The 57,671-nt window shown below is 39.7% G+C and carries 60 protein-coding genes (2 of these 60 running past the window's edge); 51 read left to right on the forward strand and 9 right to left on the reverse strand.

What is annotated here, in order from left to right:
* The 42 genes from smc to lysA all read left to right on the forward strand — a co-directional run.
* Window positions 1-1,359, forward strand: partial view of a chromosome segregation protein SMC gene (gene smc, locus DXC23_RS02025; protein WP_117704537.1) — the 3' portion only. 2,217 nt of this gene lie to the left of the window's left edge; the window shows 1,359 of its 3,576 coding nt (coding positions 2,218-3,576); its start codon lies beyond the left edge, outside the window; its stop codon occupies window positions 1,357-1,359.
* 15 nt (window positions 1,360-1,374) lie between these two features.
* Window positions 1,375-2,286, forward strand: a complete 912-nt coding sequence (gene ftsY, locus DXC23_RS02030; protein ID WP_117704538.1) for a signal recognition particle-docking protein FtsY — start codon at window positions 1,375-1,377, stop codon at window positions 2,284-2,286.
* 10 nt (window positions 2,287-2,296) lie between these two features.
* On the forward strand, window positions 2,297-2,893 hold the full coding sequence (gene rdgB / locus DXC23_RS02035) for an RdgB/HAM1 family non-canonical purine NTP pyrophosphatase (protein ID WP_117704539.1): 597 nt from the start codon (window positions 2,297-2,299) through the stop codon (window positions 2,891-2,893).
* A 25-nt stretch (window positions 2,894-2,918) separates the two neighbouring features.
* Window positions 2,919-3,224 (forward strand): ribosome assembly RNA-binding protein YhbY, encoded by a 306-nt coding sequence (yhbY, locus tag DXC23_RS02040; RefSeq protein WP_117704540.1) that lies wholly within the window; start codon window positions 2,919-2,921, stop codon window positions 3,222-3,224.
* Window positions 3,221-3,826: a nicotinate (nicotinamide) nucleotide adenylyltransferase gene (nadD, locus tag DXC23_RS02045; protein ID WP_117704541.1), complete on the forward strand. Its 606-nt coding sequence runs from the start codon at window positions 3,221-3,223 to the stop codon at window positions 3,824-3,826. Before yhbY ends, nadD begins: the two co-directional genes overlap by 4 nt.
* Before the next feature lie 4 nt (window positions 3,827-3,830).
* Window positions 3,831-4,415 carry a bis(5'-nucleosyl)-tetraphosphatase (symmetrical) YqeK gene (gene yqeK, locus DXC23_RS02050; RefSeq protein WP_117704542.1) on the forward strand — a complete coding sequence of 195 codons (585 nt, stop codon included), beginning with the start codon at window positions 3,831-3,833 and terminating at the stop codon, window positions 4,413-4,415.
* Window positions 4,412-4,765 carry a ribosome silencing factor gene (rsfS, locus tag DXC23_RS02055; RefSeq protein WP_117704543.1) on the forward strand — a complete coding sequence of 118 codons (354 nt, stop codon included), beginning with the start codon at window positions 4,412-4,414 and terminating at the stop codon, window positions 4,763-4,765. The genes yqeK and rsfS overlap by 4 nt, the downstream gene beginning before the upstream one ends.
* 23 nt (window positions 4,766-4,788) lie before the next feature.
* Entirely contained in the window at window positions 4,789-7,200 is a 2,412-nt protein-coding gene (gene leuS / locus DXC23_RS02060; protein WP_117704544.1) for a leucine--tRNA ligase, read from the forward strand.
* A 139-nt stretch (window positions 7,201-7,339) separates the two neighbouring features.
* Window positions 7,340-7,516: a 30S ribosomal protein S21 gene (gene rpsU, locus DXC23_RS02065; RefSeq protein ID WP_022234907.1), complete on the forward strand. Its 177-nt coding sequence runs from the start codon at window positions 7,340-7,342 to the stop codon at window positions 7,514-7,516.
* 67 nt (window positions 7,517-7,583) lie between these two features.
* Window positions 7,584-8,018, forward strand: coding sequence for a type II 3-dehydroquinate dehydratase (gene aroQ, locus DXC23_RS02070; RefSeq protein WP_199523036.1), 435 nt, complete (start codon window positions 7,584-7,586; stop codon window positions 8,016-8,018).
* Window positions 8,018-9,097, forward strand: coding sequence for an aminopeptidase P family protein (locus DXC23_RS02075; RefSeq protein ID WP_117704546.1), 1,080 nt, complete (start codon window positions 8,018-8,020; stop codon window positions 9,095-9,097). The genes aroQ and DXC23_RS02075 overlap by 1 nt, the downstream gene beginning before the upstream one ends.
* Before the next feature lie 100 nt (window positions 9,098-9,197).
* Window positions 9,198-9,755, forward strand: a complete 558-nt coding sequence (gene efp, locus DXC23_RS02080; protein WP_117704547.1) for an elongation factor P — start codon at window positions 9,198-9,200, stop codon at window positions 9,753-9,755.
* Between the two features lie 21 nt (window positions 9,756-9,776).
* Window positions 9,777-10,250, forward strand: a complete 474-nt coding sequence (locus DXC23_RS02085) for a CD1247 N-terminal domain-containing protein (RefSeq protein ID WP_117704548.1) — start codon at window positions 9,777-9,779, stop codon at window positions 10,248-10,250.
* Between the two features lie 48 nt (window positions 10,251-10,298).
* Window positions 10,299-10,946, forward strand: coding sequence for a sporulation protein YunB (yunB, locus tag DXC23_RS02090; RefSeq protein ID WP_117704549.1), 648 nt, complete (start codon window positions 10,299-10,301; stop codon window positions 10,944-10,946).
* Window positions 10,947-11,045: 99 nt separating this feature from the next.
* On the forward strand, window positions 11,046-12,470 hold the full coding sequence (gene miaB / locus DXC23_RS02095; protein ID WP_242997382.1) for a tRNA (N6-isopentenyl adenosine(37)-C2)-methylthiotransferase MiaB: 1,425 nt from the start codon (window positions 11,046-11,048) through the stop codon (window positions 12,468-12,470).
* 15 nt (window positions 12,471-12,485) lie between these two features.
* Complete coding sequence (locus tag DXC23_RS02100; RefSeq protein WP_022234914.1) at window positions 12,486-12,893, forward strand: YlbF family regulator; 408 nt, start codon at window positions 12,486-12,488, stop codon at window positions 12,891-12,893.
* 29 nt (window positions 12,894-12,922) lie between these two features.
* Window positions 12,923-15,505: a DNA mismatch repair protein MutS gene (gene mutS, locus DXC23_RS02105; protein ID WP_117704550.1), complete on the forward strand. Its 2,583-nt coding sequence runs from the start codon at window positions 12,923-12,925 to the stop codon at window positions 15,503-15,505.
* A 29-nt stretch (window positions 15,506-15,534) separates the two neighbouring features.
* Window positions 15,535-17,643: a DNA mismatch repair endonuclease MutL gene (gene mutL / locus DXC23_RS02110; RefSeq protein ID WP_117704551.1), complete on the forward strand. Its 2,109-nt coding sequence runs from the start codon at window positions 15,535-15,537 to the stop codon at window positions 17,641-17,643.
* A 4-nt stretch (window positions 17,644-17,647) separates the two neighbouring features.
* Complete coding sequence (gene miaA / locus DXC23_RS02115) at window positions 17,648-18,589, forward strand: tRNA (adenosine(37)-N6)-dimethylallyltransferase MiaA (protein ID WP_117704552.1); 942 nt, start codon at window positions 17,648-17,650, stop codon at window positions 18,587-18,589.
* A 3-nt stretch (window positions 18,590-18,592) separates the two neighbouring features.
* On the forward strand, window positions 18,593-19,873 hold the full coding sequence (locus tag DXC23_RS02120) for an HlyD family efflux transporter periplasmic adaptor subunit (protein ID WP_117704553.1): 1,281 nt from the start codon (window positions 18,593-18,595) through the stop codon (window positions 19,871-19,873).
* Window positions 19,851-20,567: a YggS family pyridoxal phosphate-dependent enzyme gene (locus DXC23_RS02125; RefSeq protein ID WP_117704554.1), complete on the forward strand. Its 717-nt coding sequence runs from the start codon at window positions 19,851-19,853 to the stop codon at window positions 20,565-20,567. The genes DXC23_RS02120 and DXC23_RS02125 overlap by 23 nt, the downstream gene beginning before the upstream one ends.
* 20 nt (window positions 20,568-20,587) lie before the next feature.
* Window positions 20,588-21,052 carry a cell division protein SepF gene (gene sepF, locus DXC23_RS02130; protein ID WP_117704555.1) on the forward strand — a complete coding sequence of 155 codons (465 nt, stop codon included), beginning with the start codon at window positions 20,588-20,590 and terminating at the stop codon, window positions 21,050-21,052.
* Window positions 21,039-21,788 carry a YlmH/Sll1252 family protein gene (locus tag DXC23_RS02135; protein WP_117704556.1) on the forward strand — a complete coding sequence of 250 codons (750 nt, stop codon included), beginning with the start codon at window positions 21,039-21,041 and terminating at the stop codon, window positions 21,786-21,788. Before sepF ends, DXC23_RS02135 begins: the two co-directional genes overlap by 14 nt.
* Before the next feature lie 11 nt (window positions 21,789-21,799).
* Window positions 21,800-22,489, forward strand: coding sequence for a DivIVA domain-containing protein (locus DXC23_RS02140; protein ID WP_117704557.1), 690 nt, complete (start codon window positions 21,800-21,802; stop codon window positions 22,487-22,489).
* A 50-nt stretch (window positions 22,490-22,539) separates the two neighbouring features.
* Window positions 22,540-25,305: an isoleucine--tRNA ligase gene (gene ileS / locus DXC23_RS02145; protein ID WP_117704558.1), complete on the forward strand. Its 2,766-nt coding sequence runs from the start codon at window positions 22,540-22,542 to the stop codon at window positions 25,303-25,305.
* A 67-nt stretch (window positions 25,306-25,372) separates the two neighbouring features.
* On the forward strand, window positions 25,373-25,849 hold the full coding sequence (lspA, locus tag DXC23_RS02150) for a signal peptidase II (protein ID WP_117704559.1): 477 nt from the start codon (window positions 25,373-25,375) through the stop codon (window positions 25,847-25,849).
* Window positions 25,836-26,753 carry an RluA family pseudouridine synthase gene (locus tag DXC23_RS02155; RefSeq protein WP_117704560.1) on the forward strand — a complete coding sequence of 306 codons (918 nt, stop codon included), beginning with the start codon at window positions 25,836-25,838 and terminating at the stop codon, window positions 26,751-26,753. Before lspA ends, DXC23_RS02155 begins: the two co-directional genes overlap by 14 nt.
* Before the next feature lie 176 nt (window positions 26,754-26,929).
* Window positions 26,930-27,277 (forward strand): 50S ribosomal protein L19, encoded by a 348-nt coding sequence (rplS, locus tag DXC23_RS02160; protein WP_022234926.1) that lies wholly within the window; start codon window positions 26,930-26,932, stop codon window positions 27,275-27,277.
* Window positions 27,278-27,347: 70 nt separating this feature from the next.
* Complete coding sequence (gene lepB / locus DXC23_RS02165; RefSeq protein WP_117704561.1) at window positions 27,348-28,055, forward strand: signal peptidase I; 708 nt, start codon at window positions 27,348-27,350, stop codon at window positions 28,053-28,055.
* 77 nt (window positions 28,056-28,132) lie between these two features.
* A complete protein-coding gene (gene lepB / locus DXC23_RS02170; protein WP_117704562.1) occupies window positions 28,133-28,708 on the forward strand; it encodes a signal peptidase I in 576 nt (191 codons plus the stop codon).
* Window positions 28,709-28,725: 17 nt separating this feature from the next.
* Entirely contained in the window at window positions 28,726-29,595 is an 870-nt protein-coding gene (gene ylqF / locus DXC23_RS02175) for a ribosome biogenesis GTPase YlqF (RefSeq protein WP_117704563.1), read from the forward strand.
* A gap of 12 nt (window positions 29,596-29,607) precedes the next feature.
* Window positions 29,608-30,207 carry a ribonuclease HII gene (locus tag DXC23_RS02180; RefSeq protein ID WP_117704564.1) on the forward strand — a complete coding sequence of 200 codons (600 nt, stop codon included), beginning with the start codon at window positions 29,608-29,610 and terminating at the stop codon, window positions 30,205-30,207.
* 2 nt (window positions 30,208-30,209) lie between these two features.
* On the forward strand, window positions 30,210-30,599 hold the full coding sequence (locus tag DXC23_RS02185) for a YraN family protein (protein ID WP_117704565.1): 390 nt from the start codon (window positions 30,210-30,212) through the stop codon (window positions 30,597-30,599).
* Entirely contained in the window at window positions 30,586-31,506 is a 921-nt protein-coding gene (locus DXC23_RS02190; RefSeq protein WP_158552402.1) for a membrane dipeptidase, read from the forward strand. The genes DXC23_RS02185 and DXC23_RS02190 overlap by 14 nt, the downstream gene beginning before the upstream one ends.
* 52 nt (window positions 31,507-31,558) lie before the next feature.
* The gene (thrC, locus tag DXC23_RS02195) at window positions 31,559-33,070 is read left to right on the forward strand and encodes a threonine synthase (RefSeq protein ID WP_117704567.1); all 1,512 of its coding nucleotides are present in this window, start codon (window positions 31,559-31,561) and stop codon (window positions 33,068-33,070) included.
* Window positions 33,067-33,756, forward strand: coding sequence for a metallophosphoesterase (locus DXC23_RS02200; protein ID WP_117704568.1), 690 nt, complete (start codon window positions 33,067-33,069; stop codon window positions 33,754-33,756). The genes thrC and DXC23_RS02200 overlap by 4 nt, the downstream gene beginning before the upstream one ends.
* A 108-nt stretch (window positions 33,757-33,864) precedes the next feature.
* Window positions 33,865-35,142, forward strand: a complete 1,278-nt coding sequence (gene tig / locus DXC23_RS02205) for a trigger factor (protein ID WP_117704569.1) — start codon at window positions 33,865-33,867, stop codon at window positions 35,140-35,142.
* Window positions 35,143-35,201: 59 nt separating this feature from the next.
* Window positions 35,202-35,783 carry an ATP-dependent Clp endopeptidase proteolytic subunit ClpP gene (clpP, locus tag DXC23_RS02210; protein WP_022234936.1) on the forward strand — a complete coding sequence of 194 codons (582 nt, stop codon included), beginning with the start codon at window positions 35,202-35,204 and terminating at the stop codon, window positions 35,781-35,783.
* A 15-nt stretch (window positions 35,784-35,798) separates the two neighbouring features.
* Window positions 35,799-37,127, forward strand: coding sequence for an ATP-dependent Clp protease ATP-binding subunit ClpX (gene clpX, locus DXC23_RS02215; protein ID WP_117704570.1), 1,329 nt, complete (start codon window positions 35,799-35,801; stop codon window positions 37,125-37,127).
* A gap of 97 nt (window positions 37,128-37,224) precedes the next feature.
* Window positions 37,225-39,627 carry an endopeptidase La gene (gene lon / locus DXC23_RS02220; protein ID WP_117704571.1) on the forward strand — a complete coding sequence of 801 codons (2,403 nt, stop codon included), beginning with the start codon at window positions 37,225-37,227 and terminating at the stop codon, window positions 39,625-39,627.
* Between the two features lie 11 nt (window positions 39,628-39,638).
* Window positions 39,639-40,229: a ribosome biogenesis GTP-binding protein YihA/YsxC gene (gene yihA, locus DXC23_RS02225; protein ID WP_117704572.1), complete on the forward strand. Its 591-nt coding sequence runs from the start codon at window positions 39,639-39,641 to the stop codon at window positions 40,227-40,229.
* Between the two features lie 36 nt (window positions 40,230-40,265).
* Window positions 40,266-41,564: a diaminopimelate decarboxylase gene (lysA, locus tag DXC23_RS02230; RefSeq protein WP_117704573.1), complete on the forward strand. Its 1,299-nt coding sequence runs from the start codon at window positions 40,266-40,268 to the stop codon at window positions 41,562-41,564.
* A gap of 178 nt (window positions 41,565-41,742) precedes the next feature.
* On the opposite strand, the gene DXC23_RS02235 is transcribed toward lysA, so the two are convergent.
* The gene (locus tag DXC23_RS02235; protein WP_117704574.1) at window positions 41,743-41,955 is read right to left on the reverse strand and encodes a helix-turn-helix transcriptional regulator; all 213 of its coding nucleotides are present in this window, start codon (window positions 41,953-41,955) and stop codon (window positions 41,743-41,745) included.
* Window positions 41,956-42,299: 344 nt separating this feature from the next.
* On the opposite strand from DXC23_RS02235, the gene gdhA reads away from it, so the two are divergent.
* Window positions 42,300-43,631 (forward strand): NADP-specific glutamate dehydrogenase, encoded by a 1,332-nt coding sequence (gdhA, locus tag DXC23_RS02240; RefSeq protein ID WP_117704575.1) that lies wholly within the window; start codon window positions 42,300-42,302, stop codon window positions 43,629-43,631.
* Between the two features lie 144 nt (window positions 43,632-43,775).
* Entirely contained in the window at window positions 43,776-44,048 is a 273-nt protein-coding gene (locus DXC23_RS02245) for a hypothetical protein (protein ID WP_117704576.1), read from the forward strand.
* 52 nt (window positions 44,049-44,100) lie between these two features.
* Here the strand turns inward: DXC23_RS02245 and recQ are convergent, their stop codons facing one another.
* Window positions 44,101-45,912: a DNA helicase RecQ gene (recQ, locus tag DXC23_RS02250; RefSeq protein ID WP_117705051.1), complete on the reverse strand. Its 1,812-nt coding sequence runs from the start codon at window positions 45,910-45,912 to the stop codon at window positions 44,101-44,103.
* A 112-nt stretch (window positions 45,913-46,024) separates the two neighbouring features.
* Here recQ and DXC23_RS02255 point away from each other — a divergent pair, with 112 nt between their 5' ends.
* From DXC23_RS02255 to DXC23_RS02265, 3 genes are read left to right on the forward strand one after another with little or no spacing between them, the layout of a single operon-like run.
* Complete coding sequence (locus tag DXC23_RS02255; protein ID WP_117704577.1) at window positions 46,025-46,384, forward strand: arsenate reductase family protein; 360 nt, start codon at window positions 46,025-46,027, stop codon at window positions 46,382-46,384.
* A gap of 1 nt (window position 46,385) precedes the next feature.
* The gene (locus DXC23_RS02260) at window positions 46,386-47,141 is read left to right on the forward strand and encodes an exodeoxyribonuclease III (protein WP_117704578.1); all 756 of its coding nucleotides are present in this window, start codon (window positions 46,386-46,388) and stop codon (window positions 47,139-47,141) included.
* A 12-nt stretch (window positions 47,142-47,153) separates the two neighbouring features.
* Entirely contained in the window at window positions 47,154-47,318 is a 165-nt protein-coding gene (locus tag DXC23_RS02265; protein WP_117704579.1) for an NUDIX domain-containing protein, read from the forward strand.
* A 301-nt stretch (window positions 47,319-47,619) separates the two neighbouring features.
* On the opposite strand, the gene DXC23_RS02270 is transcribed toward DXC23_RS02265, so the two are convergent.
* The 4 genes from DXC23_RS02270 to DXC23_RS02285 all read right to left on the reverse strand — a co-directional run bounded on the left by DXC23_RS02270 (window position 47,620) and on the right by DXC23_RS02285 (window position 51,057).
* Window positions 47,620-47,850 carry a response regulator gene (locus tag DXC23_RS02270; RefSeq protein WP_117704580.1) on the reverse strand — a complete coding sequence of 77 codons (231 nt, stop codon included), beginning with the start codon at window positions 47,848-47,850 and terminating at the stop codon, window positions 47,620-47,622.
* Window positions 47,851-48,135: 285 nt separating this feature from the next.
* On the reverse strand, window positions 48,136-48,507 hold the full coding sequence (locus tag DXC23_RS02275) for a RidA family protein (RefSeq protein WP_278286533.1): 372 nt from the start codon (window positions 48,505-48,507) through the stop codon (window positions 48,136-48,138).
* 18 nt (window positions 48,508-48,525) lie between these two features.
* On the reverse strand, window positions 48,526-49,719 hold the full coding sequence (gene ilvA / locus DXC23_RS02280) for a threonine ammonia-lyase (protein WP_117705052.1): 1,194 nt from the start codon (window positions 49,717-49,719) through the stop codon (window positions 48,526-48,528).
* A gap of 183 nt (window positions 49,720-49,902) precedes the next feature.
* Entirely contained in the window at window positions 49,903-51,057 is a 1,155-nt protein-coding gene (locus DXC23_RS02285; RefSeq protein ID WP_158552403.1) for a lysylphosphatidylglycerol synthase transmembrane domain-containing protein, read from the reverse strand.
* 211 nt (window positions 51,058-51,268) lie between these two features.
* On the opposite strand from DXC23_RS02285, the gene DXC23_RS02290 reads away from it, so the two are divergent.
* On the forward strand, window positions 51,269-51,706 hold the full coding sequence (locus DXC23_RS02290; RefSeq protein ID WP_117704583.1) for a hypothetical protein: 438 nt from the start codon (window positions 51,269-51,271) through the stop codon (window positions 51,704-51,706).
* A 14-nt stretch (window positions 51,707-51,720) separates the two neighbouring features.
* Window positions 51,721-52,125, forward strand: a complete 405-nt coding sequence (locus DXC23_RS02295) for a CBS domain-containing protein (RefSeq protein ID WP_117704584.1) — start codon at window positions 51,721-51,723, stop codon at window positions 52,123-52,125.
* A 71-nt stretch (window positions 52,126-52,196) separates the two neighbouring features.
* Here the strand turns inward: DXC23_RS02295 and DXC23_RS02300 are convergent, their stop codons facing one another.
* Genes DXC23_RS02300 through fabF form a run of 3 tightly spaced genes read right to left on the reverse strand, consistent with a single transcriptional unit; the run spans window position 52,197 to window position 55,542 of the window.
* Window positions 52,197-52,616: a thioesterase family protein gene (locus DXC23_RS02300; RefSeq protein ID WP_117704585.1), complete on the reverse strand. Its 420-nt coding sequence runs from the start codon at window positions 52,614-52,616 to the stop codon at window positions 52,197-52,199.
* A gap of 11 nt (window positions 52,617-52,627) precedes the next feature.
* Complete coding sequence (locus DXC23_RS02305) at window positions 52,628-54,289, reverse strand: AMP-binding protein (protein ID WP_117704586.1); 1,662 nt, start codon at window positions 54,287-54,289, stop codon at window positions 52,628-52,630.
* Between the two features lie 26 nt (window positions 54,290-54,315).
* Window positions 54,316-55,542 carry a beta-ketoacyl-ACP synthase II gene (fabF, locus tag DXC23_RS02310; RefSeq protein WP_117704587.1) on the reverse strand — a complete coding sequence of 409 codons (1,227 nt, stop codon included), beginning with the start codon at window positions 55,540-55,542 and terminating at the stop codon, window positions 54,316-54,318.
* 229 nt (window positions 55,543-55,771) lie between these two features.
* On the opposite strand from fabF, the gene DXC23_RS02315 reads away from it, so the two are divergent.
* Both DXC23_RS02315 and DXC23_RS02320 read left to right on the forward strand, forming a co-directional pair.
* On the forward strand, window positions 55,772-56,680 hold the full coding sequence (locus tag DXC23_RS02315) for a LysR family transcriptional regulator (RefSeq protein ID WP_117704588.1): 909 nt from the start codon (window positions 55,772-55,774) through the stop codon (window positions 56,678-56,680).
* Between the two features lie 168 nt (window positions 56,681-56,848).
* A protein-coding gene (locus DXC23_RS02320; protein WP_117704589.1) for an iron-containing alcohol dehydrogenase crosses the window boundary here: on the forward strand, window positions 56,849-57,671 show its 5' portion. The gene runs 389 nt beyond the window's last position; the window shows 823 of its 1,212 coding nt (coding positions 1-823); the start codon lies at window positions 56,849-56,851; its stop codon lies off the right edge, out of view.

The raw sequence follows: 57,671 nt of genomic DNA on the forward strand, positions 1-57,671 counted from the left end.
GAAAACGAGCTTTCAAACTCAAAACTTGCTTTGCAAAATTTTGATAAACAGATTGAAGAATATACAAATAAAGTAAATATCCTATCAGAGGACAGAAAAAATGCAGGCGAACAGCTGGCACAGCTTAACCGCAGAATTTCTGAGGCAGAAGAAAAGGTAAACAGCATTACGGGCAGTCGTGCCAAAATGATTGAGGAGCGAGAAGAAATTGCATCTCAATTACAGAATGTGCGACTTGAAATTGTAACAGCGCAAAAGGATATTGACGCACTCAATTCAGAGATTACCTTTGCCGAAAATTCATCAAATAATTTTGATGAAAGAAAAAAGGAGCTTAATGCACAGATTGAGGACTACAAAAATAAAAATGCCGTTATCCAAACCAATATAGATGAGCTTGAGGCTCAGATTAAAGAAAAATCTGCGAGGATTGCAGAATACAACGAAAAAATTGCAGGCATTAATTCTGAAAAAGATTCTTACGAAAAGAGAAGTGTTGAATTAAGAGCGCTTGAGCGTGACAAAACCTCTGAAAGAGAAGTGTCGGGCAGAGAGCTTTCAAGACTTGAGGAAAGAAAAATCAACTTGCAAAATCAGTACGATAATATTATTTCCAAACTTTGGGAAGAATATGAGCTTACAAAGCGAGAGGCAGAGGAACAGGCTATTGAAATTCCCGACTCCAATGCAGCTCAGAAAAGGCTTAACGAATTAAAGCAGAAAATTAAAAATCTCGGAAATGTAAATGTATCTGCTATTGAGGAATATAAGGAAGTATCCGAACGGTACGAATTTATGAGCACTCAGGTGAATGATGTTGAGAAGTCAAAGCGTGAGATTGAGCGACTTATCACAGACCTTACCAAGCAGATGAAAGAGGTTTTTGTAGAGAGCTTTGAAGAAATCAACAAGAACTTTACATTTACTTTTAAAGAATTGTTCGGCGGCGGTACGGCTTCACTTTCATTGTCTGAACCGGAGGATATTTTAAACAGTGGTATCGACATTGTGGTGCACCCACCGGGAAAAATCGTTGTTCATCTTGACGCTTTGTCGGGCGGTGAAAAGGCACTTGTTGCTATTGCACTTTACTTTGCAATTATGAAAGTAAGACCTGCGCCGTTCTGCGTAATGGACGAGATTGAGGCAGCACTTGATGATGTAAATGTTGACCGCTTTGCAAACTATATGAGAAACTTAACCCACACTACACAGTTTATTTGTATCACTCACAGACGAGGCACAATGGAAGAGGCAGATGTACTGTACGGTGTAACAATGCAGGACGAGGGTGTATCTAAACTTCTTGAACTGCGCTCAACAGAGATTGCCGAAAAACTGGGTATCAAGGCTAACTAATGAAGGGATGATTTTATGGGCTTTTTTAATAAAATTAAAGAAGGTTTAAAAAAGACAAGAGATGCGGTTGTCGGACAGATTGACTCAATGCTCAAATCTTTTACCAAGATTGACGATGAGCTTTTTGAAGAGCTTGAAGAATTGCTCGTAATGGGTGATGTTGGTGTACCAACTGCTGAAAAAATTTGCGAGGAGCTTAAAAAGAAAGTAAAAAAAGAGGGTATTAAAAACCCTAATGAAATCCACAGACTTCTTGAAGAAACAGTTGCCGATATGCTCAGAGGCGGCGAAGAACTTGATATTTCAACCACACCGTCAATTATCCTTGTTATTGGTGTAAACGGTGTCGGCAAAACCACAACAATAGGCAAGCTTGCAAATAACCTCACAAAGCAGGGCAAAAAGGTTATACTTGCGGCAGGTGATACTTTCAGAGCCGCCGCTATTGAACAGCTTGAAATTTGGGCTGACAGAAGTCATTGTGAAATTATAAAGCAGAACGAGGGCAGCGATCCTGCCGCCGTAATTTTTGACGCTATTTCTGCGGCAAAGGCAAGACACGCAGATGTTATTATTTGCGACACTGCCGGCAGACTTCATAACAAAAAGCATCTTATGGATGAGCTTGCCAAAATTAACAGAATTATTGACAGAGAATTGCCTGATGCCGCAAAGGAAAAATTACTTGTTCTTGATGCAACCACAGGGCAAAATGCCGTTAATCAGGCTGAGCAGTTCAGCCTTGCAACAGGCATTACAGGTATTGTTCTTACAAAACTTGACGGTACAGCCAAGGGCGGTGTTGTCCTTGCAATCAAAGAGGGACTCGGTATTCCTGTTAAATACATTGGCGTGGGTGAGCAGATAGACGATTTACAGCCTTTTGATGCAGAAGATTTTGCAAAGGCACTTTTTGCACAGAACTAAGAGGTGCGGTATGAAGTTTATTATTGCAACCAACAACGCAAAAAAGTTGAAAGAGCTTGAAAGGATTTTAAAACCGCTCGGTATAGATGCGGTTTCCGCAAAAGAGGCAGGTGTAAACCTCGGCGAAGTTGAGGAAACAGGCACAACCTTTGCCGAAAATGCTTTTATCAAGGCAAATGCCGCATTTAAAGCAACAGGTATGCCTGCCATTGCAGATGATTCGGGTTTATCTGTTGATGCGCTTGACGGCAGACCGGGGGTGTATTCTGCGAGATATTGCGGAGAAAACGCTACCGATGAGGAAAAATACTTAAAATTGCTTGAAGAAATGCAGAATGTTCCCGATGAAAAAAGAACAGCGCATTTTACCTCGGCAATCTGCTGTATTTTATCTGATGATGAGAAAATAGAGGTTGACGGTGTGTGCAACGGTACAATTTCTCATAAACCTAACGGTAACGGCGGTTTCGGCTATGATCCGATTTTTGACTGCGACGGAAAAAGTTTTGCCGAACTTACAGCCGAAGAAAAAGACAAAATCAGCCACAGAGGAATTGCTTTACGCAAGTTACAGGCTGAACTGAAAAAGAAATTTGAAAATAAATAATTATATATTGGAAAGGAGCAGCTAAATGCTCACAAGTAAACAGCGTGCATACCTTCGTGGTCTTGCAAATCCTATTGAAACTATCCTTATGATTGGTAAGGGTGAAATTACAGACAACATTGTTAAACAGGCTGACGATGCGCTCAAGGCAAGAGAGCTTATAAAAGGCAAGGTGCTTGAGAACAGCGGCTATTCCTCAAGGGAGGCTGCCGAGCTTATTGCAGAAAAATGCTGTGCGGAAGTTGTGCAGGTTATCGGTTCAAAGTTTGTTCTTTATAAGGAAAATGAAGACGAGCCTAAAATTGTACTTCCTAAAAACAGAAGAAAATGAGCAGAATAGGAATACTTGGCGGAACATTTAACCCGATTCACAACGGACATATTCAAATGGCAGAATACAGCCATAAGGGGGCTGAACTTGACAAGGTGATTTTAATGCCTACTTTTGTGCCGCCGCATAAAGAAAGCACAAACCTTGTTTCCTGCGAGCATAGGCTCAATATGTGCAGGCTTGCGTGTTTAAATCTTCCGTATGCAGAGGTATCTGATTTTGAAATAAAATTAGAGGGTAAAAGCTACACCTACCGTACCCTTGAGCTGTTAAAATCGCAAAATAAAAATGATGAGTTCTTTTTTATTGTGGGGGCGGATATGTTTTTATCAATGCAAAATTGGAAAAATCCCGAAATTATATTTGAGCTTGCGACTGTAATTGCTATTCCGAGAGATAAGGACAGCGTATCTCAGCTTTCAAATCATTACGAGAATGTTCTGAAAAAAATGGGTGCAAAGGCTATCGTGCTTAAAGATTCGGTTTTAACGGTTTCGTCAACTTATATTCGTGATAATATAGATAATCAATCGGCTTTGCAAAGCTTGATTGACAGCAGGGTTTACAATTATATTAAGGAAAATAATTTATACAGGGTGTGATTTTATGAATTTGGACGATTACAAGAAAATTATAAAATCAAGAATGAGCGATTACCGCTATACTCATAGCGTAAATGTGTCTAAAGAGGCGGTAAGACTTGCAAAAAAATACGGTGTGGATACCGAAAAAGCAGCCGTTGCAGGCATACTGCATGACATTACCAAAGAAACACCTAAAGAAGAACAGTTGCAAATTATGACAGATGGTGGTATAATTTTAGATAATGTGCAGAAAAATTCTTCAAAGCTATGGCATGGCATAAGCGGCAGTGTGTATATAAGAGATGTACTTAATATTACAGACGAAGATATTTTAAATGCCGTAAGATACCATACCACAGGCAGGGCAGGTATGTCTTTGCTTGAGAAAATTATTTTTATTGCAGATTTTACTTCTGCCGAAAGAGATTATAACGGCGTAAAAACAATGCGCAAAAAGGCAGACAAAGCTCTTGAAAACGCTATGCTTTACGGTTTGCAGTTTACTTTAAAAGACTTGTCTAAGAGGGCAATGATAATTCACCCTGACGCCCTTGCCTGTTACAACGAAATTGTAATAAATTATTCTACGAAAGGAACAGCCAAATGAATTCTTACGAACAATCAATTCTGACAGCTAAGGCTATAAGCAGTAAAAAAGGTCTTAACATTAAGTTAATCGAAATTGGCGATATTTCTTCGCTTGCAGATTATATGGTAATTGCAACAGGTACAAGCTCAACTCATGTAAAAGCTATTGCAGACGAGGTTGAGTATCAGCTTGACGAGGCAGGCATTTCTGTAAGCCACATTGAGGGTTACCGTTCAAATTCATGGATTTTGCTTGACTATGTCGATGTTATCGTTCACATATTCTCAGATGAGGCAAGGGAGTTTTATGACCTTGAAAGACTCTGGCAGGACGGCAAGGAAATTGACATTTCAAACATTGTTGACTAATAAATCTTGAGGAGGACTCAATTTTGAAATATAATCATAAGCCTGTTGAAGGCAAATGGCAAAAAATTTGGGAAGAAAAGGGCGTTTTCCACGCAGAGGACAACTCTGATAAAGAAAAATTCTATGCTCTTATCGAGTTCCCTTATCCATCGGGACAGGGACTTCATGTAGGTCATCCAAGACCGTATACAGCGCTTGACACAGTAGCAAGAAAGCGCAGACTTCAGGGCTACAATGTGCTTTATCCAATCGGCTGGGACGCATTTGGTTTACCGACAGAAAACTATGCTATCAAAAACCATATTCACCCTGAAATCGTAACAAAGCAGAACATTGCTCGCTTTAAAAAGCAGATTCAGTCACTTGGTATTTCTTTTGACTGGAGCAGAGAAATTAATACTACCGACCCCGACTACTACAAGTGGACACAGTGGATTTTTATTCAGCTTTTCAAGCATGGTCTTGCATACAAAAAAGAGATGAATGTAAACTGGTGTACTTCATGTAAGTGCGTCCTTGCAAACGAAGAAGTTGTAAACGGCGTTTGCGAGCGCTGCGGCAGTGAGGTAATTCATAAGGTTAAGTCACAGTGGATGCTTAAGATTACAGCTTACGCAGACAGACTTATCAACGACCTTGACCTTGTAGATTATCCTGAAAGAGTAAAGGCACAGCAGAAGAACTGGATCGGCAGAAGTACAGGTGCAGAGGTTGATTTTAAGACAACCACAGGCGATACACTCACAATTTACACCACAAGAGCAGATACTCTTTACGGTGCAACATATATGGTAATTTCTCCGGAACACCCTCTCATTGAAAAGTGGGCAGACAAGCTCTCTAATATTGACGCTATCCGTGAATATCAGGCTGCGGCTGCAAGAAAGTCTGACTTTGAAAGAACAGAGGTTGCCAAGGACAAAACAGGTGTTCTTGTTGAGGGCGTTAAGGCTATTAACCCTGTTAATAACAAAGAAATTCCTATCTTTATTTCGGACTATGTACTTGTATCATACGGTACAGGCGCTATTATGGCTGTTCCTGCTCACGATACTCGTGACTGGGAATTTGCAAAGAAGTTTGACCTCCCTATAATTGAGGTAGTAAAGGGCGGCAATGTGCAGGAGGAGGCTTATACCGACTGCGCAACAGGCATTATGGTTAATTCGGGTATACTTGACGGTCTTACTGTTGACGAGGCCAAAAAGAAGATTATTTCTTGGCTTGAGTCGGAGGGCAAAGGTCACTCAAAGGTAAACTACAAACTTCGTGACTGGGTATTCTCTCGTCAGCGTTATTGGGGCGAGCCAATCCCGATTGTTCACTGCGACAAGTGCGGTTATGTTCCGATTGACGAAAGTGAACTCCCACTCAGACTTCCTATGGTAGAATCATATGAGCCGACAGATAACGGCGAATCACCGCTTGCTAAAATGACAGACTGGCTTGAAACAACTTGCCCATGCTGCGGCGGCAAGGCAATGCGTGAAACCGATACAATGCCACAGTGGGCAGGTTCATCATGGTATTTCTTAAGATATATGGATCCGCACAACGACAAGGCGCTTGCATCAAAAGAGGCTATCAAGTATTGGTCACCTGTTGATTGGTACAACGGCGGTATGGAGCACACAACACTCCACTTGCTTTACAGCCGTTTCTGGCATAAGTTCCTCTATGACATCGGCGTTGTAAATACTCCTGAGCCATACGCTAAGAGAACATCACACGGTATGATTCTCGGCGAAAACGGCGAGAAGATGAGTAAGTCAAGAGGCAATGTAGTTAATCCTGACGAAATTGTTGACGAGTACGGCGCAGACACACTTCGTCTTTATGAAATGTTCATCGGTGACTTTGAAAAGGCCGCTCCATGGAGTCAGTCAAGCATCAGAGGCTGCCGCAGATTTATTGAGCGTTATTATAATCTTCAGACTATTCTTAATGATACAGACGGTATTCGTCCTGAGCTTGAGTCAGCTTTCCATAAGGCAATCAAAAAAGTTGGCGATGACATTGAGAACATCAAGTTCAATACTGCAATCGCAACACTTATGGCTCTTATCAATGACATTACAGCAACAGGCGCAATCACTAAGGAAGAACTTAAAATCTTTACAATCCTTTTGAATCCGTTTGCTCCGCACATTACAGAAGAAGTGTTTGAAATGTGCAAGCTCGGCGAAGGTATTGTTGCTGAACAGAAATGGCCGGAGTATGACGAGGCTAAGTGCAAAGACGAAACAATAGAAATTGTTGTTCAGGTAAACGGTAAAATTAAAACAAAGCTTAACATTCCTGTTGAGTCAGAAAAGAACGCTGTTCTTGAAATGGCTAAGGCAGACGCTAATGTGGCTAAAGCAATAGAGAATATGAATATCATCAAAGAAATTTATGTTCCCAATAAGCTTGTAAACCTTGTAGTTAAGCCATAATTTTTACTTTATTTATAAATTTACATAATTTTCCCTAAATTTCTACATTTCTATTGACAATATGAATCGTTTATTGTATAATATCAAATGCAACATATGCAAATTACCCATGCCAAATGGCAGATGGGAGGGAAGATAGATGGCAGAAATCAGACTTAAGGATAACGAATCTCTTGAGAGTGCTTTAAGAAGATTCAAAAAGCAGTGTGCAAGAGCTGGCGTTATTGCTGAGGTGCGCAAGAGAGAGGCTTATGAAAAGCCTTCTGTAAAGCGTAAAAAGAAGTCCGAAGCAGCTCGTAAGCGCAAATTCAGGTAATCAAAATAAGCGGACAGTTTTTACTGTCCGCTTTTTGTCATTTTATCAGGAAATTTGGTGAATAAAAATGAAAAAAATTCTTGTTATGTTAGGCCCCAACCTTAATATGGTGGGCGTGAGAGAAAAAGGTATTTACGGCGAAGAAACCGCTCAGAGTATTTCAGAGCAGATTAAGTCTTTTGCAGATGAGCAGGGCTTTTCTGTTGAGATTTATCAGTCAAACCATGAGGGTGACTTGATTGACAAAATTCACGCAGCAAGAGGTAATTTTGACGGCGTTGTTATAAATGCGGGCGCTCTTACACATTATAGCTATGCATTAAGAGATGCTATTGCTTGTGTAAAGATTCCGTTTGTCGAGGTGCATATGTCAAATATCCACGCAAGGGAAGAATTCAGACACACATCTGTAATTGCACCTGTATGCGCAGGACAGATTGCAGGCTTTGGCAAAAGCAGCTACTTCCTTGCAATTACAGCTTTAAAGGACTTGATGAAGTAATGAACAGCTTGAGAACAGAAAAGTTAAGAGCTTTTATAAAATCACCCGACACCGCAGTTTTAATAAAAAATGAAATCAATGTCGGATATTTCAGCGGCTTTCATCACAGCGAGGGTGTATTTTTACTGACAAGTGACAAAGCATATTTGCTTGTGGATTTCAGATACTTTGAGGCGGCACAGAAATTCGCAGTCGGCTGTGAAGTAATTTGCTTTAAAAAGCTGATTGCGGATATAAGCGAAATTCTTAAAAAAGAATGTGTCACAAAAATTGTTGCAGAGGCAGATACATTTACCGTTGCGGAAAATGATTTGTACAAAGAGCATTTTGCCGAAAAGGGAATTGAATTTTACTGTGACAGTGCGCTTGATAAGGCTGTTTCAAACATCAGAATTATTAAAGATAAATCTGAGTTTGACAAAATTTTAAAGGCTCAACAGATTGCCGAAAAGGCATATAATGAAGTTTTAAATTACATTAAGCCGGGTGTAAGCGAAAGAAAGATTGCTGTTGAATTTGAATATCTGATGAAGCAGTACGGTGCGGAAAGAGTTTCTTTTGATTTAATAACAATCACAGGCAGTAAAACTTCGTTGCCACACGGCGTACCGAGTGATGATATAATCAAATCAGGTGATTTTTTCACTATGGATTTTGGTGCGGTTTATGACGGCTATCACTCCGACACGACAAGAACCGTTGCGGTTAATTTTGCAACAGATGAGCAAAGAGAAATTTACAACATTGTTTTGCAGGCACAGCTTGCAGTGCTTAAAGAAGTTAAGGCAGGAAAAACCTGCTCTGAAATTGATAAAATTGCAAGAGATATTATAACAGAGGCAGGCTACGGAGAGTGTTTCGGTCATTCAACGGGTCACGGCGTAGGACTTGAAATTCACGAGCTGCCAAATGTTTCTCCGAGGGGAGAAATAATCCTTGAAGAGGGTATGGTAATTACCGACGAACCCGGAATTTACCTGCCAAAGAAGTTCGGTGTAAGAATTGAAGATATGCTTTATGTCACCGAAAAAGGATATAATAACTTTGTATCTTTGCCAAAAGAACTAATAATTCTTTAAAATGCTTGCAATTTGTTTATTTTTTATGTATAATAGCATATGACACATAATGGCAAGGATTATTTTGCTGTAATTATGTATATTTTAGGAGGTATTACTTATGATATCAGCAGGTGATTTCAGAAACGGCGTTACATTTGAAATGGATGGTCAGGTTGTATCAATCATCGAATTCCAGCATGTAAAGCCAGGTAAGGGTGCCGCTTTCGTAAGAACAAAGATCAGAAATGTTATTACAGGTGCGGTTGTTGAAAAGACTTTTAACCCTAACGATAAATATCCTACTGCATTTATTGACAGAAAGGATATGGAGTACAGCTATTCAGACGGTGATCTTTATTACTTTATGGATACAGAAACATGGGAGCAGATCCCGATTAACAAGAGCGTTCTCGGCGACAACTTTAAGTTCGTTAAAGAGAATATGGTTTGTAAGGTTCTTTCTTACAAGGGCAGCGTATTCGGTGTAGAGCCGCCTAACTTTGTAGAGCTTAAGGTTACAAAGACCGATCCCGGCTTTAAGGGTGATACAGCTACAAATGCTACAAAGCCTGCTACTCTTGAAACAGGTGCTGAGATTAAGGTTCCTCTCTTTATTGACGAGGGCGAAACAATCCAGATCGACACAAGAACCGGTGAGTATATGGGCAGAGCTTAATCGCTTTGCGGAGGAATTATTATGAATTTAACAGAAAAAATTGCTTATATTCGCGGACTTTGCGAGGGTTTGAATCTTGACGAGTCAAAGCCTGAAATCAAGGTTATGAATGCAATTATCGATCTTCTTGACGATATGTCATATTCTGTAACAGATATGGAAGACCTCTATGACGAGCTTTCGGCTCAGGTTGATGAGATTGACCAGGATCTTGCAGAGGCTGAAACAGAGCTTTACGGCGAAGATGATGACTTTGATTATGATGACGATGAAGATGACGAAGAAAACGAAGATGATGTTTTTTATGAAGTGACTTGCGATTCATGCGGTCAAAAGCTTAATGTATCCGAGGATGTTCTCCTTGAGGGCGAAATTGAGTGCCCTAACTGCGGTGAACTTCTTGAGTTTGACTTCTCTGACATCTTTGACGGCGAAGAGTGTGACCCGGCTGACTGCGAGGGTTGCAGCAGCAATTGTAATTCTTCGGAAGAATAATATTAACAAAATTTACACCTCTCGTATAGAATATCGAGGGGTGTTTTTTTGCTTTTTTACAAAAGAAAGAAGATAAAATTTAAAAAGCTTAAATGTGTTCTTTTGTCGATAGTTTTAGTGCTCGTTTTAATTATAGTTTTCTGTGAACAACAGCTTGCGGAATTTAAATGCGAATACATCAGAATACAGGCGGAAATTATCTCCGTAAACTCTGTTTGCGAGGCTGTAAACAGCAGTATAAGAAGTTTTAATTATAACTATGACGATTTAGCAAAAATACAATATTCCAAAGACGGCAAAGTACAGGCAATAACAACCGATTCGTTTAAAATCAATGAGCTTAAGGCGGATATAATGCTAAGCGTACAGCAGGAAATTGCAAAAATATACGATGTGGAAATCGACATACCGCTCGGTTCTTTCACTGATATTACCGTGCTTTCAAACTACGGGCCGATGGTAAATGTATCGTTTAACCTTACGGGGAGTTTTTCCTCTGAAATCGTAAGCACCTTTGAATCGGCGGGAATTAATCAGACAATTCACCATATCCGTCTCATTCTTACATCAAAAATTATGACAACATCTCTTGACTACTCGGGAAATATGACATTTTCCACCGATTTTGAAATAGCACAAAACATAATTGTCGGCACCACTCCCGAATACAACGGCAATTGGTACAAATCTGTATAATACTTGTATAAATATTAAAAACTTAAGAAAAATATTGAAAATTGCCGTAATTTGTGATACAATATTTTAGTTAATAAAATGGATTAGGAGTGCATTGTTTTGCCTGAAAACACAATACTTGGTAATGTTACCTCTGATGTTATTTCAGACCAACAGTTTGAATATATGAGATTGATTTCTCAGATTATGCAGGATAGAAAGCGTGGCGATAAGCCTGTGGCTTATATACGCACCTACGGCTGTCAGCAGAATGTTGCTGACAGTGAGAGAATTAAAGGTATGCTTGAAATAGCGGGCTTTGAATTTTCCGAAACCGTGGACGACGCCGATTTTATTCTTTTTAATACCTGCGCAATCAGAGAACACGCCGAGGACAGAGTTTTTGGAAATGTCGGTGCGTTAAAGTCTTTAAAGAGAAAACATCCGCAGATTGTCATTGCTTTGTGCGGCTGTATGATGGAGCAGGAGCATATCGCAAACAAGATGTATAAGAGCTTTCCGTTTGTAAGCCTTGTTTTCGGTACTCATTCTTTGCATCGTTTCCCACAGCTTTTGTATCATACACTTGCTGACGGCAAGCGTGTGTATGAGCGTGACAACGATGATAAAAAGGTTTACGAGGGTATTCCTGTAAAGCGTGACGGTACTTTTAAGGGCTGGCTTTCAATTATGTATGGCTGCAACAATTTCTGCACATACTGCATTGTGCCTTATGTAAGAGGCAGAGAACGCAGTCGTGAAAAGTCGCTTATCCTTGATGAAGCAAGGCAGATGATTTCAGCAGGCTACAAAGATATTACTTTGCTTGGTCAGAATGTAAACTCATACGGCAAAACTCTTGCCGATAAGCCTACTTTCGCTCAGCTTTTGCACGAAATTGATTCTATTGACGGCGACTATTGGCTTAGATTTATGACATCGCATCCAAAGGATTGTTCAAAAGAGCTTATTGATACCATTGCCAACGGTACACATATCAGCAAGCATCTTCATTTGCCATTCCAGAGCGGTTCTGACAGAATTTTAAAAGCTATGAACAGGCATTATGACAGAAAGAAATATCTTGATATTGTAAATTATGCCAAAGAAAAAATTGACGGGGTATCGCTTACAAGTGATATTATTGTAGGTTTTCCGGGTGAAACCTATGAGGACTTTAAAGAAACACTTTCGCTTATTCGTGAGGTTGAGTTTACATCTTTGTTTACTTTCATTTATTCACCGAGAGTAGGCACACCTGCCGCTAAGATGGATGACCCGATTTCAGCAGAGGAAAAATCAAAATGGTTCAGAGAACTGCTTGATGTTCAGGAAGAAATTGCGGCTAAAAGATGTGCGTCTATGGTTAATAACACCGAAAAGGTACTTGTTGAATCGGAAACAGGCAAAAACGGTGAATTAAGCGGCAGAACAAGTGGCAATATAATAGTGGAGCTTAAAGGCGATAAGGGCCTTATAGGCACATTTCAGAATGTTAAGATTACACAGGCGAGAAATTGGATACTCAAGGGCGAGCTTGTGTAAGGAAAGGATAAAATTATGGATATTATTGAAAAGGCAAGAGAGCTTGGTAAGCTCATTCAGCAGGAGGAGTCGTATATCGCTCTCCAAAAAGCACAGGCAGACGCTGACGCAGATATGGATCTTCAGAACCTTATCGGCGATTTTAATATGAAGAGAATGTCTATCAACAACGAGGCTTCTAAAAAAGATAAGGACAGCGATAAGCTCGCACTTCTCAACAGTCAGATGAGAGAGGACTATTCAAAGATTATGTCAAATAAGAATATGATTGCTTACAACGAGGCAAAAGATGCTTTTGATATGGTTGCAAACAGAGTTCTTGCCATTGTTCAGCAGTCGGCAGAGGGCGCAGACCCTGAAACAGCCGATTACTCAACATCTTCTTGTTCGGGCAGCTGCAGCACTTGCGGCGGTTGCGGCTGATAGATTTTCCTTGAAAGGGTGTGAAAACATTGGCAGAGTTATCTCCCATGATGAAACAATATTTTGCAATTAAAGAACAGAACAAAGACAGTATTCTTTTCTTCCGCTTGGGAGATTTCTACGAAATGTTTTACGATGATGCAAAAATAGCATCAAAGGAGCTTGAGCTTACACTCACAGGCAGAGATTGCGGTCAGGCGGAAAGAGCACCGATGTGCGGAGTGCCTTTCCACAGCTGCGAGGGCTATATTGCAAGGCTTGTTGCTAAGGGCTATAAGGTTGCAATTTGCGAACAGACCGAAGACCCTGCCACTGCAAAGGGACTTGTTAAGCGTGATATTATAAGAGTAATTACTCCGGGTACGGTAATGGAGTCGAGTATGCTCGATGAGGGCAGAAACAACTACATTTGCTGTATGTTTTCCGAAAATAAAAAAATCGGACTTTGCTTTTGCGATATTTCAACAGGCGAGCTTTATGCTACCGAAATATCAGGAAGTGACTCGGTAAATTCCCTTACAAGTCAGCTTGCAAGCTACAATCCGAGAGAAATATTACTTGGCGGAGATATTGTAAAAATTAAATCTCTGCCGTCATTTATAAAATCAAAGCTGTCTGCCGGAGTTGAAATGCTCAGGGACGAGAGCTTTGATAACAAGGTTTGCGCTGAAATTGTAAAAGCACAATTTGGTGAAGAAATGCAGTGCATTTCAGATTCTCAGGTGCTTATAAGTGCGATTGGTGCGCTGATAAATTACCTTAAAGAAACACAGAAAAACGGACTTGAGCGTATAAACAAAATTGAGCTTTACAGCGACAAGCAGTTTATGAATCTTGATTACAACACACAGCGTAATCTTGAGCTTACAGCAACAATGCTCAACAAAGAAAAGCGAGGTTCGCTTTTGTGGGTACTTGACAAAACTAAAACCGCAATGGGTAAGCGACTTATCCGTTCGTGGCTTGAACACCCGTTGCTTAATGTGTCGGCAATCAACAACCGTCAGTCTGCGGTTGAGGAACTTGTAAACAATAATATTCTTAGACTTGATATTGTGGACGCTTTAAGCGGTATTTTTGATATTGAGAGACTTATGACAAGAATTGTTTACGGTTCGGCAAACGGCAGAGAGCTCCGTTCACTTGCGGCGGCTCTGCAAAAACTGCCGCAGCTTTCAAATTTAATTGCCGACTGCAATGCAAAATATCTTAAAAAAGTTTATAAGGAAATAGACCTGCTTGAAGATATTTTCAATTTGATTGATTCCGCCATTGTAGAAGAACCGCCGTTCTCTGTGCGTGAGGGCGGAATGATAAAAAAAGGCTACAATAGTGAACTTGACCTTTTGCTTACAGATATGAACGATTCAAAGGGCATACTTGCAAGAATTGAAGCTGAGCAGAGGGAAAAAACAGGTATTCCAAAACTGCGTGTAGGTTACAACAAGGTGTTTGGTTATTACATAGAGGTAACAAATTCGTACAAAGACCTTGTACCGGAAACCTACATAAGAAAGCAGACGCTTACAAATTGTGAGCGCTATATTACTCAGGACTTAAAAGACATAGAGGGCAGAATTTTAGGTGCAAAAGACCGTTCTGTTGCTATGGAATATACCTTGTTTGACGAAGTAAGAAAAACGGTTGCAAATAACCTTGAGAGAATACAGAGAACGGCTAAGGCTATTGCAGTGCTTGATGTGCTTGTTTCTCTCGCAAATGTTGCGGCAGACAATAGGTATGTGCGACCTGATGTGAACCTTTCAACCGTTATCAGATTAAAAGACAGCCGACATCCTGTTGTAGAGGCTCTGCTTACAGATACTCCGTTTGTTCCTAATGATGTTTATCTTGACAGTGCAGGCGAAAGAGTGGCAATAATTACCGGCCCTAATATGGCAGGTAAATCTACATATATGCGACAGGTTGCCCTCATTGTGCTTATGGCGCAAATGGGAAGTTTTGTTCCTGCCTCAAGTGCGACCGTCGGTGTGGTAGACAGCATTTTTACAAGAGTGGGCGCATCAGATGACCTTGCCTCGGGACAGTCAACCTTTATGGTAGAGATGAGCGAGGTAGCCAATATAGTTAAATCTGCCACATCAAAAAGTCTTTTGATACTTGATGAAATCGGCAGAGGCACTTCTACCTTTGACGGTATGAGCATTGCAAGGGCAGTGCTTGAATATTGTGCCGATCATAAAAAGCTCGGTGCAAAAACATTGTTTGCTACTCACTACCACGAACTTACCGTTATGCAGGATTTGCTTGACGGAGTAAAAAATTACAGCATTGCCGTAAAAAAGCGTGGAGATGATATTACATTTTTACGCCGAATTATTCCGGGCGGCGCAGATGACAGCTATGGAATTGAGGTAGCTAAACTTGCAGGACTTCCTAACTCTATAATTAGCAGAGCAAAGGAAATCTTAAAAGAACTTGAGTCTGGTTCTAATGCACCGACTGTTATAAAAGAAAAGAACGATGATATGCAGATGTCGCTTATATCAAATGACAATGCCGTTGTTGAGCGACTTTCTGAAGTTGATTTAAACACCTTAACTCCGATAGAAGCTATTAATCTGCTTTATGAGCTTAAAGGTATGATATAAAAGTATGAGCGAAAAAGGCAGGTGAAATTATGGGTGTAATTAATGTACTTGACAAACACATTGCAGAGCTTATTGCGGCAGGCGAGGTAGTAGAAAGACCGTCCTCTGTTATAAAAGAACTTGTAGAAAATTCTATTGATGCAGGTGCAAAAAATGTTACTGTTGAGATAAAAAACGGCGGCACAACATTTATGCGTGTTGCCGATGACGGCTGCGGAATTTACAGAGATGACATAAAAAAAGCCTTTCTGCGCCATGCGACAAGCAAGGTTAAAACAGCAAATGACCTTGATTCCATTGCAACTCTCGGCTTTAGAGGAGAGGCGCTTGCATCTATAAGTGCGGTTTCAAGATTACAGGTTATTACTAAAAACGAGAATGAGGATATCGGTAGCTGCTATGAAATTGAGGGCGGAGAAGAAATCTCGCTTGAGGACGCAGGCTGCCCGAGAGGCACAACATTTGTTATCAGAGATTTGTTTTACAATATTCCCGCTCGTTCTAAATTTCTTAAAAAAGATGTAGCCGAGGGAAATGCTGTCTCTGCCCTTATGGATAAAATTGTGCTTTCTCATCCGGAAGTTGCTTTTACATTTATAAGAGATGGCAAGCAGGTTTTGCGCACTTTTGGTGACGGAAAGCTGTTGTCTGCCATTTATTCCGTATTTGGAAAGGATTTTGCCAAAGGACTTATACCTGTTGATTATACCCTTGATTCCGTTTCTGTTAAGGGATATATTTCAAAGCCGATAAACGCAAGACCAAACCGCAATATGCAAAATTTCTTTATAAACGGCAGATTTGTAAAAACAAGAACAGGTATGGCGGCGCTTGAAGAGGCATACAAGGGCTCGATAATGGTTGGCAAATTTCCGTCAGCTGTTTTACAGCTTACCGTTCCTTATGAAATTATAGATGTAAATGTTCACCCTGCCAAAATAGAGGTACGCTTTATTAACGAAAGACCTGTTTTTGATGCAATTTATCATGCGGTAAAATCTGCTTTGCAGCAAGGCGATGAAAGAAAACAGATTCATTTTAAAGAAAACACCGCTTTTAATGAAATTAAAAAGGTAAATCCGTTTAACAATGCGCAGGCAGTTTTTGCAAAAGCCGAAAATACACCTGCGGAAAAACCCATAAAACCGATTGAACGGATTGAGCCTGTATTAAAAAAGTCCGAACCTAAACCGTACAATCCGTTTGACGAACTTGATTTAAAAGACGAAAAACCAAAGCCGATCTCTATTGATGACTTAAAAATGACTGATTCGTCAGATCCGTTTGAAATTTATTCTAAGCAGGCAATAAGAAAGAATACTGAGCTTGAGCAAAAGAAAGCAGAATTTTCAAAGCAAAAATTTGAGAAAGCTGAGCAGCTTATTTTAAAAGCAGCTCAGCAAGAAGATAATTTACCAAAACAGGAAAATCCCGTAAATGAGGTTATTGTTGAGGAGAAAAAGCCTTACAAAGAGGTTGTAATGACCAAAGAAGAAAAGCCACAGACGGAGATTTTCAAAGATAAAGAAGATAAAAACGATACAATCACCGAACTTCCAAAAGAGCAGACTAAGCTCAGATTTTTAGGTGAGGCATTCGATACATATATAATCGTTGAGAAAAACGATAGTGAGATTTTAATAATTGACAAACACGCAGCACATGAAAGAATAATTTATGAAAAACTTAAAGCAAATGCCGATAAGCAAAATGTTCAGTATTTGCTTGCACCTGTTACCGTTACCCTTGATAAAACCGATTATGACGCAGCAATAAGCAATCTTGATATGTTTGCAAAATGTTCGTTTGATGTAGAGGACTTTGGCAACGGTACATTACTTGTGCGCTCTGCACCGCAATACCTTGCGGCAACGGAAATTGCCGACTGTATTGCTGAAATGAGCGGTTATATAGCAAGCGGCAAAAAGGATATTTATGCCGAAAAAATGGATTGGTTTTATCATAATGTTTCGTGCCGTTCTGCAATCAAGGCAGGCAATAAGAGCACCGTACAGGAGCTTATGGACATTGCCTGGACTTTAGAGAAAAATCCGCAGATAAAGTATTGCCCACATGGCAGACCTATCTGCATAGTTATGACAAAGTACGAAATTGAAAAACAATTTGGCAGGTTGTGATTTTTTGAATTATCCTATCAAACTTATTTCTGTTGTAGGCCCTACGGCATCTGGCAAAACGGCGCTTGCAGTTGAGCTTGCAAAGAAATATAACGGAGAGATTATTTCCGCCGACTCAATGCAGATATACAAAGGAATGAATATAGCTACCGCTAAGCCCGATGAACAGGAAAAACAGGGCATACCGCATTGGTTAACAGACTTTCTTCCAAGCGACAAGACTTATTCCGTTGCAGATTTTGTAAGTGACGCAGCTTCTTGTATCGAAGATATCGTGTCACGGGGGAAAATGCCGATTATTGCAGGCGGTACAGGACTTTATGTTGACTCGCTTTTAAACGGAGTTTCCTTTGAAAAGCAGGAAAGAAACGAAGAAATATCAAATGAGCTGTTTGCACTGTATCAGCAAAACGGCATTGATTATTTGCTTAATATGCTCGGCGAGTTTGACGGCGAATCAGCCGAAAATCTCAGAGAGCAGAGAAATGTAAAGCGTATCATAAGGGCCATTGAGTTTTACAAGACATCAGGCATTACGATAAGTGAGCACAACCGCAATTCTAAATTACAGGGTTCGCCGTACTCTCCGATAAAAATCGGTCTGAAATTTGAAGACAGACAAAAATTGTATGACAGAATTAATTTGCGTGTTGATATTATGCTTGAAAACGGACTCGTTGATGAGGCAAGAGAAGTGCTTTCGTCTTCTCTCAGTTCAACATCTAAAATGGCAATAGGATACAAAGAGCTTATTCCGTATTTTTCGGGCGAACGCTCGCTTGATGAATGTGTGGAAATTTTAAAAAGAGAAACAAGACGATATGCCAAAAGGCAGCTTACTTGGTTTAATCGTGATAAGAATATTAATTGGATTTTAGTTGATAAATTCAAATGCTTTGATGATATATTAAATTATGCTGAAACAATAATTGATAAAGGACTGTGATATATGGACAAGCTGTTGTTCAGAAGAATATTGGTTGCAGGTCTTACTGCGCTTGCAATTATCTATGTTGTTTACCTTCTGCTAAGTGCAAATTTCAATGTTGTGCCGACAGAAAATGCCGAACAGGTAACCGTTACCGACAAGATTTATTCTAACGGCTACATTATTCGTAACGAAACATATATTAACAATAATTCAGGCGGAGTAGTTTCTTACAATGTAGATAACGGTGATGAGGTGCAGAAAGGCTGTTCGGTTGCAAGTGTTTATTCTACGGAAGAAGATGCGGTTGCCCGTACAAAGGCGGCATCACTTGAACAAAGTATGAAGGATCTTACAAAACTTGAGCAGACGAGGAAATCTAACACCGAGGGTATTGAAACTATAAAGAATGACATTACATCAAATCTTGAAACTTATTTGTATAATATTAATAACGGAAACTTCGGTAAAATTGATTCAAACATAAGTTCAATTATAAATGCTGTCAATCATTACCAGTCTTTCACAGGCAAGACTACAAGCTTTAAGCCTGAGATTGCGTCTTTGCAGGCTCAGATTAACGAGCTAAAAAGTTCTTCGGACAGTATAGCAGAGATTAATGCTCCTAAGGCAGGCTATTTTGTTACTTCTTGTGACGGCTACGAGAACAGCTATGATTATACAAAAATCGGAAATCTTACACTTGACAATCTTAAAAATATCAAGAAATCAAATGTACCGGATAATAATATCGGCAAGGTGATAAGCGGTCTTAATTGGTATATTGCGTGTGAAATCACCAATGACGAGGCAACAGATCTCACACTTTGGGGTGACGATGTTACAATCGACTTTTCAGATGCCTCATCAAACACAGTGCCTGCGTCAATTTATAAAATTGTTCAGTATAATAATTCCGATAAAGCTCTCGCAATTTTCCAGTGCACATATATGGACAGCTCGCTTTCTCAGATTAGACAGGAGCCTGTTGAAATCGGTATGGGCACTTATTCGGGACTTCGTGTCAACAAAAAGGCTATTCATGACGATTATGTAGAAAAGACAACCTACGATGACAAGGGCAACGAACATAAAGAGAGCAAAAAAGTTCAGGGTGTCTATGTACTCTACGGCAGTGAAGTTCAGTTTAAAGAAATATCTATTCTCTATGCAGGTAATGATTTTGTATTATGTGATCCATCACCTGCTGATGGCATATTGTTCAGCGGCGAAACAATTTCGCTGTATGATCAGGTTATAATGGAAGGGGACGATTTGTATGATGGAAAGGTCATTAAGTGATGTAGAATACAACTACAAGCTTATTAACGAAAGAATTGCTGAGGCTGCCGAAAAATCAGGCAGAAAAAGAGAGGACATTACTTTTCTTGCCGCAACAAAAACAGTAGATGCGGATGTAATAAACTACGCAATCTCTCTCGGACTTGACCACATTGGCGAAAATAAGGTGCAGGAGCTGCTTTCTAAATATGAAAAGTATGACCTTGCTCATGCGTCTTTACAGTTTATAGGACATTTGCAGACAAACAAGGTTCGCCAAATTGTAGATAAGGTGGATCTTATTCAGTCAGTTGATTCTTTAAAACTTGCGTCCGAGATTTCCAAGCAGTCATTAAAAATCGGAAAAAAGACCGATGTGCTTGTGGAAGTAAACATTGGCAGAGAAGAAAATAAATCGGGTGTTGTTCCCGAACAGCTTGATGAATTGTTGTGTCAGATAGCTGATTTGAAGGGAATTTCGGTCAAAGGACTTATGGCTATACCGCCAATTTGTGATAATACACATAAAATTTCAAAATATTTTGATAATATGCGTAATATCTTTATTGACATATCGTCAAAAAAATTAGATAATATAAGTATGACTATACTATCAATGGGTATGTCTGCTGATTATTATGAGGCAATACTTCAAGGTGCAACTATGGTAAGAGTAGGATCGTCACTTTTTGGTGCCAGAGATTACAGTAAATAATTCAAGGAGGAATTAATATAATGGCAGGTTTTGTGGATAAATTCAAGCGTATGTGGGATGCTCCCGATGACGAGTATCAGCAGGAGTATGATGAGTACGGTTATGCTGATGAAAATGAGGAAGAAGAGGTTGAGGAACAGCCTGTAAGAGAGAGAGCAACAGCTCCTACATCTAAGAACAAGGTTGTTAATATCAATGCTAAGGCTAAGATTCAGGTTGGTATTTATAAGCCTGAAAGATTTGGCGAGGAAACACGCACAATCGCAGATGACCTTATTAAGTCACATACAGTAGTTCTTAATCTTGAGGACACTAACAAGGATATGGCAAGAAGAATTCTTGACTTCCTCAGCGGTGTTGCTTATGCAAATGACGGCAAGATTAAAAAGGTTGCCTCTAATACATACATTATCATTCCTAATAATGTAGATCTTACAGGTGACGATTTACTTGACGAATTAGAAAACAGCGGTGTTTACTTCTGATAACGATGAGCTTTTCTGCTCCAGAATTGAGGATATGACCTCGCTTTGCTTTACTCGACAAAAGCCTGTTTTCTCTCAGTTTATGAGCGAAACACATCAGGCACTTGCCGAAAAGGTGCTGCGAAGTATTTACTTTGAAAATTATATTTTCTTTGGCGGCAGTGAGAACAGTGAAAGAAAGATGCTCGGGGTGTTTTATGATGAACCCGAGCAGTCAGCCTTTCCTATATCCGCTATTGAGTTTAAGTACAGAGTATGCGATAAACTCACACACAGAGATTTTCTCGGTACGCTTATGTCGCTTGGCATTGAGCGAGATACAGTTGGAGATATTCTTGTGGATAACGGACGAACTGTTGTGTTTGTAAAAAGCGAGCTTAAAGATTATATAGAATCACAGATTTTTAAAATCGGCGGAGCAGGAGTAAAAATTGTCCAACCGAATTTAAATTCTCTGCCGCAAGGCAGGGGCACAGAGGAAATGAGTCTTACGGTTTCATCTCTTAGATTTGATAATATTGTTGCCGCAGTGAGCGGACTATCGAGGGATAAAACGGCAAAACTGATTTTATCGGGAGAAACAACTCTTAACTTTGTTACAACCCAGAATGTAAGTTGTCAGGTTAAAGAGGGGGATACCTTTACTGTAAGAGGTAAAGGGAAATTTAAGTTAGATAAAATTTTGGGTGAAACCAAAAAAGGTCGCCGAAAAATTTTAGTAATACATTTCAGATAGGAGTGCTTTAAATGATTACTATTGATGAAATTAAGAATGTTAGTTTCAGAAAAGCCGGCCGTCAGGGCTACATGGCTGATGATGTTGACGCATTTATTGATGAAGTCATTGTAGCTTTTGAACAGTTAAAGAAAGAGAAAACTAACCTTGTTCATAAAATTGATGTTCTCGCAACAAGAGTAGAGCAGTACAGAGCAGACGAAGAAACAGTTAGAAATGCCCTTCTTGCATCTCAGAAAGTATCTGACGCTTGCATTAGAGAGGCTAAGGAAAAGGCATCTAAGATTGTTAGAGAGGCTGAAACAAAGGCACAGCAGCTTTTAGTAGATACAAACAGAATGACTGCAACAGAAAAAGAAAATTATCTTCTTCTCCAGTCAGACGCAGTAAAACTAAAGGGCGAGCTTGTTGAGCTTTATAAGAAACATCTTCAGATGATTAATGACCTTCCTACTGCTGCCGAGTTAGAGGCTGCAAGACAGCAGCTTAACGAAAAATATCCGACAGCACCTGTAATGGAGGAAAAGCCACAGGAAACAGTTAAGCCTGCCGAGCCGGTTGCTGTTGAGGTAAAAAAGCCTGAGGAAATAAAAGAGAAAGCAGATATTACTTCTGATTCCGAGGATGACAACACAGAGAAAAAATCACCAAAATTCGGTCACTTGAAATTTGGCGACAACTATGATGTTTCTGCCGATTAATTTTTAATCGTTTAAGAATTTTTAAATCAAAATTATGGAGAGTGTAACCAATGTCTCAGGATTATAATTCTACACTTAATCTTCCGAAAACCGACTTTCCTATGAGAGCAGGTCTTCCAAAAAGCGAACCTGTAACTCTTAAGGCATGGGAAGATAACAAGGTATATGAAAAACTTATGGAGGTAAACGAGGGCAAGCCTTTATTTGTTCTCCACGATGGCCCTCCATATGCAAACGGCGATATCCATCTTGGCCACGCATTAAATAAAATTTTAAAGGACTTTATCGTACGCTATAAAAATATGGCAGGCTTTAAAGCTCCTTATGTTCCGGGTTGGGATACTCACGGTCTTCCAACAGAGCTTAAAGCAAGAAAGAAAGCAGGTATCGGTAACTCTGCCGAAATTTCTATTGTAGAGCTCCGCAAAATGTGCGAGGAATTTGTAACAGGTTATATCAATGACCAGCGCACACAGTTCAAAAGACTTGGTGTAATCGGTGAGTGGGATAATCCTTATATCACACTTAAGCACGAATTTGAGGCTGAGCAGATCAGAGTATTTGCTAAAATGGCTACAAAGGGTTATATTTACAAGGGTTTAAAGCCTGTTTATTGGTGCCCGGAGTGTAAAACTGCCCTTGCTGAGGCTGAAATTGAGTATGCCGAGGATCCATGTCATTCAATTTATGTAAAGTTTACTGTAACTGATGATAAGGGCGTATTTTCAAATCTCGGAATTGACCCTTCAAAGGTTAAGTTCGTTATTTGGACAACAACAACTTGGACATTGCCTGCCAATGTTGCTATTTGCGTAGGCCCGAGATATGAGTATTCTATCATCAAAACAGGTGATGAATATCTTGTAATGGCTACCGAGCTTTACAAGTCTGCATTTGAGGCCGCTGAAATTACAGATTATGAGGTTGTTGCTACTGTAAAGGGCAGCGAGCTTGAATATATTAAGACTGCACATCCGTTCCTTGACAGAGAGTCGCTTGTAATTGTAGGTGACCATGTAACTCTTGAAAGCGGTACAGGCTGCGTTCATACAGCTCCCGGTCATGGTGTTGATGACTTTAATGTTTGTCAGAATTACCCTGAAATTCCTACAATCTGTCCTGTTGATTCTAACGGTGTTCTCACTGAGGAGGCAGGTCAGTTTGCCGGTCTTACTACTGATGAGGCTAACAAAAAGATTGCTGTTTACCTTGATGAAAACGGTTATCTCTTTGCATTAAAGAAAATTATCCACCAGTATCCGCATTGCTGGAGATGTAAAACTCCTATCCTCTTTAGAGCTACCGACCAGTGGTTCTGCTCTGTTGATGACTTTAAGGATAAGGCTTGCGAGGCTATTGACAGCGTTAAGTGGATTCCATCATGGGGACACGACAGAATTACAAATATGGTTAAGGAGAGAAAGGATTGGTGTATTTCCCGTCAGAGAAAATGGGGTGTTCCGATTCCGATCTTCTTCTGTAAAGAATGTGGCGAGGCTCACATTGACAATGACGCAATGATGGCTGTTGCAGATTTGTTTGAAAAAGAGGGTTCAAACGCTTGGTATAACCACAGCGCCGCTGAAATTTTACCTGAGGGTACAAAGTGTAAGAAGTGCGGTTGTACTGAGTTTGAAAAAGAAAAAGACATTATGGATGTTTGGTTTGACAGTGGTTCTTCACACGCAGCCGTTGTAAGCAAGCGTGATAATCTTAAGTTCCCTGCCGACCTTTACCTTGAGGGTAACGACCAGTACAGAGGTTGGTTCCAATCATCACTCCTTACATCTGTTGCAACTGAGGGTGTTGCTCCTTATAAAGCTGTTCTTACTCATGGTATGATTCTTGATGAAGAAAAGAGAAAGATGAGTAAGTCACTCGGCAACGGTATCAGCCCACAGGATGTTACCGAAAAATACGGTGCTGATGTATTAAGACTTTGGGTTTCATCAACCGACTATCAGTCAGATGTTCATATTTCAAATGATATTTTAAAGCAGATTTCTGAGTCTTACAGAAAAATAAGAAATACAGCTCGTTATATTCTTGGTAATGTTTATGACTTTAACCCTGATACTGACGCTGTTCCTGTAAATGAGCTTATGCCTATGGATAAATGGGCAATCGTAAAACTTAACGAGCTTATTGCAAAGGTTAAGCAGGCTTATGACAACTACGAATTCCACCAGGTATATCATTCAATCAGAAACTTCTGCGTAATTGATATGTCTAACTTTTACCTTGATGTACTCAAGGATAGACTATATACAGAGAAAAAGGACAGTAAGTTAAGAAAGGCTGCTCAGACTGCTATTTATCTCATTCTTAACGCAATGACAAGAATGATCAGCCCAATTCTTGCATATACATCTGATGAAATCTGGAAGTATATGCCGCACTCATCAACAGAAAATGCTGAGAATGTAATCTTTAATGAAATGCCTGAGCAGATTGCTGTTGATACAGACGCTGACTTTATGTCATTCTGGGATGAAATTCATCAGTTGCGTGATGATGTTAAGAAGTCACTTGAGGTTCTTATTAAGGATAAAACAATTAAGAGCTCACTTGAGGCTAAGGTTATTCTTAAGGCAAGCGGTGCAAAACTTGACTTCCTCAAGAAAGCTGAACCTGAGCTTGCGGCTGCATTTATTGTTTCTGCCGTTGAAATCGTTGAAAATGACGGAGAGCTCGAAATTGTTGTTGAAAAGGCAACAGGCGAAAAGTGCGAGCGCTGCTGGATTATCAGCGAAACTGTCGGCAAAGACAGCGAGCATCCACACCTTTGCGAGCGTTGCTGCAATATCTTAAAATAATATTTAATTTAATACTAAATCGGTGTAACAGTATTGCTGCACCGATTTAGCTTTATGGGGGAGTTTTATGCCTTATATAGCTGTTGCAATAGGTGTAGCGCTTGCTGCGATAGATCAGGTTATTAAGTTTTTTGTAAACGCAAACCTAAAGGAAGTTGGCAGTGTTTCTGTTATTGATAATCTGCTTTCTTTTACATATGTTGAGAACAACGGTGTGGCTTTTGGCAGTTTTGCAGGTAACAGATGGATATTTGTAGTGCTTACCACCGCTCTTATTGCCGCAATTTTAATTTATATGTTCAAAAAGAAACCGCAGAGTAAATTGTTTTATGCATCGGTTGCTCTTATAGTAGGCGGCGGAATAGGCAATTTTATTGACCGAGTTTTATACGGTTATGTGATTGACTATATCAGTCTTTCATTCTTTCCGCCCGTATGCAATTTTGCAGATTATTGCATAACTGTCGGTACGGTATTGCTTATGATCTATGTGCTTTTCTTTACAAGCACAGGCAAAAAGGATTTGAAAAATGACAAAGCTTGAATTTGTTGCTGAAAGCAATAATGTTAGAATTGATAAATATATTGCCGATAATGAGCCGTCGCTTACACGCACCGCAGCCGCTAAGCTGATTGAGCAGGAAAAAGTAATTGTCAATGGCAAAATAGTGGGGAAAAATTATAAATTAAAATCAGGAGATAAAATTTCGCTTGAAATTCCCGACCCTGTTCCGTATGAGGCAAAGCCGGAAAATATACCCTTGGAAATTGAGTACGAGGACAATGATTTACTTGTGGTAAATAAGCCAAAAGGAATGGTTGTTCACCCTGCGGCAGGAAATTATGACGGCACACTTGTAAACGCATTACTCTATCATTGCGGAGAGTCGTTGTCGGGAATAAACGGAGTTATGCGCCCCGGTATAGTTCACAGAATAGACAAGGATACAAGCGGCTTATTGATTGTAGCAAAGAACGATTTTGCCCACTATTCTCTTGCCGAGCAGATAAAGGAGCATTCCTTTACAAGAGAATATGAGGCGATTGTATTCGGAAATCTTAAAGATGATGAGGGTACTGTAAACGCACCAATCGGCAGAAGTCAGTATGACCGAAAGAAAATGTGCGTTACCGAAAAAAACAGCAAACACGCTGTTACTCATTACAAGGTTATTGCAAGATACAAGGGATACACACATATAAAATGTATTCTTGAAACAGGCAGAACACATCAAATAAGAGTGCATATGGCGTACTTGGGTCATCCTGTATCGGGCGATTTGGTGTACGGCGTTAAGAATGAAAAGGTAGATTTTACAGGTCAGTGCCTGCACGCAAGAAAAATCGGATTCATTCATCCAAGAACTAACGAATACTTGGAATTTACTTCTGAGCTGCCCGATTATTTTAAGAAATATCTTGAAAAGCTTGAGAAAATATCAAAATAATTTGCCGCAAACAGAAAAAAGTCTTGCATTTTATATTCTCTTGTGGTAAAATATAAAAGCATTTGAAACCGTCATACCTATGACGAGGTTCGAGTGGCGGTATAACCGTTATTTTGAAGCAGACATTCCTCTGCACTAATTTGGGTACGAATGTCAGAAAAACAGGAGGAATTATAATGGACGCATTAAAAGCTATTGCTGCCGGTTCAGTTAAGGAAACTACACCTAAGTTTAATGTAGGTGACACAGTTAAGGTTTCTGTAAACATCCGTGAGGGCGAAAGAGAAAGAATTCAGATGTTTGAGGGCACAGTTATTGCTAAAAAGGGCAGTGGTGTTGCTGAAACATTTACTGTAAGACGCGTTGCTTACGGCGTTGGTGTTGAGAGAGTGTTCCCGCTCCATTCACCAAATGTAAAAGACGTGCAGGTAATTCGTTATGGTAAAGTTCGCAGAAGCAAGCTCTACTATCTCCGTGATAGAGTTGGTAAGGCTGCTAAGGTTAAAGAGCAGATCCGTAAGTAATTTCAAATGTAAGGAAAGGGACTTTTACAGTCCCTTTTTTACTTTACTTATTTGTTAGCAGGTGGATAAATTGAGCGAAAATAAAACAAACACTAATAATATAGATGAAACTGAAAACAAAGCAGTTGATACCAAGGAAAATGTAAAAGCTGAGTCAGAGAATAAATCTGTTGAGGATAGCGGTGATTATATAGCATTCAGCAGTCCTGAGCAGGAGAAAAGCAACAAGTTTGTTGCTGCAAAGGCTGACGGTGCGGCATCTAATGTATATGATTGGTTAAAATCGATTATCTTTGCCCTTGTTATCGTGATGTTCTGCTTGAATTTCTTTTTCAGACTTGTTGATGTTAAGGGTACTTCAATGGTAGAAACCCTACAAAACGGTGATAAGCTGGTGGTAACTAATTTTAATTACACACCAAAGCCAAATGATATTGTGGTTATTTCTCATGGTAAGGAGTACAAAGAACCTATTATTAAGCGTGTTATTGCTACCGCAGGACAAACTCTTAAGCTCGACTATGAAAATGACAGAATTCTTGTGGACGGTGTTGTAATTGATGAGCCGTATCTTGATGTGTCAACATTCTGCAATGTTGAGGCTGACTATGAAATTCCTGAGGTTATTCCTGACGGTATGATTTTTGTTATGGGTGACAACAGAGGCGTTTCTATGGACAGTCGTGATTCGAGAATAGGACTTATTGATGAAGACAGTGTTATCGGTAAAGCTCAATTTGTGGTTTTCCCATTTTCTGAATTTAAATATCTTTACTAAAAATTTTAAATCAACTATTGATAAAAGCTTATTTCTGTTTTATAATTGAAATAAGCTTTTGTTTTTTGGGAGGATATATGAAATTTAAAAATAAAACCTCAAAGAGAAAAATTCAGGTAAATACCAATAAATTGCCTGTTTACATATTTGATATTTTTAAAACGGTAATATTTCTGTTTGCTTTGATAAGTATTGTTTTTACTTTTTTTGTAAAAGATGTTAATATTGACGGTGAGTCAATGAAAGATACCTTATTTGACGGTGATAAGGTAATACTTACAAACTTTTTATATACGCCGCAGGTTGGTGACATTGTTGCCATTGATGCTGACCAGCAAATAGGAAAAATTATTATAAAGAGGGTAATCGCAACCGAGGGTCAGACAATAAAAATTGACTATGATAACAACAGAGTTATAGTTGACGGTGTTGTGCTTGACGAAGAATATGTTGCATCAACTACTACAAAACCTACCATTGGGTGGGAAATTCCCGAAACAGTACCCGAGGGATATGTTTTTGTTATGGGCGACAATCGTTCTGTTTCACTTGACAGCAGAAGTGGCAGTATTCAGCTTATTCCAAAAACCATGGTAATTGGTAAGGCACAGTTTGTGTTTTATCCGTTTAATCATTTAAAATATTTATACTAAATTTAAGGATTGATAAAATGAGCGAAATGCAAACTATACAGTGGTTTCCCGGTCATATGACCAAAACCAAAAGGCAGATTCAGGCGAGCTTAAAACTTGTTGACGCAGTGGCAGAAATTCTCGATGCAAGAATACCACTCAGCAGTAAAAACCCTGATTTGCAAAAACTTATTCAGAATAAACCAAAGGTTGTACTTCTTAACAAATGCGATATGGCAAATCAGAATGCAACAAGCAGATGGATAGACTACTATGCATCACAGGGAATTACAGCGATTGCGGTTGACTGCAAAAGCGGTAAGGGATTAAATAAATTTGCTCCTGCCGTAAATAATGTTCTTGCCGAGCGCAGAGAGAGATTAAAGGCTAAGGGTATGGTAAATCCTATGCTCAGAATAATGATAGTCGGTATTCCTAATGTAGGCAAATCTTCTTTCATTAATAGGGTAGCAAAGCAAAATCGAGCAAAGGTAGAGGACAGACCTGGCGTTACAAGAGGTAATCAGTGGTATTCCATTGCAAAAAATATTGAAATGCTCGACACACCGGGCGTTTTGTGGCCTAAATTTGACGATAAAATTGTTGGCGAAAGACTTGCTTTTACAGGCGCTGTAAAGGATCAGATTCTTGATACAGAACTTCTTGCTGTAAGATTGCTTGATTTTTTGCGCAGTTTAAAGCCTGCTGATTTTATAGTGAGATTCAAACTTGACGATGTGGATCTTGACGCAGTAGATTCTTATGAATTATTGAATATTATAGGCAAAAAGAGAGGTATGCTGATTTCAGGCGGCGAAATCAATACAGAGAGAGCTGCAATTATGCTGCTTGATGAATTCAGAAGTGGAAAGCTCGGCAGAATAACCCTCGAAATGCCCGAAAGATAAATAGGTGAGATAATGGACTGGCTTGAATTTGAAAAAGAGGCTCTTGCAAAAGGCTACAAGGCAGTTTGCGGAGTAGATGAGGCAGGCAGAGGCCCTCTCGCAGGTCCAGTCTGCGCCGCTGCCGTTATATTGCCTGAGGGCGTGGTTATTGACGGTGTTAATGACTCTAAAAAGCTCAGCGAGAAAAAGCGTGAGTCTTTGTTTGATGTTATCAGAGAGCAGACACTTGCATATTCCATTGCATATGCCACTGTTGACGAAATAGAAGAAATCAATATACTTAACGCTACAATGCTTGCTATGCGCAGAGCTATTGACGGACTCAATGTTAAGGCTGATTATGCAATGATAGACGGCAACAGATTGCCACAGCTTGATATTGACGGAGAGTGCATTGTTAAGGGTGATGCAAAGTCAATGTCTATTGCGTGTGCATCTATTCTCGCAAAGGTATCGAGGGACAGACTGCTTTACAAGTATGCGGAAGAATATCCGATGTATGGGTTTGACAAGCATAAGGGATACGGAACAACCGCACACAGAGAGGCAATTTTAAAGTACGGCCCTTGCCCGTATCACCGCAAGAGCTTTCTTAAAAAGCTGTATAAATAATTATGAAGTTGTTTACAACCAAACAAACAGGTGACATTGGAGAGAAATACACAGAGCGTTACCTGAGAAAAAACGGATACAAAATCCTTGAACGCAATTACAGACGAAAATGCGGTGAGATTGATATAATTGCCCAAAAGGGTGAATATATTATATTTACGGAAGTTAAAACGAGAGCAGAGAATTTTTGGGCAAGACCCTATGAGGCAGTTGACCGCAGAAAAATTGCAAGAATAATGAAAACCGCAGCTATGTATATTGCAGAAAAACACCTCGATGCTTACTTTCGCTTTGATGTCAGCGAGGTGTTTACCGATACGCAAAGCGGTAAAGTAGTTGACATTAATTATATTGAAAATGCTTTTGAAGGAGATTCTTATGAAAGTATTTGATTTGCATTGCGATACATTGTATAAAGTCGTGACTTTGAGCCACGACTTTTCTTGTTCTGATTTTGATGTGCAGACTGATGTGGATTTTGACAAATATTTGCAGTGTTTTGCAGTATGGGTACCCGATGATTTAAGTGTGAAACAGGGCAGGTCGCTTTTTGACAAAGCTAAAAGCACACTAATACAGGAATGTAAAAAATATGATATTAAATTAATTAATTCGCTTAAAGAAATAAAGAAAAGTAATTGCAAAAAACTTGGTATGTTTACTCTTGAAAATTGTAAGATTATTGACAACGATATTTCGTATATAAAATATCTTGCAGAGTCAAATATAAAAATTGCTACCCTTACTTGGAATGACAAAAACTGTATAGGCGACGGCGCTATGGTACAAAATCCGACAGGCATTACCGAGTTTGGAAAGAGAGCGGTTTGTGAAATTGAAAATCAAGGCATTGTCATTGATGTATCACACGCAAGCGATAAACTGTTTTATGATGTATGTGAAATTGCTGCAAAGCCGTTTATAGCCACCCACTCAAACTCAAGGTCGGTGACTGCGCACAGGCGAAATCTAACTGACGAGCAGGCTAAGATTATATTTGAAAATGGCGGGATAGTCGGACTTAATTTTCACAATGCCTTTCTCAATAACGAGCCTGAAAAGGCGAGCATTGATGATATTGTAAAGCACGCAGAACATTTTTTGTCACTCGGCGGAGAAAACAGCTTGTGCCTTGGCGGTGACTTTGACGGTGGAAATTTGCCGAGAGATATTGAGAATAACAGAAATCTTTATGATATTTATAATATTTTCCTGCAAAAAAACTACTCAAAAGCCATAATTGATAAAATTTTTTATGAAAATGCAGTTAATTTCTTTGAAAACTTTGACATTTGCTAAATTATGTAGTAAAATGTACCTTGTGTAAAGCAACTCTGAAAGGAAGATTTATATGTTGTATAACAGTACTCAAAATGCTGCCGAGGTAGTATCGGCTGCTCAGGCTATTGCCCAGGGTATTTCTAAGGATGGCGGTCTTTTTGTACCACAGGAGTTTCCTAAGTATTCCGCAGAAACATTCAACGAGCTTTTAAAGCTGGACTATAAGGGCAGAGCAAAAAAAGTTTTCGCTGATTTTCTTTCTGATTTTACAGAAGAAGAAATCAACGATTGTGTTGAAAATGCCTACACAAAAGAGAAGTTCGGCAGTGATAATCCTGCTCCGTTGGCTTACGCAAAGCTCAATGGTAAGGAGCTTAATATTCTTGAACTCTGGCATGGCCCTACTTGCGCATTCAAGGATATGGCACTCCAGATTCTTCCTCATTTTCTTACTAAATCTCTTAAAAAGACATATGACGGCAAAGACGCAGTAATTCTTGTTGCTACTTCAGGCGACACAGGCAAGGCTGCTCTTGAAGGCTTTAAAGATGTTGACCATACAAAAATTATCGTTTTCTATCCTGTTGACGGTGTAAGCCCAATGCAGAAACACCAGATGAACACACAGGAAGGAAACAATGTTACCGTTTGCGCTATCAAGGGGAACTTTGATGATGCACAGACAGGCGTAAAGAAAATCTTTACAACTCCTGAAATTTCAGCAAAACTCGAGGCTAACAATATGCTTTTCAGTTCTGCAAACTCAATTAACTGGGGCAGACTTCTTCCACAGATTGTTTACTATATTTCAGCATATTGCGATCTCGTTAATGCAGGCAAAATCGCTATGGGAGATAAGATTAATGTTGTAGTTCCGACCGGTAACTTCGGTAATATCCTTGCATCATATTACGCAAGTATTATGGGACTCCCAATCAACAAATTTATCTGTGCGTCAAACTCAAACAATGTTCTTTCTGATTTTATCAAGACAGGTGTTTATGACAAAAACAGACATTTCTACACAACAATTTCACCATCAATGGATATTCTCGTATCAAGCAACCTCGAAAGACTTCTTTATAAGCTCGCAGGCAACAATGCTGACACAACAAAGGAGCTTATGACAGCACTCAAAACTGTTGGCAAGTATGAGGTTTCTGATGAAATCAAGGCTGAAATCAAGTCAAAATTCTTCGGCGGTTTCTGCGATGATGAGCAGACAAAGGCTACAATCAAAGCTTTGTTTGATACAGATAACTACCTTTGTGATACTCATACAGCAGTTGCTGTTAATGTATATGAGCAGTATGTTGAGCAGACAGGCGACACAACTCCATCTGTAATCGCATCAACTGCAAGCCCATACAAGTTCTCTAAGGCAGTGCTTGAGGCTGTTTCTGACGGCACAAACCTCCCTGAGAATGAATTTGATATGGTTGAAAAGCTCTTTGAAGTATCAAACGCTCCTGTTCCGGCTCCACTTGCAGCACTTAAGGATAAAAAGGCTCGTTTCTCAGATGTTACAGAGGTTAATTCTATGCCTCAGTATGTTCTTGATGCACTTAACATTAAGGAATGAGTTTATTTGCGATAGCTGACCTGCATTTGTCGCTTGGTGAAGATAAGCCAATGGATATTTTTGCAGGCTGGGACAACTATGTTGAAAGGCTCACAAAGAACTGGAAAGCTCTTGTTACCGAAAATGACACTGTTGTGATTGCAGGAGATATTTCCTGGGCAATGAAGCTTGAACAAACATATACCGATTTTAAATATATAGATGATCTGCCCGGAAAGAAAATTCTTCTCAAGGGCAATCATGATTATTGGTGGGGAACTAAAAGTAAAATTGATAAATTTCTCGACAATAATAAGCTCAATTCGATAAATATTCTCTTTAATAATACATATGAGTGCGGCGAGTTTGCGCTTTGCGGCACAAGGGGATGGTTTCTCGAAAATGAGTCTGACGCTGATATTAAGGTGCTTAACCGTGAGGTAGGCAGACTTGAAATGTCGATTTCAGAGGCAGAAAAAACAGGACTTGAGCCTGTGGTTTTTCTGCACTATCCGCCTGTCTACGGCAACACCGAATGTAGCGAAATTATGAATGTATTATTAAAACACAATATTAAAAAATGTTACTATGGTCACATACACGGCAAGGCAAATATGCGCTATGCCGTTGAGGGTGATTATAAAGGTATAAATTTTAAGCTGATCTCTTGCGATCGACTCGCATTTATGCCTGTTTTAGTACGATAATAAGCATAAATTTGCTTTTGAGTATTGGCAAAATCAAATATGTGTGTTATAATAAACTAATTCTGATTATATTTGTATAATAAATTCAAATTTGGAGGATTTTTAAAAATGGCATTAAAAGAAAGCAAAAAACTTGAGCAGGCTAATTCATACGAATTAGTTGTTACAGTTGACGGAGAAACTTTTGAGAAAGCACTTAACACTGTTTATAAGAAGGAAGTTAAGAAGATTAATGTTCCCGGTTTCAGAAAGGGTAAAGCTCCACGCCATGTTATCGAGAAAATGTATGGCAAAGAAGTATTCTATGATGACGCTATGCAGGATTGCTATCCTGAGGCTCTTTACAACGCAGCTGAAGAGGCTGGCGTAAAGATTGTAGCTGTTGAGTCAATCGAAGTTACAGAGGTTGAAAACGGCTTTACATTTAAGGCTAATATCATTGTTGAGCCTGATATGGAAATCAACAACTACCTCGGCATTGAGGTTACAAAGAAGTCAACAGAAGTTACCGACGAGCTTATTGACGAGGAAATCGAGAAAGTCCGTGACCGTAACTCAAGAATGGTTACTGTTGAGGACAGACCTGTTGCTAACGGCGACATCGCAGTAATCGACTTTGAGGGCTTTGTTGACGGCGTTGCATTTGACGGCGGTAAGGCTGAAAACTACAACCTCACTATCGGTTCAGGCAACTTTATCCCCGGTTTTGAGGAGCAGATTATCGGTCACAACACTGATGAAGAATTCTCAATCAATGTTAAGTTCCCGGAAGAGTATCAGGCTGAGGAGCTTGCAGGCAAGGATGCTGAGTTTAAGATTAAACTCCATGAGATTAAGGCTAAGGAACTCCCTGAGGTTGACGACGAATTTGTAAAGGATGTTTCCGAGAAAGAGACTGTTGCCGAGTACAGAGATGAGCTTAAGGAAACTATCGCTGCCCGTCTTGCAGATGAGGCTGAAAAAGATAAAGATAACCAGATTGCAGAAAAGCTTATTGAGCTTCTTGAGGGCGAAATCCCACAGGCTATGTATGACAATCAGGTAAATGAAATGGTTAGAGATTTTGAGATGAGAATCCGTTCACAGGGCATTGATATGAACACATATCTCCAGTATATGGGAATTGACCTTGACGGCTTAAAGAAGATGTACGCTGACGAGGCTAAGAAGAGAGTTCAGTTAAGACTTGCTCTTGAAACAATCTCTAAGAAAGAAAACATTGAAGTTACAGATGCTGACCTTGACGAGGCTTACAACAAGATGGCTGAGGCTTACAAGGTTGATGTTGAAACAGTTAAGGGTGCAGTTCCTGCTGAAACACTTTCAATTGATGTTAAGGCTGAAAAGGCTCTTAATATGGTTAAGGACAGCGCAGTTGTTAAATAATTGAATATTTAACTGTTTTTTGTTAATTACTATTTACTATAATGAAAGGTTATGATCAAATGGCATTAGTACCATATGTACTTGAACAGACAAGTAGAGGCGAACGCTCATATGACATCTATTCAAGACTTCTTAATGACAGAATTGTTATGCTCACAGAAGAAGTGAACAGTGCAAGTGCAAGCGTAGTAGTAGCTCAGCTGCTCTATCTTGAAAGCCAGGATCCTACTAAGGATATTTGCCTTTATATCAATAGTCCCGGCGGCAGTGTTACAGATGGATTTGCAATATTTGATACAATGAATTACATCAAGTGTGATGTTTCCACCATCTGTATGGGTATGGCAGCAAGTATGGGCGCATTCCTCCTTGCAGCCGGTGCTAAGGGCAAGCGTCTTGCTCTTCCTAACAGCGACATTATGATTCACCAGCCGTCAGGCGGTGCTCAGGGTCAGGCAACAGATATGGAAATTCATACAAGACATATTCTTGATATGAAACAGCGTCTTAACCAGATTCTTGCTGATAATACAGGACAGCCGATTGATGTAATTGCAAGAGATACTAACAGAGATAACTTTATGACTGCTCAGCAGGCTCTTGAATACGGACTTATCGATAAGGTTATTGAAAAAAGATAAGGTGAGGAAATCTTAATGGCAAACAAAAACAATGAAAAAGAAATATACTGCTCTTTTTGCGGAAAGCCACAAGAATTAGTTGGCCGTCTTATTGCAGGCAACGGCGTATATATCTGCGACCAGTGCGTTGATTTGTGTATGAATATTCTTGAGCAGACAGAGGAGCTTGAGAATACGGCTGTTGATGCAGAGCTTGCTAAAAAAGATGACGCTGATTCTATTCCAAAGCTGCTCAAGCCTAAGGAAATCAAAGAAATTCTTGACGAATATGTTATAGGTCAGGATGCCGCAAAGGTTACGCTCAGTGTTGCAGTTTATAATCACTACAAGAGAGTGTTTTCAAACGAAACTGATGTTGATTTTTCAAAAAGTAATGTTCTTTTGCTCGGCCCGACAGGCGTAGGTAAAACTTTGCTTGCTCAAACCCTTGCAAAAGCGCTTGATGTTCCGTTTGCCATTGCAGATGCCACCACACTTACAGAGGCCGGCTATGTTGGCGAAGATGTAGAAAACATCTTGTTAAAACTCATTCAGGCTGCCGATTTTGATATTGAAAAAGCAGAGCGTGGCATTATCTATATTGATGAAATAGATAAAATTGCTCGCAAGTCTGAAAACCCCTCTATTACTCGTGATGTAAGCGGTGAGGGCGTTCAGCAGGCATTACTCAAGATTATTGAGGGTACTGTTTCTAATGTGCCTCCTCAGGGTGGCAGAAAACACCCACAGCAGGAATTTTTGCAGATTAACACTAAAAATATTCTGTTTATCTGCGGTGGTGCTTTTGACGGTCTTGAAAAGATTGTTACAAAGCGCAAGGGTTCATCTGTAATCGGTTTTGAATCATTTATTCAGGACAAAAAAGAACTTGATGAAACCTACTGGATGAAAGATGTTACTGCGCATGATCTTGTTAAATACGGCATAATTCCTGAGCTTATCGGCAGACTTCCTGTTATAACCGCTCTCAGCGGTCTTGATACCGAGGCTCTTGTGCAGATTCTTACCGTTCCTAAAAACTCAATCGTTCAGCAGTATAAAAAACTCTTTGAGCTTGATAATGTTGAACTTGTCTTTGAGGAGGATGCTTTAAAGGCTGTTGCTAAAAAGGCGCAGGAGCAGAGAACAGGCGCAAGAGGACTTAGAGGAATTATGGAGGGAATACTCACTAACCTTATGTTTGAGATTCCGTCTGACCCTACTATTGAAAGGGTAACAATCACGGAAAAGGTTGTAACCGAGGGCAGTGAGCCTGAACTTCTCAGAAACGAAGATAAGGCGGCTGTTTCAATAAACTTAAAACAAGATGCAAAGAAGCGTCAAAAACGAAGCACAGCTTCTTAAAGTATTGTAAATAATTAAAGCTGTATTGCCGAAAAAACAATACAGCTTTTTTTGATTAGATTTAATTGTGAAATAAATTATGATGGGAGGATAGAAAATGGACGATAGAAACGATAATTTAATACTTTTGCCCGTTCTGCCACTCAGAGGACTTGTTGTTTTCCCAAAGGCACTCATCCATTTTGATGTTGGAAGAAAAAAGAGCATCAGCGCAATTAATGCAGCTATGAAAAACGATCAGCTTATCTTTCTTGTTACTCAGAAAGATGCCGCTGAAAATGACCCCGATATTACTAAGTGCTATTCAACAGGTGTAGTTGCAAAAATTGTGCAGGTTATAAAACAGCCCGATAATTCCACAAGAGTTGTAATTGAGGGAAAATTCAGAGCAGGAATAGTTACTCCTGTTTTTTCTCAGGATTGCCTTATGGCTGAAGTCGAGCCTTATCCTGATAAAAAATTCAAGCATACTTCCGAACAGTTCGGCTTAATGCGAGCTGTAAGACTCGAATTTGAAAACTATGTCAAGGTAGCTCCTCGAGTACCTAATGATATTATATTTAAGGTTGCCTCTTGTAAGTCTTGCGGTGAGCTTGCAGACTACATAGCTGACAACATTGTGCTTGATTATCAGGCAAAGCAAACTATTCTTGAGGAACTCGACCAAACCGAGCGACTTGATATGTTGCTTGACATTCTTATAAATGAAACCTATATTCTTTCTATTGAAAAGGATATTGTTCAGAAAGCAAGAGATAGAATCGAAGATAATCAGCGAGATTATTTTCTTAGAGAACAGAAGAAGATTATTGAGGAAGAACTTGGCGAGGACGATAATCCGTCTGCCGAGGCGGAGGCATATGCTGAAAGAATATATGCTTTAGGTCTTGCCGAGGAATCAGAAAATGCGCTTATCAAAGAGTGCAAAAAGCTGATGCGTATGCCGTACGGAAGCCAGGAGGCATCTGTTATCAGAACTTATCTTGACACAGTGCTTGACCTCCCGTGGAACACAGCTACCAAAGATAAAATTTCCGTTACCAAGTTAAGAAAAGAACTTGATAAATCGCATTTTGGACTTGCAAAAATAAAAGAAAGAATTATCGAACAGCTTGCTGTTGCAAAGTTGAGAGGCTCACAGGATGGACAAATTATTTGTTTTGCAGGCCCTCCCGGTGTTGGTAAAACATCTATTGCTCAGTCAATAGCGAAAGCAATCGGCAGAAAAAGTCAGCGAATAGCTCTCGGCGGTGTGCGTGACGAGGCTGAAATCAGAGGTCACAGAAGAACCTATATCGGCTCAATTCCTGGCAGAATTATGACTGCAATTCAGAATGCCGGTTCAAACAATCCTGTGCTTATTCTCGATGAAATTGACAAGCTGGCAAGTGATTACAAAGGAGATCCTACCTCTGCGTTACTTGAGGTTCTTGATTCCGAGCAAAATAATAAGTTCGTAGATCACTATATTGACATTCCTTTTGATTTGTCAAATGTAATGTTTATTACAACTGCTAACGATGTATCTCAAATTCCTGCACCGTTGCGTGACCGAATGGAAATCATTGAGCTTGACAGCTACACAAGAGAAGAAAAGTTTAATATTGCTAAAAAGCATCTTGTGCCAAAGCAAATTGAAAAGTGCGGATTTACTTCAAAGGAAGTTAAGTTTACTCAGTCTGCACTGTATTTTCTCATTGATTTTTATACCCGAGAGGCAGGCGTTCGTACGCTTGAGAGATTAATCGGAAATATTTTGCGTAAATGCGCTGTAAAAAAGCTCGAGGAAGAACAGGAAACATTTAAAATTACAGATAAAGAAGTTCTCGAAATGCTTGGACATAAAAAGTTTACAACCGATAAATTATCTGCAAAGGACGAAATCGGTACAGTAAACGGACTTGCTTGGACAAGCGTTGGCGGCGAGCTTTTGCCTATTGAAGTTGCTGTAATGGAGGGTACGGGTAAACTTGAGCTTACCGGTTCGCTCGGCGATGTAATGCAGGAGTCGGCAAAGGCGGCAGTAACCTGCATAAGAAGTCATGCAAATTCACTTGGTATAAATCCGCAGTTCTATAAAAATAAAGATATTCATATTCACGCTCCCGAGGGTGCTGTACCGAAGGACGGCCCGTCGGCGGGTATTACAATGGCAACAGCTATTTACTCTGCTTTAACGGGAAAGCCTGTAAAGCGTGATGTAGCTATGACAGGTGAAATTACCCTTAGAGGCAATGTAATGCCAATAGGCGGCTTAAAAGAGAAAAGTATGGCGGCATATAAATCTGGAATTAAAACCGTTATTATTCCTAAGGAAAACGAGGCTGACCTTGAGGAGATAGATCCTGTTGTAAAGGAAAAGCTCAGCTTTATTCCTGTTACAAGTTTTTCGCAGGTAGTCCCGATTGCAATAGTTGATGTACCTGTAATTTCAGAAAAGCAATGGAACGCAGTTGCCGATAATACGGTAACTACCAAATCGGAAAACATCCGACAGTAGGGGTGAGGTAAATGAATTTTAACGAAGTACAATTTGAATTTGCCGCCGGCACAAAAGAGCAATTACCAAAGTCCGATATGCCTGAAATTGTTTTTTCGGGACATTCAAATGTCGGAAAATCCTCGCTTATCAACAAACTTGTGCAGAGAAAAGCGCTTGCCAGAGTAAGCGCACAGCCGGGTAAAACCGCTACTATAAATTTCTATAAATTAAAGGAATTTCGTATGGTTGACCTGCCCGGTTACGGCTACGCAAAGGTTTCAAAAAACGAAAAGAAACGCTGGGCTGAACTTGTAGAGGGATATTTTGCACAGGAAAGAAATATAAAATTGATTATCCAAATTCTCGATATGCGTCATCCTCCGACAGACGATGACCTCGAAATGGTGGATTTTCTTTACAGAAGTAATTACCCGTTTGCCGTAGTGCTTACAAAGCGTGACAAGCTGAATAAAACAAATCAAAAGCTTCAGCTTGAATACTATCAGGACATTTTCAGCACTATTGATGATTTGCCAATGATAGAGTTTTCGGCACAGGACGGATATGGCAAAGAGGAAATAAAGGCTCTTATAGAGTCACATATTTTGCAGACCGAATAAAAGGCTGCGCAAATAAATATCAGGAGGTATGAGAGAATGTTTGTAAATGATTGCTTAAACATTAACGAAAAAGGACATCTTACAATCGGCGGTTGCGACACAGTTGAGCTTGCTAAGGAGTACGGTACTCCACTTTATGTGCTTGACGAAAACACAATCAGAACAACCTGCCGTTCATATGTTGAGTCTTTCAAAAAATTCTATAACGGAAACGGTATGCCGCTTTACGCAAGTAAGGCGCTCAGCTGTAAGGAGCTTTGCAGAATTGCCAATGAAGAGCATCTCGGACTTGATGTAGTATCAGGCGGCGAGATTTATACAGCTCAGCAGGCAGGCTTTCCTATGGAAAAAACACATTTCCATGGCAACAACAAAACAGCCGCTGAAATTGAATTTGCACTTAACGCAGGCGTCGGCACATTTGTAGTCGACAACCTTTACGAGCTTGAACTTTTAAACGAAATTGCAGGCAAACTCGGTAAAAAGGCAAAGATTTCATTCAGAATTAAGCCGGGTGTTGACGCACACACTCATAATTTCATCAGAACAGGTCAGATTGATTCAAAGTTTGGCTTTGCACTTGAAACAGGTGAGGCTTTTGAGGCTGTTAAAAAGGCTCTCAAGTATGAAAATGTAAACCTTGCAGAACTCCACTGCCACATTGGTTCACAGATTTTTGATATTGACCCATTTGTTACAGCCGCTGAAATTATGATGGACTTCATCGGCAAAATTAAGGACGAGCTTGGTGTTACAATCAGCAACTTAAACCTTGGCGGTGGCTTTGGTATTATGTATGTAAACAGTGACGAGCCTGTTCCTTATGAGAATTATATGGAAAAGGTTTCTGTTGCTGTAAAGGCAAAGGCTGCCGAGCACAATGTGCCTGTACCTTATATTTTCATTGAGCCGGGTCGTTCTATTGTTGGTGAGGCAGGTATCACACTTTACACAGTTGGCGGTATCAAGGAGATTCCTGACATAAGAACCTATGTATCTGTTGACGGCGGTATGACCGACAATATCAGATATGCTCTTTATCAGTCTGATTATACAGTTGTAAACGCAAGCCATGCAGACAAAGAGGCTACACAGACTGTTACAGTAGCCGGCAAATGTTGTGAGAGCGGTGACCTTGTTCAGGAGCACACACAGGTAGCTCCTGTTACAGTAGGCGATACACTTGCCGTTCTTTCAACCGGTGCGTATAACTACTCAATGGCATCTAATTATAACAGAATTCCTCGTCCTGCTATTGTTATGGTAAACAACGGCAAGTCAAGAGTTGTTGTAAAGAGAGAAAGCTATGAGGATATCGTAAGAAACGATATTTAATAAAACCAAAGGTCACTTTTGAGAAATTCAGAAGTGACCTTTTTTATTATAAGGAAAAATATGAAATTGAGAAAAATTTTGGAATGAGAATTATAACTTAAATAATAAGTGAATTTGAATATAACCCAAAGCCTGAGAATTAAGTGTTCTCAGGCTTTTTTGTTGCGCTTATTTTGTATTACTTTTTACTGTACTTTTCAAGTCCTAAGACATAATCGCTCGAAACCTTGTAAATTCTGCATAATGCAATAAGGTGTTTTATTGGCAATTCACGCTTGCCACTTTCGTATTTGCTGTACTGTTCCTGCCTTGTATGCAGGAGAAAGGCAATCTCTGCTTGTGTATATCCGTTTGCGATTCTTAATTCCCTTAATCTTTTAGTGTAATCCATAAAATCACCGTATTTCAAAATATTACTATTTGTATTATATCATTGTTTATGTGCATTTGCAACTAAAACGAATGTTAAAAATTCAGCCGACGAACTATACAAAACGGTAAGTTAATGTTAATAACTTATTTTAAAGCAACTCCGGCACAAGCAACTTTCATAACTTAGGTAAAATATTTTTATTTTCGACAATATAATAGCTAAATATTAACAAGTTCATAAACTTTATTTAAAAAACTTGCAAAATGATTGAAAAAGTAGTATTATAAGTATGTCGAAAGCCACAGCACATAAATATTTGTGGTAATGATAAATTGTTTTGAATTAATAAGGAGGAACATACAATGTCGTATGTAAGTGAACAGCTCGAAAAGCTTAAAGCAAAAAATCCAAACGAACCTGAGTTTATTCAGGCAGCTACAGAAGTTTTAACATCACTTGAGCCTGTATTCGAGGCTAATCCTAAGTATCAGGAGAACGCTATTCTCGAAAGAATCACAGAGCCTGAGCGTGTTATTATGTTTAGAGTTCCTTGGGTTGACGATAACGGCAAGGTACAGGTAAACCGTGGTTTCCGTGTACAGTTTAACAGCGCTATCGGACCTTACAAGGGCGGTTTAAGATTACATCCGTCTGTAAACCTTGGTGTAATTAAGTTCCTCGGTTTTGAGCAGATCTTCAAGAACTCATTAACAGGTCTTCCTATCGGCGGCGGTAAGGGTGGCTCTGACTTTGACCCTAAGGGCAAGAGCGACAACGAAGTTATGGCTTTCTGCCAGAGCTTTATGACAGAGCTTTGCAAGCACATCGGTGCTGACACAGACGTTCCTGCAGGCGACATCGGTACAGGCGCTCGTGAGATTGGTTATATGTTCGGTCAGTATAAGAGAATCAGAAATGTATATGAGGGCGTTCTTACAGGTAAGGGCCTCAACTGGGGCGGTTCTTTAGCAAGAACAGAGGCTACAGGTTACGGTCTTCTTTACCTCACAGAGGAAATGCTCAAGTGCAACGGTAAAGATATCAACGGTGCTACAGTTTGTATTTCAGGTGCAGGTAATGTTGCTATTTACGCTACACAGAAAGCTACAGAGCTTGGTGCTAAGGTAGTTACACTTTCTGATTCAACAGGTTGGGTTTACGATGCAGAGGGTATCGACCTTGACGCTGTTAAGGAAATCAAGGAAGTTAAGAGAGGCAGACTTTCAGAGTACAAGAACTACCGTCCAAATTCAGAGTACCACGAGGGTAAATTCGATTGGTCAGTTAAGTGTGATGTTGCTCTTCCATGTGCTACACAGAACGAGCTTAACGCTGACGATGCTAAGAGACTTATCGCTAACGGTTGCTATGCAGTAGCAGAGGGCGCTAATATGCCTACAACTCTTGAGGCTACAAAGCTCATCCAGGAGGCAGGTTTACTCTTCGCTCCTGGTAAGGCAGCTAACGCAGGCGGTGTTGCTACTTCTGCTCTTGAGATGTCACAGAACTCACAGCGCCTTTCATGGACATTTGAGGAAGTTGACGCTAAGCTCAAGAACATTATGGTTAATATTTTCCACAACATTGACAATGCTGCTAAGAAGTACGGCTATGAGGGCAACTATGTAGTAGGTGCTAACATCGCAGGCTTTGAGAAGGTTGCAGATTCAATGATTGCTCAGGGTGTTTGCTAATTAAATCCTTTAATAAATTCAAAATCCTGTCTGATTTTTCAGACAGGATTTTTTATATGTTTATTTTGCTTTTATTGTAAGGCTCTTTATTTCATATGCTAATAATTCTGTTTTTACTGTGCAAAATACTTTTGAGGTGATTTTATGGCTAAAAAAGGAATGCACAGAGTTGATGACATTCACAGTGAACACAAAAGCAAAGCGGAGCTTGTGCCGGAATTGCAGGGCAGGGCAAAGCTGAGCAACGAAAAAGCCAATCCGATTATTGCAGGCACACAGCCTCCGTCACAAAAAGTGTATCACAGCAGACCGCACAGCGAAAGACCTATTTCAAATTTTTATTCTTATATAGACAACGACTTAGCAAGAGATAATCTTGAAAACGATATTCCAAGCGCAGATTTGCAGGATTTATAAATTAAATTTTCAGATTAAGCAAAAACGGCACACCGTAATTGGTATGCCGTTTTTATGATTTTGAGTTCTTATATTCCTTAATAATCGGGATAAATTCTTTTGCGTATTTTTCCTGTTTCTTAATACCTACACCGGATATTCTCAAGAAATCATTTTCGTTTGTCGGAAGTTTTGCGCACATATCACGCAAAGATGCGTCGCTGAATATAACATACGGAGGAACGCTGGCTTTATCTGCAAGATATTTTCTGCGTTCCTTGAGTTTATCAAACAAGCTGCGGTCAATCTCCGCCTGCTGAATTTCTCTATGCAAATCTTCTTTTACGGCAAGCCGCATTGTAAGGTTTTTTTGCCCTTTTAGAATTGGGTATGACTTTTGAGTAACCTCTAAAATCGGATATTTGCCCTCAGTTTGATGTATGTATTCCTCGTCAATCAGCTTGGTTATCAGCTCGGAAATTGCCGCCTTTTTCGTTTTGCTCATAATGCCGTAGGTTGACTGCTCGTCAAGTCCTGCATTTATAATACTCTCTTTTTTGGAGCCTGCAAGCACATCAATAATGGTTGACGCTCCGTAGCGTTGACGGGTTTTTATAATGCAAGAAAGAATCTTCTGCGAATCTACCGTTACATCAGTAAGCTTGTATTCTTTAAGACAAGCCGAGCAGTTGTTGCAATCGTTAGTATGATATTCGCCAAAATAATTGAGAATATAGTTTCTTAAACAGGTTGTTGAGGTGCAGTAGCCGACCATTTTGTTGAGCTTGTAGTAATCGTTTTTCTTGATTTTTTCACGTTGCTCATCGGTCAGCTCATCATTTTCGTCATTATTCTCAATAAAGAACCGCTGAGTGTGGACATCGGCAGGACTGTATAGCAAAATACAGTCCGAATTTTCGCCATCTCTGCCCGCTCTGCCTGCCTCTTGATAATAGTTTTCGAGATTTTTCGGCATATTGTAATGCACCACAAAGCGTACATCGGGTTTATCAATGCCCATTCCGAAAGCATTTGTGGCAACAATCAAATTGCATCTGTCATTGATAAAATCCTCTTGGTTTCGGTTTCGTATTTCACTGTTCAGGCCTGCGTGGTAAATCAGCGAGCGGTAACCGTTATCATTGAGAAAATCGCTGACTTTTTCTACATTTTTACGGGTAGCACAGTATATTATTCCGCTCTGATTTTTGTGTTCGCTGACAATGGCGAGTAATTCCTTTTGCTTTCTTTGCGGACGCTTTACTGCAAAAAAGAGATTTTTGCGGTCAAATCCTGTTGTTATTTGATAAGGATTTTTAAGTCCGAGCAGATTTAAAATATCTCTTTTTACGGCGTCTGTTGCAGTTGCTGTAAATGCAGATATAACGGGCCTGTTGTCAAGTTTTGAAATAAAATCTGCAATTTTTAGGTAGCTCGGTCTGAAATCGTGTCCCCATTGTGACACGCAGTGCGCTTCGTCAACGGCTATCAGTGAAATTTTAATGCTGTTGCAAAGGTTTAAAAATGCAGGCACTTCAAGCCTTTCGGGCGCAACATAAATCAGTTTGTACTCACCTCGCATAGCGTTATAAATTGCCCTCGATTGTTGGGCAGAAGTGAGGGTGCTGTTTATGTATGCCGCTCTGATTCCGTTTTGATTTAGCGAAGTAACCTGATCTTTCATAAGTGAAATAAGCGGAGAAATTACGATTGCTATGCCGTCTGACATAAGCGCAGGTATCTGATAGCAAATAGACTTTCCGCCGCCTGTCGGCATAATACAGAGTGCGTCATTACCGTTTGAAATATTATCTATTATATTTTCCTGACCGTCACGAAAAGTATCGTGACCAAAGTAATGTTTTAAAATTTCAAATTTATTCATAACAATATTATATAAAATTTCAAAATAATTTTCAAGCAAAGAGCCGAAAATGTTGATTATTATCGAAAAATATTTTATACTATATTTGTATAATTATAACAGGAGTGATTTTATGTTATTTTTAGAATATCCGAAATGTTCGACCTGCAAAAAGGCTAAGAATTTCTTAGACAGCAAAAGTGCCGATTACGAGGACAGACACATCGTTGAATGTAATCCGACAGCCGAAGAATTGCAGAAATGGCACGAGATGAGCGGACTTGACATAAAAAAGTTTTTCAACACAAGCGGTATGCTTTATAAGTCAATGAATTTAAAGGACAAGCTGCCCGAAATGTCGCTTGAAGAAAAATACAGTCTGCTTGCCACAAACGGAATGTTAGTAAAAAGACCTATTCTTATTAGGGACAACAGGGTGCTTACAGGCTTTAAGGAGGCTGAGTGGGCAGAGCTTTTGAACGAGGAGAATTAATATGAAGAAATTTATATCTTGGAATGTAAACGGACTGAGAGCCTGCGTAACAAAGGGCTTTCTTGACTTTTTTAATGAAGTAAATGCAGATGTATTCTGTTTGCAGGAAACAAAATTGCAGGCAGGACAAATTGATTTACCGCTTGACGGCTATCATATGTATTGGAACTATGCCGAGAAAAAGGGTTATTCGGGCACTGCGCTTTTTACCAAAGAAGAACCGATAAGCGTTACCTACGGGCTCGGAATTGAGGAGCATGACAAAGAGGGCAGAGTGATTACTGCGGAGTTTGAGGACTATTACTTCGTTACATGCTATACGCCAAATTCCAAAAACGAGCTTTTAAGGCTTGATTACAGAATGGTGTGGGAGGACGCTTTCAGAGAATACTTGAAAAATCTTGAAAAGACAAAGCCTGTTATTGTGTGCGGCGACCTTAATGTTGCGCATAATGAAATTGACCTTAAAAATCCAAAGACAAACCGCAAAAATGCAGGCTTTACCGATGAGGAAAGGGGCAAGATGACCACACTTTTGGACAGCGGATTTACCGATACTTTCCGCTATTTTTATCCCGACAGAGAGGGAATATACTCGTGGTGGTCATACAGATTTAAAGCGAGAGAAAAGAATGCAGGCTGGCGTATTGACTATTTCTTAACCTCAAAGGCTCTTGATTCAAGGCTCGTAAGTGCCGATATACACACAGAGGTTTTCGGCAGCGACCATTGCCCTGTTGAACTTGTGATTGAATAAATTAATCAGCCTATGAAATACGAAAAATCTTGCGGAGCTGTTGTATTTACAAAAGAAAACAACGAATATAAATTTTTAATTGTGCAGCAGCTTCAAGGCTTTCATGGATTTCCAAAAGGGCATATGGAAGCAGATGAAACTGAAGAACAAACCGCCTTACGAGAAATATTTGAATAAGTCGGTGTAAAAGCAAATCTTATTGATGGCTTCAGGGTAGTCGACGAGCATATAATTCCGAGCAAAGTCGATACAGTAAAGCAAATAGTTTATTTTCTTGCTGAATATAAAAATCAAAATGTAAAATTTCAAAAGTCTGAATTATCAGCCGTTAAACTTTTAGCGTTTGATGAGGCTTACAATACTTTTGAATATGGGTTCTATGATAAATGTTGGGGTAATAATGCTATCCTAATATCCTAAAAATTTCAACAAACTAAAAAGGCTTCCCCTCAAGTGGGAAGCCTTAATAACTATGTTCTTAACCCCAACTATTGACAAAGAAACTTTTGTTTTGAGAAACAAAAACAGGGGCAGAGAGTACCTCGTCAAGCTGTTTGAGCTTTTCACGAATTTGCTTTTCGGTAATCGGCTTTAACAAATAGCCGACAGCGTTTACATTGTATGCGTCAAGCGCATAGTCGGAGTAGGCAGTACAGAATATAATTTTGGTTTTCGGCTTGTGCTGTTTATTCGGCTGTTCTTTTGACATAAAAATGCCCCCCTTTCGTTAGTTTTAATTACGGTATATTTATATTATACCTCATTGTCTAACAAAAGGGGAGCATTTCAATTTTCTGCCGCTTGTTAAATATCTCTATTTCATTTTTCGGATTACCCCAACTATTGACATAGAGCCTGAATATGAAAGCTCAAAAAGAATACTGTCTGCGGCTTATGATCATTTATCTAAAGCAGTTTACTAAGCAAAAAACCTGCACTCTATAATTAAAGTGCAGGTTTTTGTTTTGAAAAAATCAACAGATTTTATACAGAATTAAACTTCGGCGATTACTTCAACCTCAACGAGAACATCCTTTGGGAGCTGCTTAACAGCTACGCATGAACGAGCAGGCTTTTCTGTGAAATACTTGCCATACACTGCGTTGAATGCAGCAAAGTCATTCATATCCTTTAAGAAACAAACTGTTTTTACAGCCTTTTCGAGTGAGCTGCCTGATGCCTCGAGAACATTTTTAAGGTTTGTGCAAACCTGCTCTGTCTGAGCCTCGATTGTAGTAGCCTCAACATTGCCGCTTGCAGGGTTAATTGCAATCTGACCTGATGCGAATACAAGACCGTTTACTACAACAGCCTGTGAATATGGGCCGATAGCGTCCGGTGCATTTTTAGTATAAATCTTTTCCATAATAAAACCCTCCGTAAATTATACGAGCTTAAAGCCTGCGCTTGTAAGTGCGTTTGTAATTTCTTTTACATGGTCAAAGTTTCTTGTTTCAAGTACAATTCTTAGGTAACAGCCGTTAATATCAGTACCCTCGCTTGCACGCTCGTGGTGGATAGAAATAACATTGCCGCCCTTGTCTGCGATGATATCGGCAACCTGCTTGAGCTGACCCGGCTTATCCTGAAGTTCAATGCAAAGTGTCTGCGATCTGCCTGATCTTAAAAGACCACGCTTAATTACTCTTGAGAGGATAGTAACATCAATGTTACCGCCTGAGATTACGCAAACAACCTTTTTGCCCTTTACAGGGAGCTTATTAAACATTACAGCTGCGAGTGGTGCAGCGCCTGCACCTTCGGCGATCATCTTCTGAGATTCGATAAGTGCAAGAATAGCTGATGAAATCTCGTCATCTGTTACAGTTACGATATCGTCAACATACTGCTGAACATACTTGAAAGTATGCTCGCCCGGCTCTTTAACCTGAATACCGTCAGCAACAGTAGATACTTTATCAAGATGAACAGGCTTGCCCTGCTTGATTGATTCATACATAGACGGAGCGCCCTCTGCCTGAACACCGTAAACCTTGATGTTAGGATTAAGACTCTTAATTGCGCAAGCAACACCGGAGATAAGTCCGCCGCCGCCGATAGCACATACAACAGCGTCTACATCAGGCATTTCTTCAAGAATTTCAATGCCGATTGTACCCTGACCTGCAATTACATTTTCATCGTCAAACGGATGAATAAAAGTATAGTTATGTTCGTCACGAAGCTCACAAGCCTTGTTGTAGGCATCATCATACACACCCGGCACCATACAAACTTCTGCGCCGTAACCCTTTGTAGCCTCAACCTTAGAGATTGGAGCGCCATCAGGCAAGCAGATAAGTGACTTAATGCCGTATTTTGTTGCAGCAAGTGCAACACCCTGAGCGTGATTGCCTGCGGAACAAGCAATAACACCATGTTTCTTTTCTTCTTCTGTGAGCTGAGAAATCTTATATCCCGAGCCTCTTACCTTAAATGAGCCTGTAATCTGCAAGTTTTCAGGCTTGAGGTAAATTTCGCAGTCATTGCTGATAGCGGAAGCCTTAACAAGCGGGGTAGGGATAACTACATCTTTAAGTACATAAGATGCGTGATAGATTTTATCAAGTGTAACCATATAAATCTCCTCTTTCACTCTTGTTACTTTATAATTATAAATCAGAATTGAGCTAAAAACAAGTTTTTTTGCAATATTCTTCAAAAAATATTGCAAAATTCTGCTTGCTGATATAGAAAAGTCAACATAAAAGAAAGTTTGGCACATTATTGTTGCTTTTTAATGTGCCAAACTGCAACTTAATTATTTATTCGGTTGAGTTTTTAATTTTTCAAATTCATTTGTGCCGGACATTTCATTTTCTTTTATAGCGTCGTCAATCCTTTTACCTTTGGTTAGGTAAGAGAACGGAGCGGAAATCAATATTGCGCCGTAATATGTAATAAATCTCCACAACAGGATTGCAGGTTTAATTTTGTTTGCAAGTCCCACAACAAAGAAAGGTCCGAAGTACATAGTAAATGCAAGTTCTGCACCGCCCGATGCACCGGGTAATGGTACAAGATTTGAGGTAAAGAGCACAAACGACTGAATGCAAATTGTATCGAGAAAACTAAGCGGTACTTGTCCATTTTCGATAGCGATGCCATGCATATCAAACGAAAGATAAACAAAGTACGGAACAGAGAGAATAGCGATTACCTGCATTGCAACAAGTCCGTAAAGCAAGAACGTTCTTTTCTTGTTTTCATAGAGCTTTTTGTTACCTTGATGGAAAAGCTCTACCTGCTCGTTGAGAGATTTTACCTTGTCATCGGGTTTTTTGATGAATTTTAATTTGTGCAATAGCTTATCAATGAATTTTATGAGTTTACCTGTAATTTTCGGACTGAACGATACAACCAAAAAGAGAACTGTAACAATAGTTTGCGTCAAAAATCCGAGAATGATAAACAGGGTAGACCATATATTGGTAAAGGCGGATTTAAAATAATCAAATTTAATTATAATTGCAAGAATACTGAAAACGCCTGTAACAATTTGATAATACACAAATTTTTGCGTCATACACGCCGAGCCGAACCCGACTCCGACTTTCATTTTTGAAAGAAGATACAACTGCATAGGTTGTCCGCCGGTATTGGATGGAGTGACAGCACCGAAGAATACACCTACAAGCGCAACTTTTAGCGAATCAATAAACCTGAAATCAGGGTATTGTGTTCTTATTAATATTTGCGTTACAAAGGTATCAATAATTATATTCATATCAAACGCTATAAGTCCTGCAATTATCCAGCCCCATATAAATCCATCGGGCGAGGACAACAGGTCAATCATACCGTTTTCAGAAACGCAGAAAAAGACTATAAGATAAAAGGTAATGCCAAGAACTATTATATTAAAAATAAGCTTTCCGCTTATTCTAAAGCGTTTTCGCTTTTTCTCGGTGCTCAAGAAATCTCCTCCAAAATTTTCTATTCACAAAAATGTGTACTTTAATATAATACAATCTTTTTTCTGAAAAATCAATTTACAATTCTGTCACTTATGCACTTTTGTTGTAAAAAATATATATTTTGCGATAATTTGTAGAATAAAGCACTTGAGAATTATCAAAAACTGTGATAGAATTAATAAAAACATATAATATATTTAGGATGATTTAATGCAATTTTTTAATTTATACGGAGTACCCGTAATTGTAATTTTATTTATTGTGTGGATGATTTTCAGAAATATTGATAAAAAATATAAGCCTCCGACAGATTCTGTGAACAGAGGATTAAAGGGATTTGAGCAAATCGGCGGCTTTGCCGTAATTTTTCTTATGGTGTGCGGATTCGGAATACAGGGTGACGGCTTTTTGTCAGATGCAATGAAAATCTTTTGGATTGTGTCAATGGTATTTTTGCTGTTGCTGCATATTTTAAGCTGCATAATGTTTTACCGCAGCAGAAACCATACATTGCATATGCTGACGGCAATTTTTCCAAGCGTGATTTTTATTCTTACAGGTTTGCTTGAGCAAGACCCACCGCTTTTATTGTTTGCAATAGTCTTTGCAATCGGAAAAATATATATGACATCTAAGTCTGAAATTTAATTGGAGATAATAAAATGAACATTGTTATGTTATTAAAGCCAAAGGAAACAGTGGCTTATATTTATGAGAACAGTACAATCAGACAGGCGCTTGAAAAGATGAAAGCCCATAGCTACACCGCTGTGCCTGTAATTGACGAGTACGGCAAATATGTCGGTACAGTCAGCGAGGGCGACTTTTTGTGGTACATAGTCGAAAAGCAAACGCAGGGAATAAAGTCGCAGGAAAAATATTTTGTGCGTGACCTTATTCGTACCGATTTTAACCCGTCTGTAAAAATCAGCGTTGATATGAAAGAGCTTTACGAAAGAGCCTTAAATCAGAACTTTATTCCCGTTACAGATGATTCGGGAGTTTTCATAGGTATTGTTACCCGTAAGGATTTAATCAGCCACTTTGTTGACAAAAGCAGGCTGTGAGCGACTGCCTGCTGATTTAAGATATTTCTGCATACAAAAGACCTCCGTTTGTTGCGGAGGTCTTTGTTTTGTTATTTTTCTAAAAGATTTTTAAGCGTTTCAAAAAGCGCTGAGTCGGCCTTTTTAATCGGCATAGGTTTGTTTGAGCGGTTTACACAGCAATGCGTGGTTCTGCCTGTTGTTGCGAGAATATCGGAATCGGCAAATCTGATTTCGTATTCAAATTCTATCTTTGCAGCCGACAGATTTGTCAGCTTTGTTGTAATGTAAACCTTATCGTCAAATTTCAGAGGAATAATGTACTTTGCGTATGCGTCAACAACGGCAATAGAAACACCTTTATCCTCAAGTGCTCTTACATCGCAACCGATCTGCTCCATAAAGTTACATCGAGCCTCTTCAAAAAATCTGATATAATTCGAATGGTGAACAATGCTCATCATATCGGTTTCATAGTAATTGATTCTTCTTGAATATGGTTTTATCTGCAAAAAATCACCCTTTATTTTTTTATAAGCAAACCGTTTTTCAAATCTTCCTTAGCCTGTTGTCTTATTTTAAAGTGCTGTTTTTTACCTGTTGCTGTGTGCGGCAATTCTGTCACAAAGCGGTAATATCTCGGTGCCTGATACTTTGAAATGTCAGGGGAATTTGCGCAAAATTCAAAAAGCTCCTTGACAGTAAGGCTTTCGTCCACGGGAATAACATAGGCTGCAACGCTTTCGCCGCGAACACTGTCAGGCACACCGGTTACTATACATTCCGAAACTTTAGGGTGCTTATTGATAGCCTCTTCGATTCTTGCAGGGTAGATATTTTCGCCCTTGCTGATAATCATATCATCTTTTCTGCCCGAAATTGTGATAAATTGATTTTCATCCCAAGTGCCTACATCGCCTGTGTACATCCAACCGTCGGCAAATTTATCCTTTGTGGCTTTTTCGTTGCCTACATAGCAATAGGTTGTCTTACCGGGGCACTTAATAATTATTTCGCCCTCTGTCTTGCCGTCACAAGGAACCGTATCATCGGGATTTGCTTTTCCCTCATCGTAAACATTTACGATTCTTACCTCATCATCGGTACATGAACGACCTGCGGAACCTGACATTTCAGGTAAATCATACGGGCGTAAAAATGTGTTCCAAAAAGATTCTGTTGTGCCGTAGCCGTTAAAAATATTAGGTGTAAGCACATTCTGAAAACGAATACAAGCCTCTTTTTCAAGCGGACTGCCCATAGTTATTATACCCTTTAAAGAAGAAATATTCTTAGGGTACTTTTCCTGTCGGCTTGCAAGCAGAGTGAGAATTGACGGTACACCTGTTATAAAAGTAATCTTATTGCTATCTACATATTCAAGGCAGGTCTTAGGGTTAAAATTACGCATAATTACAATACATCCGCCTACATACAAAGTAGGGGTAGGACCGCCCGAATGTAAACCGCCACGGTGGAACCACGGCGTCATATTCATTGTAATGTCGGTAGGGTTGAGTGGGAAATGCATAATTACATCGTGTGCCGAAAGCACTTCGTTTACATTGTTGAGCGGAACGCCCTTTGGTGTGCCTGTTGTGCCCGAAGTCTGCAAACGGACAACTTCGTCATATATATGCGGTCCAAAATCAACAGGCGGATTTTCGTCTGAGGCATTTTTTATATAGTCCTCAAAAAGAATATGTCCCTGCGGAAGTTCAATATCCTTGCCTGTGTTGTTTACGGCGATAATTACCTTTGGAGTATGAGAAGTGATTTCAAGAGCCTTTACAACGGTATCAAGGATTTCTGCATCATACACATATACAGCAGGTTTGTTGTGACCGATGATTTCCGCTGTTTCGCCCGGAGAAAGATTAAAGTTTGCGGGATTGCCGATAGCGCCGAGCTTTTGCGGTGCTATATATCCAAGCAAAAATTGTGTAGAGTTAAAAAGCTGCATAAATACAATATCGCCTTTTTTAACACCGTCTGCTTTCATGGCATTTGCAAACTTATTTGCAGCTGTGTTTAATTCTGTATATGTCCACTTTATGTTGCGGGCAGGGTCAATAACAGCTGTTCTATTGCCAAAACGGCGAACATTTCTCATAAAGCCGTTAAGCCATGTAAATTCGCTTTCAAATGTTTTTACAAACATATCTGAATCATAAGTAAACTGCATAAATTTCTCCTTTATATCGGTAGGGATTATCCCTTGTATCTGCCTACAATAATACTTGAATTCTGTCCACCGAAGCCAAATGCGTTTGACATAGCATAATCTATTTCGGCTTTCTTTGCTGTGTTAGCGACAAAGTCTATTCCGCTGCACTCGGGGTCAACTTCATTTAAGTTGATTGTCGGCGGAATTACTCCTGTTTCAATAGCTTTTACGCAGGTAATAACCTCTGTGATGCCGCCTGCGCCCATCATATGACCTGTTGCGCCCTTTGTTGAGCTTACATATGGGAGCTTGTCACCAAATACATTTTTGATAGACGCTGTTTCAACTGTGTCGCCTTTGTTGGTAGCTGTGCCGTGAGCGTTTACATAACCTATCTGTGATGTGTCGATATTTGCCTGTGCAATAGCCTGTTTCATACAAGCAATAGCGCCTCTTCCTTCCGGATGCGGAGCTGTTACATGGTAAGCGTCATCTGTGTTGCCACAGCCGAGAACTTCGCCGTAAATCTTTGCGCCTCTTGCAAGTGCGTGCTCCTCGGTTTCGAGAAGAAGCGCACCGCCGCCCTCTCCGATTACAAAACCGTCACGGGTAACATCAAAAGGTCTGCTTGCGGTAGCAGGGGAGTCGTTTCTGCGTGAAAGTGCCTTTGCGTTTGCAAGCGAATAAATTACGAGCGGGCAGAGAACTGACTCCGCACCGACAGCGAGCATTACATCGGCTTTGTCTGTCTGTATACACATACAAGCTGTGTTGATTGCATCGCCGCCCGATGAACAAGCTGTGCTTACGGTAAAGCTCGGACCTTGAATATTGTGGTCGATTGCGATATTTGCAGCGGCAATGTTGCCGAGAATTTTAGGAATAAATCTCGGGCCTACCTTTTTATGTGCAGCGCCCGAAAGTGCGTCTTGAGTAAACGCAATTGTAGCAATGCCGTTCATAGCTGTACCCATTACAATACCTGTGCGTTCAGGTTCAATTTCAAGGTTGCTCTGCTTTAAAGCCTCCTCTGCAGCAATATATGCATACTGCATAAACGGATCCGTTTTTCTGATTAAGTCTTTCGGCATATAATCCGACGGGTTAAAATTCTTTACTTCGCCTGCAATCTGAACCGCAAGTTCAGATGCGTCAAAGCTCTTGATAGTGTCTATACCCGACACGCCTGCTGTAATGTTTTCCCAGTAAGTATCTACACCAATGCCGATAGGTGTAACTGCGCCCATACCTGTAATAACTATTTTTTTCATAACTGCTCCTTGCCGCATAATTATTTATAGTATTTGATTATTATTTGATTTTTGCATACTATTATGCTATACTCAAATTATAGCAGAAAGGAAAGAATTGGTCAACTAAAGTTTTAATGTAATTATTTATCGATTTTGACTTATTTATTCACTTCCTGCATAACAAGGTACAATTAGTGAAAACTTACAGTACAAAAATAATATCCGCTTTTGAAAGGAGTGTTTATTTATGGACATAAGTCAGTTAAAATGTTTTATTTCGGTTGCTCGCACACTTAATTTTTCTGAGGCGGCAAGGCGCAACTATGTTTCGCAATCCACCGTCAGCCGATATATTATTGACCTTGAAAAAGAATTTGGCGTACAGCTTTTTATACGCTCACATAGAGATGTTTTGCTTACGGACGAGGGCAAAACCCTTTTGCCGTATGCAATAGAAATTGTTGACACGCTTGCTAAAGCTACCTCTATAATTAAGCAAATGCACGAAGGGGGCAAGGGCAGAATTACCGTTGCCTGCGATCAAACCTCTTTTTCTTTTCCCACAAAATGTATAAAGGAATTTCGCAAACGCTATCCCGACATTACAGTTGATGTAAAGTCGCTTGACTGCTCAGGTAACGGCAATGTGCTTGGCGGCGACTATGACTTTTGCTTTATGCCAAGAGATATGCTGCCCGAAAGCTCATCTGTTGAGTCGATAGTTACCCATAGCGAACAGCTTTTTGTGATAGTCGATTCAACGAGTAAACTCGCAAGAAGAAAAGAAATTTCGCTTTCCGACCTTTCGGATAAAAAGCTTGTACTTCTTTCAGAAAATATTACTCCTATACTTTATATGGAGATAATGGATTTATACCGCACATTTCACATTGCGCCGAATGTTGCAAATACATTTGACGATGTAAAGAGTATGTATATGGCTGTGGCGGCAGGAATGGGAATTTCGATTGTACCAAGCTCGCTGCTCAATTTTTCATCCGACAAAAGCTGTGCGAGTATACCGCTTACAGACGCAGACACGAGTATTTCATATGTAATGGCATGGAATAAATCTGTGGCAAACCCTGTTTCAAAGCATTTTCTTGAACTTGTAAAGGAATACGCAAACGATGTGGATAACATTTACGGGTTGTAATGTGATAGTATTGTGAATATACATAATAAAATATGTGAAGTAACAAAAACTTTTCTATAATTTCACATAAATTTTACTTAAAAACCCTTTACATTGGAAATAAAAGGTGTTATAATAGCCTTAGTCAAAGGGAAAATGACTAATATTTCCTGATAGGGGGACATAATAATGTACAGATTCACATTACCGAGAGATCTTTATCACGGTGAAGATGCTCTTTCAAGTTTAAAAACACTCGAAGGCAAAAAAGCAATTGTAGTAGTTGGCGGCGGCTCAATGAAACGCAACGGTTTCCTTGACAAGGCTGTTGACTATTTAAAAGAGGCAGGCATGGAAGTTAAGCTCTTTGAGGGCGTTGAGCCGGACCCATCTGTTGACACAGTTATGAAAGGCGCAGCTGTTATGAGAGAGTTTGAGCCTGACTGGATTGTTGCAATGGGCGGTGGCTCACCGATTGACGCTGCAAAGGCTATGTGGGCTTTCTATGAGTATCCTGAAATCACATTTGAGGATCTTATTACTCCGTTCAGCTTCCCTAAATTAAGACAGAAAGCTAAATTCTGTGCTATTCCGTCAACTTCGGGTACAGCAACAGAGGTTACAGCTTTCTCAGTAATTACAGATTATGAAAAGGGCATCAAGTATCCGCTTGCTGACTTCAACATCACTCCTGATGTAGCTATTGTAGATCCGTCACTTGCTGAAACAATGCCTAAAAAGCTTACAGCTCATACAGGTATGGACGCAATGACTCATGCTATTGAGGCATATGTATCTACTCTTAACTGTGACTATACAGACGCACTTGCACTCCACGCAATCAAGATGATTCACAATGATCTTAAAAAGTCTTATGACGGTGATATGGCTGCTCGTGATGCTATGCACAATGCTCAGTGTCTTGCAGGTATGGCATTCTCAAATGCTCTCCTCGGTATTGTTCATTCAATGGCTCATAAGACAGGCGCTGCATTCTCAGGCGGTCACATTA

It is taken from the genome of Eubacterium sp. OM08-24 (assembly GCF_003438075.1).
Taxonomy (GTDB): Bacteria; Bacillota; Clostridia; order Oscillospirales; family Acutalibacteraceae; genus Ruminococcoides.

What these genes read in the sequence shown, in the direction of transcription:
- ftsY (WP_117704538.1), top strand. Translation starts at nt 1,375, where the DNA reads ATGGGCTTTTTTAATAAAATTAAAGAAGGTTTAAAAAAGACAAGAGAT.
- rdgB (WP_117704539.1), top strand. Translation starts at nt 2,297, where the DNA reads ATGAAGTTTATTATTGCAACCAACAACGCAAAAAAGTTGAAAGAGCTT.
- yhbY (WP_117704540.1), top strand. Translation starts at nt 2,919, where the DNA reads ATGCTCACAAGTAAACAGCGTGCATACCTTCGTGGTCTTGCAAATCCT.
- nadD (WP_117704541.1), top strand. Translation starts at nt 3,221, where the DNA reads ATGAGCAGAATAGGAATACTTGGCGGAACATTTAACCCGATTCACAAC.
- yqeK (WP_117704542.1), top strand. Translation starts at nt 3,831, where the DNA reads ATGAATTTGGACGATTACAAGAAAATTATAAAATCAAGAATGAGCGAT.
- rsfS (WP_117704543.1), top strand. Translation starts at nt 4,412, where the DNA reads ATGAATTCTTACGAACAATCAATTCTGACAGCTAAGGCTATAAGCAGT.
- rpsU (WP_022234907.1), top strand. Translation starts at nt 7,340, where the DNA reads ATGGCAGAAATCAGACTTAAGGATAACGAATCTCTTGAGAGTGCTTTA.
- aroQ (WP_199523036.1), top strand. Translation starts at nt 7,584, where the DNA reads ATGAAAAAAATTCTTGTTATGTTAGGCCCCAACCTTAATATGGTGGGC.
- DXC23_RS02075 (WP_117704546.1), top strand. Translation starts at nt 8,018, where the DNA reads ATGAACAGCTTGAGAACAGAAAAGTTAAGAGCTTTTATAAAATCACCC.
- efp (WP_117704547.1), top strand. Translation starts at nt 9,198, where the DNA reads ATGATATCAGCAGGTGATTTCAGAAACGGCGTTACATTTGAAATGGAT.
- DXC23_RS02085 (WP_117704548.1), top strand. Translation starts at nt 9,777, where the DNA reads ATGAATTTAACAGAAAAAATTGCTTATATTCGCGGACTTTGCGAGGGT.
- DXC23_RS02100 (WP_022234914.1), top strand. Translation starts at nt 12,486, where the DNA reads ATGGATATTATTGAAAAGGCAAGAGAGCTTGGTAAGCTCATTCAGCAG.
- mutL (WP_117704551.1), top strand. Translation starts at nt 15,535, where the DNA reads ATGGGTGTAATTAATGTACTTGACAAACACATTGCAGAGCTTATTGCG.
- DXC23_RS02120 (WP_117704553.1), top strand. Translation starts at nt 18,593, where the DNA reads ATGGACAAGCTGTTGTTCAGAAGAATATTGGTTGCAGGTCTTACTGCG.
- DXC23_RS02125 (WP_117704554.1), top strand. Translation starts at nt 19,851, where the DNA reads ATGATGGAAAGGTCATTAAGTGATGTAGAATACAACTACAAGCTTATT.
- sepF (WP_117704555.1), top strand. Translation starts at nt 20,588, where the DNA reads ATGGCAGGTTTTGTGGATAAATTCAAGCGTATGTGGGATGCTCCCGAT.
- DXC23_RS02140 (WP_117704557.1), top strand. Translation starts at nt 21,800, where the DNA reads ATGATTACTATTGATGAAATTAAGAATGTTAGTTTCAGAAAAGCCGGC.
- ileS (WP_117704558.1), top strand. Translation starts at nt 22,540, where the DNA reads ATGTCTCAGGATTATAATTCTACACTTAATCTTCCGAAAACCGACTTT.
- lspA (WP_117704559.1), top strand. Translation starts at nt 25,373, where the DNA reads ATGCCTTATATAGCTGTTGCAATAGGTGTAGCGCTTGCTGCGATAGAT.
- DXC23_RS02155 (WP_117704560.1), top strand. Translation starts at nt 25,836, where the DNA reads ATGACAAAGCTTGAATTTGTTGCTGAAAGCAATAATGTTAGAATTGAT.
- rplS (WP_022234926.1), top strand. Translation starts at nt 26,930, where the DNA reads ATGGACGCATTAAAAGCTATTGCTGCCGGTTCAGTTAAGGAAACTACA.
- lepB (WP_117704562.1), top strand. Translation starts at nt 28,133, where the DNA reads ATGAAATTTAAAAATAAAACCTCAAAGAGAAAAATTCAGGTAAATACC.
- ylqF (WP_117704563.1), top strand. Translation starts at nt 28,726, where the DNA reads ATGAGCGAAATGCAAACTATACAGTGGTTTCCCGGTCATATGACCAAA.
- DXC23_RS02180 (WP_117704564.1), top strand. Translation starts at nt 29,608, where the DNA reads ATGGACTGGCTTGAATTTGAAAAAGAGGCTCTTGCAAAAGGCTACAAG.
- DXC23_RS02185 (WP_117704565.1), top strand. Translation starts at nt 30,210, where the DNA reads ATGAAGTTGTTTACAACCAAACAAACAGGTGACATTGGAGAGAAATAC.
- DXC23_RS02190 (WP_158552402.1), top strand. Translation starts at nt 30,586, where the DNA reads ATGAAAGTATTTGATTTGCATTGCGATACATTGTATAAAGTCGTGACT.
- thrC (WP_117704567.1), top strand. Translation starts at nt 31,559, where the DNA reads ATGTTGTATAACAGTACTCAAAATGCTGCCGAGGTAGTATCGGCTGCT.
- DXC23_RS02200 (WP_117704568.1), top strand. Translation starts at nt 33,067, where the DNA reads ATGAGTTTATTTGCGATAGCTGACCTGCATTTGTCGCTTGGTGAAGAT.
- tig (WP_117704569.1), top strand. Translation starts at nt 33,865, where the DNA reads ATGGCATTAAAAGAAAGCAAAAAACTTGAGCAGGCTAATTCATACGAA.
- clpP (WP_022234936.1), top strand. Translation starts at nt 35,202, where the DNA reads ATGGCATTAGTACCATATGTACTTGAACAGACAAGTAGAGGCGAACGC.
- clpX (WP_117704570.1), top strand. Translation starts at nt 35,799, where the DNA reads ATGGCAAACAAAAACAATGAAAAAGAAATATACTGCTCTTTTTGCGGA.
- lon (WP_117704571.1), top strand. Translation starts at nt 37,225, where the DNA reads ATGGACGATAGAAACGATAATTTAATACTTTTGCCCGTTCTGCCACTC.
- yihA (WP_117704572.1), top strand. Translation starts at nt 39,639, where the DNA reads ATGAATTTTAACGAAGTACAATTTGAATTTGCCGCCGGCACAAAAGAG.
- lysA (WP_117704573.1), top strand. Translation starts at nt 40,266, where the DNA reads ATGTTTGTAAATGATTGCTTAAACATTAACGAAAAAGGACATCTTACA.
- DXC23_RS02235 (WP_117704574.1), bottom strand. Translation starts at nt 41,955, where the DNA reads ATGGATTACACTAAAAGATTAAGGGAATTAAGAATCGCAAACGGATAT.
- gdhA (WP_117704575.1), top strand. Translation starts at nt 42,300, where the DNA reads ATGTCGTATGTAAGTGAACAGCTCGAAAAGCTTAAAGCAAAAAATCCA.
- DXC23_RS02245 (WP_117704576.1), top strand. Translation starts at nt 43,776, where the DNA reads ATGGCTAAAAAAGGAATGCACAGAGTTGATGACATTCACAGTGAACAC.
- recQ (WP_117705051.1), bottom strand. Translation starts at nt 45,912, where the DNA reads ATGAATAAATTTGAAATTTTAAAACATTACTTTGGTCACGATACTTTT.
- DXC23_RS02255 (WP_117704577.1), top strand. Translation starts at nt 46,025, where the DNA reads ATGTTATTTTTAGAATATCCGAAATGTTCGACCTGCAAAAAGGCTAAG.
- DXC23_RS02260 (WP_117704578.1), top strand. Translation starts at nt 46,386, where the DNA reads ATGAAGAAATTTATATCTTGGAATGTAAACGGACTGAGAGCCTGCGTA.
- DXC23_RS02265 (WP_117704579.1), top strand. Translation starts at nt 47,154, where the DNA reads ATGAAATACGAAAAATCTTGCGGAGCTGTTGTATTTACAAAAGAAAAC.
- DXC23_RS02270 (WP_117704580.1), bottom strand. Translation starts at nt 47,850, where the DNA reads ATGTCAAAAGAACAGCCGAATAAACAGCACAAGCCGAAAACCAAAATT.
- DXC23_RS02275 (WP_278286533.1), bottom strand. Translation starts at nt 48,507, where the DNA reads ATGGAAAAGATTTATACTAAAAATGCACCGGACGCTATCGGCCCATAT.
- ilvA (WP_117705052.1), bottom strand. Translation starts at nt 49,719, where the DNA reads ATGGTTACACTTGATAAAATCTATCACGCATCTTATGTACTTAAAGAT.
- DXC23_RS02290 (WP_117704583.1), top strand. Translation starts at nt 51,269, where the DNA reads ATGCAATTTTTTAATTTATACGGAGTACCCGTAATTGTAATTTTATTT.
- DXC23_RS02295 (WP_117704584.1), top strand. Translation starts at nt 51,721, where the DNA reads ATGAACATTGTTATGTTATTAAAGCCAAAGGAAACAGTGGCTTATATT.
- DXC23_RS02305 (WP_117704586.1), bottom strand. Translation starts at nt 54,289, where the DNA reads ATGCAGTTTACTTATGATTCAGATATGTTTGTAAAAACATTTGAAAGC.
- fabF (WP_117704587.1), bottom strand. Translation starts at nt 55,542, where the DNA reads ATGAAAAAAATAGTTATTACAGGTATGGGCGCAGTTACACCTATCGGC.
- DXC23_RS02315 (WP_117704588.1), top strand. Translation starts at nt 55,772, where the DNA reads ATGGACATAAGTCAGTTAAAATGTTTTATTTCGGTTGCTCGCACACTT.